This is a genomic window from Spirosoma gilvum (assembly GCF_054776815.1).
Map to the genome: position 1 here is coordinate 288,358 of NZ_BAAHBH010000009.1, position 57,671 is coordinate 346,028.

At 49.5% G+C, this 57,671-nt stretch carries 45 protein-coding genes and 1 tRNA gene (2 of these 46 only partly in view); 25 read left to right on the forward strand and 21 right to left on the reverse strand.

Annotated features, from left to right (window positions below; translation table 11 throughout):
- On the reverse strand, nucleotides 1-1,468 hold the 5' portion of the coding sequence (locus ACYVFD_RS23620) for a family 16 glycoside hydrolase (RefSeq protein WP_461092967.1). 419 nt of this gene lie to the left of the window's left edge; only the first 1,468 of its 1,887 coding nucleotides appear in the window; its start codon is at nucleotides 1,466-1,468; its stop codon lies off the left edge, out of view.
- Nucleotides 1,469-1,589: 121 nt separating this feature from the next.
- On the opposite strand from ACYVFD_RS23620, the gene ACYVFD_RS23625 reads away from it, so the two are divergent.
- From ACYVFD_RS23625 to ACYVFD_RS23645, 5 genes are all read left to right on the forward strand, one after another.
- Nucleotides 1,590-2,396 carry a 3-keto-disaccharide hydrolase gene (locus tag ACYVFD_RS23625; protein WP_461092968.1) on the forward strand — a complete coding sequence of 269 codons (807 nt, stop codon included), beginning with the start codon at nucleotides 1,590-1,592 and terminating at the stop codon, nucleotides 2,394-2,396.
- A gap of 93 nt (nucleotides 2,397-2,489) precedes the next feature.
- Complete coding sequence (locus ACYVFD_RS23630) at nucleotides 2,490-2,999, forward strand: SixA phosphatase family protein (protein ID WP_461092969.1); 510 nt, start codon at nucleotides 2,490-2,492, stop codon at nucleotides 2,997-2,999.
- 116 nt (nucleotides 3,000-3,115) lie between these two features.
- Nucleotides 3,116-3,616, forward strand: a complete 501-nt coding sequence (locus ACYVFD_RS23635) for an FAD-binding oxidoreductase (RefSeq protein ID WP_461092970.1) — start codon at nucleotides 3,116-3,118, stop codon at nucleotides 3,614-3,616.
- Nucleotides 3,617-3,700: 84 nt separating this feature from the next.
- Nucleotides 3,701-6,988 (forward strand): M4 family metallopeptidase, encoded by a 3,288-nt coding sequence (locus ACYVFD_RS23640; protein ID WP_461092971.1) that lies wholly within the window; start codon nucleotides 3,701-3,703, stop codon nucleotides 6,986-6,988.
- 64 nt (nucleotides 6,989-7,052) lie between these two features.
- On the forward strand, nucleotides 7,053-7,376 hold the full coding sequence (locus tag ACYVFD_RS23645) for a hypothetical protein (protein ID WP_461092972.1): 324 nt from the start codon (nucleotides 7,053-7,055) through the stop codon (nucleotides 7,374-7,376).
- An 85-nt stretch (nucleotides 7,377-7,461) separates the two neighbouring features.
- Here the strand turns inward: ACYVFD_RS23645 and ACYVFD_RS23650 are convergent, their stop codons facing one another.
- The 7 genes from ACYVFD_RS23650 to ACYVFD_RS23680 form a co-directional block, all read right to left on the reverse strand.
- Nucleotides 7,462-8,898 carry a M56 family metallopeptidase gene (locus ACYVFD_RS23650; RefSeq protein WP_461092973.1) on the reverse strand — a complete coding sequence of 479 codons (1,437 nt, stop codon included), beginning with the start codon at nucleotides 8,896-8,898 and terminating at the stop codon, nucleotides 7,462-7,464.
- Nucleotides 8,895-10,811 carry a TonB family protein gene (locus tag ACYVFD_RS23655; RefSeq protein WP_461092974.1) on the reverse strand — a complete coding sequence of 639 codons (1,917 nt, stop codon included), beginning with the start codon at nucleotides 10,809-10,811 and terminating at the stop codon, nucleotides 8,895-8,897. Before ACYVFD_RS23655 ends, ACYVFD_RS23650 begins: the two co-directional genes overlap by 4 nt.
- On the reverse strand, nucleotides 10,808-11,179 hold the full coding sequence (locus ACYVFD_RS23660) for a BlaI/MecI/CopY family transcriptional regulator (RefSeq protein ID WP_461092975.1): 372 nt from the start codon (nucleotides 11,177-11,179) through the stop codon (nucleotides 10,808-10,810). The genes ACYVFD_RS23655 and ACYVFD_RS23660 overlap by 4 nt, the downstream gene beginning before the upstream one ends.
- A 319-nt stretch (nucleotides 11,180-11,498) precedes the next feature.
- Entirely contained in the window at nucleotides 11,499-12,503 is a 1,005-nt protein-coding gene (locus tag ACYVFD_RS23665; RefSeq protein ID WP_461092976.1) for a family 43 glycosylhydrolase, read from the reverse strand.
- 94 nt (nucleotides 12,504-12,597) lie between these two features.
- Nucleotides 12,598-13,815, reverse strand: coding sequence for an enolase C-terminal domain-like protein (locus ACYVFD_RS23670; RefSeq protein ID WP_461092977.1), 1,218 nt, complete (start codon nucleotides 13,813-13,815; stop codon nucleotides 12,598-12,600).
- Between the two features lie 128 nt (nucleotides 13,816-13,943).
- Nucleotides 13,944-15,860, reverse strand: coding sequence for a glycoside hydrolase family 2 protein (locus ACYVFD_RS23675; protein WP_461092978.1), 1,917 nt, complete (start codon nucleotides 15,858-15,860; stop codon nucleotides 13,944-13,946).
- A 5-nt stretch (nucleotides 15,861-15,865) separates the two neighbouring features.
- Nucleotides 15,866-18,376: a glutaminase family protein gene (locus ACYVFD_RS23680; RefSeq protein WP_461092979.1), complete on the reverse strand. Its 2,511-nt coding sequence runs from the start codon at nucleotides 18,374-18,376 to the stop codon at nucleotides 15,866-15,868.
- 169 nt (nucleotides 18,377-18,545) lie between these two features.
- Here ACYVFD_RS23680 and ACYVFD_RS23685 point away from each other — a divergent pair, with 169 nt between their 5' ends.
- The 6 genes from ACYVFD_RS23685 to ACYVFD_RS23710 all read left to right on the forward strand — a co-directional run bounded on the left by ACYVFD_RS23685 (nucleotide 18,546) and on the right by ACYVFD_RS23710 (nucleotide 26,112).
- A complete protein-coding gene (locus ACYVFD_RS23685) occupies nucleotides 18,546-19,490 on the forward strand; it encodes an RraA family protein (protein WP_461092980.1) in 945 nt (314 codons plus the stop codon).
- 125 nt (nucleotides 19,491-19,615) lie between these two features.
- Nucleotides 19,616-20,893, forward strand: a complete 1,278-nt coding sequence (locus tag ACYVFD_RS23690; protein WP_461092981.1) for a mandelate racemase/muconate lactonizing enzyme family protein — start codon at nucleotides 19,616-19,618, stop codon at nucleotides 20,891-20,893.
- 154 nt (nucleotides 20,894-21,047) lie between these two features.
- On the forward strand, nucleotides 21,048-22,487 hold the full coding sequence (locus tag ACYVFD_RS23695) for an alpha/beta hydrolase family protein (protein WP_461092982.1): 1,440 nt from the start codon (nucleotides 21,048-21,050) through the stop codon (nucleotides 22,485-22,487).
- A gap of 7 nt (nucleotides 22,488-22,494) precedes the next feature.
- On the forward strand, nucleotides 22,495-23,706 hold the full coding sequence (gene uxuA / locus ACYVFD_RS23700; RefSeq protein ID WP_461092983.1) for a mannonate dehydratase: 1,212 nt from the start codon (nucleotides 22,495-22,497) through the stop codon (nucleotides 23,704-23,706).
- 229 nt (nucleotides 23,707-23,935) lie between these two features.
- Nucleotides 23,936-24,718, forward strand: coding sequence for an SDR family NAD(P)-dependent oxidoreductase (locus ACYVFD_RS23705; protein WP_461092984.1), 783 nt, complete (start codon nucleotides 23,936-23,938; stop codon nucleotides 24,716-24,718).
- Nucleotides 24,719-24,870: 152 nt separating this feature from the next.
- Entirely contained in the window at nucleotides 24,871-26,112 is a 1,242-nt protein-coding gene (locus ACYVFD_RS23710; protein WP_461092985.1) for an alkaline phosphatase family protein, read from the forward strand.
- Between the two features lie 3 nt (nucleotides 26,113-26,115).
- Here the strand turns inward: ACYVFD_RS23710 and ACYVFD_RS23715 are convergent, their stop codons facing one another.
- The 3 genes from ACYVFD_RS23715 to ACYVFD_RS23725 form a co-directional block, all read right to left on the reverse strand.
- Nucleotides 26,116-26,571 carry a DUF2147 domain-containing protein gene (locus ACYVFD_RS23715; RefSeq protein WP_461092986.1) on the reverse strand — a complete coding sequence of 152 codons (456 nt, stop codon included), beginning with the start codon at nucleotides 26,569-26,571 and terminating at the stop codon, nucleotides 26,116-26,118.
- A 179-nt stretch (nucleotides 26,572-26,750) separates the two neighbouring features.
- The gene (locus ACYVFD_RS23720) at nucleotides 26,751-27,644 is read right to left on the reverse strand and encodes a serine kinase (RefSeq protein WP_461092987.1); all 894 of its coding nucleotides are present in this window, start codon (nucleotides 27,642-27,644) and stop codon (nucleotides 26,751-26,753) included.
- A 25-nt stretch (nucleotides 27,645-27,669) separates the two neighbouring features.
- Nucleotides 27,670-28,116: a hypothetical protein gene (locus tag ACYVFD_RS23725; protein ID WP_461092988.1), complete on the reverse strand. Its 447-nt coding sequence runs from the start codon at nucleotides 28,114-28,116 to the stop codon at nucleotides 27,670-27,672.
- A gap of 148 nt (nucleotides 28,117-28,264) precedes the next feature.
- Between ACYVFD_RS23725 and ACYVFD_RS23730 the strand changes: the two genes are divergently transcribed.
- From ACYVFD_RS23730 to ACYVFD_RS23740, 3 genes are all read left to right on the forward strand, one after another.
- Nucleotides 28,265-28,561 carry an SCP2 sterol-binding domain-containing protein gene (locus ACYVFD_RS23730; protein ID WP_461092989.1) on the forward strand — a complete coding sequence of 99 codons (297 nt, stop codon included), beginning with the start codon at nucleotides 28,265-28,267 and terminating at the stop codon, nucleotides 28,559-28,561.
- 100 nt (nucleotides 28,562-28,661) lie between these two features.
- A complete protein-coding gene (locus tag ACYVFD_RS23735; RefSeq protein ID WP_461092990.1) occupies nucleotides 28,662-30,098 on the forward strand; it encodes a Gfo/Idh/MocA family protein in 1,437 nt (478 codons plus the stop codon).
- A 100-nt stretch (nucleotides 30,099-30,198) separates the two neighbouring features.
- Nucleotides 30,199-32,172: a sensor histidine kinase gene (locus ACYVFD_RS23740; protein WP_461092991.1), complete on the forward strand. Its 1,974-nt coding sequence runs from the start codon at nucleotides 30,199-30,201 to the stop codon at nucleotides 32,170-32,172.
- A gap of 4 nt (nucleotides 32,173-32,176) precedes the next feature.
- Here ACYVFD_RS23740 and ACYVFD_RS23745 read toward each other — a convergent pair whose 3' ends face one another.
- From ACYVFD_RS23745 to ACYVFD_RS23755, 3 genes are all read right to left on the reverse strand, one after another.
- Nucleotides 32,177-32,917: a hypothetical protein gene (locus ACYVFD_RS23745; RefSeq protein ID WP_461092992.1), complete on the reverse strand. Its 741-nt coding sequence runs from the start codon at nucleotides 32,915-32,917 to the stop codon at nucleotides 32,177-32,179.
- A 122-nt stretch (nucleotides 32,918-33,039) separates the two neighbouring features.
- Nucleotides 33,040-33,918 carry a LytR/AlgR family response regulator transcription factor gene (locus ACYVFD_RS23750; protein ID WP_461092993.1) on the reverse strand — a complete coding sequence of 293 codons (879 nt, stop codon included), beginning with the start codon at nucleotides 33,916-33,918 and terminating at the stop codon, nucleotides 33,040-33,042.
- Nucleotides 33,919-33,976: 58 nt separating this feature from the next.
- Nucleotides 33,977-34,420, reverse strand: a complete 444-nt coding sequence (locus ACYVFD_RS23755; RefSeq protein ID WP_461092994.1) for an RrF2 family transcriptional regulator — start codon at nucleotides 34,418-34,420, stop codon at nucleotides 33,977-33,979.
- A 389-nt stretch (nucleotides 34,421-34,809) separates the two neighbouring features.
- On the opposite strand from ACYVFD_RS23755, the gene ACYVFD_RS23760 reads away from it, so the two are divergent.
- From ACYVFD_RS23760 to ACYVFD_RS23800, 9 genes are all read left to right on the forward strand, one after another.
- Entirely contained in the window at nucleotides 34,810-35,070 is a 261-nt protein-coding gene (locus ACYVFD_RS23760; RefSeq protein ID WP_461092995.1) for an ACT domain-containing protein, read from the forward strand.
- A 51-nt stretch (nucleotides 35,071-35,121) separates the two neighbouring features.
- A complete protein-coding gene (locus ACYVFD_RS23765) occupies nucleotides 35,122-35,562 on the forward strand; it encodes a DUF4395 domain-containing protein (protein WP_461092996.1) in 441 nt (146 codons plus the stop codon).
- Between the two features lie 168 nt (nucleotides 35,563-35,730).
- On the forward strand, nucleotides 35,731-38,772 hold the full coding sequence (locus ACYVFD_RS23770; RefSeq protein WP_461092997.1) for a SusC/RagA family TonB-linked outer membrane protein: 3,042 nt from the start codon (nucleotides 35,731-35,733) through the stop codon (nucleotides 38,770-38,772).
- A gap of 180 nt (nucleotides 38,773-38,952) precedes the next feature.
- Complete coding sequence (locus ACYVFD_RS23775) at nucleotides 38,953-40,305, forward strand: RagB/SusD family nutrient uptake outer membrane protein (protein WP_461092998.1); 1,353 nt, start codon at nucleotides 38,953-38,955, stop codon at nucleotides 40,303-40,305.
- 21 nt (nucleotides 40,306-40,326) lie between these two features.
- A complete protein-coding gene (locus ACYVFD_RS23780) occupies nucleotides 40,327-41,706 on the forward strand; it encodes a DoxX family protein (RefSeq protein WP_461092999.1) in 1,380 nt (459 codons plus the stop codon).
- A gap of 14 nt (nucleotides 41,707-41,720) precedes the next feature.
- Nucleotides 41,721-43,433 (forward strand): hypothetical protein, encoded by a 1,713-nt coding sequence (locus ACYVFD_RS23785; protein WP_461093000.1) that lies wholly within the window; start codon nucleotides 41,721-41,723, stop codon nucleotides 43,431-43,433.
- A gap of 3 nt (nucleotides 43,434-43,436) precedes the next feature.
- On the forward strand, nucleotides 43,437-44,039 hold the full coding sequence (locus tag ACYVFD_RS23790; RefSeq protein ID WP_461093001.1) for a c-type cytochrome: 603 nt from the start codon (nucleotides 43,437-43,439) through the stop codon (nucleotides 44,037-44,039).
- A 1-nt stretch (nucleotide 44,040) separates the two neighbouring features.
- On the forward strand, nucleotides 44,041-45,282 hold the full coding sequence (soxC, locus tag ACYVFD_RS23795; protein ID WP_461093002.1) for a sulfite dehydrogenase: 1,242 nt from the start codon (nucleotides 44,041-44,043) through the stop codon (nucleotides 45,280-45,282).
- Between the two features lie 73 nt (nucleotides 45,283-45,355).
- The gene (locus tag ACYVFD_RS23800; protein WP_461093003.1) at nucleotides 45,356-46,804 is read left to right on the forward strand and encodes a phytoene desaturase family protein; all 1,449 of its coding nucleotides are present in this window, start codon (nucleotides 45,356-45,358) and stop codon (nucleotides 46,802-46,804) included.
- A 72-nt stretch (nucleotides 46,805-46,876) separates the two neighbouring features.
- Here ACYVFD_RS23800 and ACYVFD_RS23805 read toward each other — a convergent pair whose 3' ends face one another.
- Nucleotides 46,877-48,451 (reverse strand): hypothetical protein, encoded by a 1,575-nt coding sequence (locus tag ACYVFD_RS23805; protein WP_461093004.1) that lies wholly within the window; start codon nucleotides 48,449-48,451, stop codon nucleotides 46,877-46,879.
- Nucleotides 48,452-48,720: 269 nt separating this feature from the next.
- Here ACYVFD_RS23805 and ACYVFD_RS23810 point away from each other — a divergent pair, with 269 nt between their 5' ends.
- Entirely contained in the window at nucleotides 48,721-49,692 is a 972-nt protein-coding gene (locus tag ACYVFD_RS23810) for a glycosyltransferase (RefSeq protein ID WP_461093005.1), read from the forward strand.
- A gap of 127 nt (nucleotides 49,693-49,819) precedes the next feature.
- Here ACYVFD_RS23810 and ACYVFD_RS23815 read toward each other — a convergent pair whose 3' ends face one another.
- The 5 genes from ACYVFD_RS23815 to ACYVFD_RS23835 form a co-directional block, all read right to left on the reverse strand.
- Nucleotides 49,820-50,431: a carbohydrate-binding protein gene (locus tag ACYVFD_RS23815; protein ID WP_461093006.1), complete on the reverse strand. Its 612-nt coding sequence runs from the start codon at nucleotides 50,429-50,431 to the stop codon at nucleotides 49,820-49,822.
- Between the two features lie 28 nt (nucleotides 50,432-50,459).
- Nucleotides 50,460-52,382 carry a hypothetical protein gene (locus ACYVFD_RS23820; protein ID WP_461093007.1) on the reverse strand — a complete coding sequence of 641 codons (1,923 nt, stop codon included), beginning with the start codon at nucleotides 52,380-52,382 and terminating at the stop codon, nucleotides 50,460-50,462.
- A 347-nt stretch (nucleotides 52,383-52,729) separates the two neighbouring features.
- Nucleotides 52,730-52,801: transfer RNA gene (locus tag ACYVFD_RS23825), tRNA-Arg, on the reverse strand.
- 87 nt (nucleotides 52,802-52,888) lie between these two features.
- On the reverse strand, nucleotides 52,889-54,154 hold the full coding sequence (gene hflX / locus ACYVFD_RS23830; protein ID WP_461093008.1) for a GTPase HflX: 1,266 nt from the start codon (nucleotides 54,152-54,154) through the stop codon (nucleotides 52,889-52,891).
- A 178-nt stretch (nucleotides 54,155-54,332) separates the two neighbouring features.
- Complete coding sequence (locus tag ACYVFD_RS23835; RefSeq protein WP_461093009.1) at nucleotides 54,333-55,718, reverse strand: MATE family efflux transporter; 1,386 nt, start codon at nucleotides 55,716-55,718, stop codon at nucleotides 54,333-54,335.
- Between the two features lie 357 nt (nucleotides 55,719-56,075).
- Here ACYVFD_RS23835 and ACYVFD_RS23840 point away from each other — a divergent pair, with 357 nt between their 5' ends.
- A complete protein-coding gene (locus ACYVFD_RS23840; protein WP_461093010.1) occupies nucleotides 56,076-56,849 on the forward strand; it encodes a Nif3-like dinuclear metal center hexameric protein in 774 nt (257 codons plus the stop codon).
- Nucleotides 56,850-56,858: 9 nt separating this feature from the next.
- On the opposite strand, the gene ACYVFD_RS23845 is transcribed toward ACYVFD_RS23840, so the two are convergent.
- Nucleotides 56,859-57,671: the 3' portion of an aldo/keto reductase gene (locus tag ACYVFD_RS23845; RefSeq protein ID WP_461093011.1), read on the reverse strand. 3 nt of this gene lie beyond the right edge of the window; only the last 813 of its 816 coding nucleotides appear in the window; the start codon falls outside the window, past its right edge — the gene reads right to left on this strand; the stop codon is at nucleotides 56,859-56,861.

A 57,671-nucleotide genomic window follows, 5' to 3' on the forward strand; every position in this document is an offset into this window, starting at 1 on the left:
GCTGTACCATACCCATTGGGCGTGATGAACCATCGCCACGGTCGTGCCACATAGGCGTAGTATCCAGGAAGCCACCCCGCCATACCTGTACCAGCGCCCCCTTATCCAGGTCGTAGGTGTAATGTACCTGTTCGGGGCTGCCTACTGAAATAGCATGCGTAACCCGTAGTGTGCGCCCCTGGGTGTTTTTCTCGCCGGGCATATCCATAAAGCTACGCAGGAGTGTGTTGGTTGGGGCATCAACGATGATGGGGTCAACTTCTTCGCCATTGCTGCCAGCACCTTCACTAATCACAAATTCCCGTACTCCCGGACCGGCCACAGTCAAGCCCAGGGCAGGTTGTGCCCAGTCAACAAATTTCGAGTAAGTCAATTCGAACGGTAGATCACCTTTGGGCAATGTCGCTTTGCCGCTGGCGTTCCATTCTCGGGGTGCAATGACAACCTGATTGTTGATTTTCATCTGACCACCGCCACCGGGTACACCCAGATTGAAACGGTATTCGCCCGGTTCCGAAACGCGGAGGGTTCCCCGGTAGCGAATCAGAAATTCGTTGGGGATGCGGCTAACCGAAGCCGACAATACCTTGGTAGCGCCTTCCGATTCAGGAGCCGTCTTGTCATACTCAGGTTCTTTCTGAAACTTCCCTTTGTAAACCGAATAGTTCAGATTGACCAGTTCCGGACGGGGTTTGTCGAACATGACATACCGAATATTACGGATGGCTACAGCGCCGTGGTCGCCCTGGATGCGGATAGGGCCTGTTGCACTTTCGTTATCGAAAGCAGAGCCGCGAGTAGGGCCGGTCAGTTCGACGTCGTCCTGAATCACCACGCCGTTGAGCTCAATTCGAATGACGCGGGCATTTTCGGTCTTCTGCCCATTGGCGTTAAAGCGGGGAGCCTGGAACGAAATTTTCAGGTGCTGCCACAGACCGGGAGCGCGGCTGACATTCTGACGAGCCGCATGACCTTCGTAGCCTTTCTGACCTTCCGGGCGTTTCTCGTCCCAGCGTTCATAGACCCCGCCGTTGTCGTGTACGTTTGGCGTCCGAACATCCCAGCTATCGCGTAGCTGAATTTCATAACGACCTTGCAGATACACGCCCGAATTGGATTTGGAGGCCATCATATAATCCAGTTCCAGATCGATATCGCCGTGCTGTAGGGTCGTAAACAGATCGTACTTGTACGGATTTTTCGGGTCGGCAGGCGGATTAGTGAGCGGAATATTCGCTAAAATACCGGTGCCCTTCGTCGTTACGAGCGTGTTTTCTTTGGCTAAATCAGCCCGAACACCGCCAACAATACGCCAATTGGAGGCTGGTGACACGAATGCGCTTAAGTCGTTGAGGGGGAGTGAAATACCCGGCGCTGGAGCAGGTTGGGCAAATGAAAGTCCAGCTCCAATCATCCACACAACGCCTACTAGCCCACCTTTACGGGCTGAGAGGGAGAGGTTTATCATACGTTTATCATGTGATTTGGAGGCCGAAAGTTACATTTTTTCCAGCTAAAAGACTCCGAATGAGTAGTTCGACTTATATTTGATCGTTTTACTACGAATCCATTAACTCGAATTACTTTCCATGAAAAACGTACCATTATCGTTTGCGGCTTGCTTCGGAATTGTTAGCCTTATCGTTGCGAGTCCGGCAATGGCTCAAACGGAGCCTGCCAAGCAAAATCCTCAATCGACCGAGATATGGGAGCCTGTTCCACCCGTCGTAACTCCAGGAACAAACTCGCAAAATTCGACAGGCACAACTGCACCATCCGACGCGATTGTGTTATTCGACGGGAAAAACACCGATGAATGGGTGGCCATTAAAGGGTATGCACCTGCCAACTGGGAGAAAACCAACGAAGGGCCTCTCAAATGGCCAGTGACGGATGGAGCCATGTATTCGACCAAAGGATTTTCGGCTCGCTCGAAAAAAGAATTTACTGACTTTCAGCTGCATATTGAGTTTAAGTCGCCCGAAAAAGTAGAAGGTACCAGTCAGGGACGTGGCAATAGCGGTATCTTTCTGCAAGGACGTTATGAGCTACAAGTGCTGGATAACTACAACAACCCAACTTACGTGAACGGTATGGTCGGTTCGATTTATAAGCAGGCTATCCCGTTGGTGAACCCCAGCCGCAAACCTGGTGAATGGCAGACCTATGATATTATCTATCAGGCACCTAAATTCAACAAAGCGGGTATGATGACTGAGTTTGCCTACGTAACGGTACTACTCAACGGTGTGCTGGTACAAAACCACACCGCCATCCGTGGAACCACCGAATACATTGGTTACCCGAAAGTTCAGGCGCATGGAGCCGGTCCAATCCTGCTCCAGGACCATAACAACCCCGTCGGTTTCCGTAACATCTGGATTCGGGAATTGTAAGGGTTGACCGCTTACGAAGTCCAACGAGGCCCCCGGCAATGAGCCGGGGGCTTTTTCGTATCATTGTTTGCTAAAAAACATTCATCCAGCTCTATGCGATTCATCTATACTGTTTCTGTTCTGGCCTGTTTATGGCTAACCGGCTGTTCAACGACCACGGTGTATATCGTACGCCATGCCGAGAAGGTGTCCGAAGCCGATACCACTGACCTTACACCCGCTGGTCACGCCCGTGCGACTGCCCTGGCTGATCGGTTGGGTAACGCGTCTATTGATTCGATTTTTACAACACCCTATCGACGGACGCGCCAAACGGCACAGCCACTGGCAACGCGACTGGGCCTTCCTCTGATCGATTATCCGGCAAAGCCGACCGAAGCCATTGTGAATCGGGTAGCTCAGAGTAGGGGTAAAACCATATTGGTTGTCGGGCACAGCAACACCATTCTGGAGATTGCAAAAGGGTTAGGAGCACAACCAACGATGACCCGGATTGAGTCGGGAGATTTCGATAACCTGTTGCGGGTCGATCTCAAACGGGGACTATTTGGGAAATCGGTCTCTATTTCGCAGTCAACCTATGGCCAACTAACATCCCCATAGGTGACTCATCCCGGTATTCTGCCGTCTTATACGCTGTTTTACACAAATCATACAAATGCAGTATTGTCGAGCCTTACACCGGACAATACTTTTGTTACGCATTCACTGTCTACCACATGAAACTACTGTTCCTAACCATTCTTGCCAGTTTATTCCTGGTCAACCAGTTTAATACTCAGGCGCAGGCCATACGCGCTGCTGGTGATCAGATGCCACAGGTACGTAAAACGGCATCAGCTGTTACACCAGCCAATTATAAGGGACGCCAGATTATTGTCGGGAGCGGGGGAGGGTTTACGGGCGCATCGTCGGCCTATTACCTGCTGGAGAATGGTAAGCTCTATGGTCGCCGGACGCGCGATACCACATACACCTTCATTGGGCAGCAGACTACTGCTAATACCAAACGCGTATTCACGATTGCCGAAGGTAATTGCAAAATTAAAACCACGAAGTTTGACCAGCCTGGCAATACGTACAAATTTGTTCAGTGGCGTAAAGGTAAGGTCAGTCATAAAGTTACCTGGGGGGCAATCGATAAAAAGGTGCCCACCAGCTATCCGAAATTCTACGACTCGTTCATGGCCATGATTCCGGCTTCGCTACGTCTGAAGTAAAACGGGTTTTGAGTTGTCAGCCTACGGCGTCCGTCATTATACGCTGTAAACTCAGGATCTAGCAAACTGTAAACCCAAATCCTAATGAAACCACATCTACTTTTCCTGGCTCTCCTGACAACAGGCGCTTCCGTTGCGCAGCAGCCCAGTCCAGGTTTTGGTCGTAAAATGAAAACTTCGGCTCCTGCGCCGGGGTTGGCTCAGCGGTTGAATGCAACGGTTATGCCGCTACCCAACGATCGTTCTGCCGGTCAGATGCTGCTGGCAAGGGGGGCTTCCCCACTGACGCTGGAGCCCATTCGGTTGCGGGTCGTTCGGGATACAGCTACCAATCTGCCTATATTTATTGAACGAAAAAAGTCGACGGCGCCAGGGGTTACTACTGCGAAGAAAAGCGGAGCCCGACTGTCGGCAGCAGCGGCTGTGTCGGTCACGTTTCAGTTTATGGGACAGGTTCGCGATCTGCTCAAGCTCGATAAGCCTGAAGATAATTTTACCGTTTCCCGAACCGAAACGGATGAACTGGGTCAAACCCACGTTCGATTGGCGCAAACGTATCGGGGTATCCCCGTTCTAGGCGCAGAACTGGTGGCTCACCTGGCCGATGGCGAAGTAACCTCCATCAATGGACGTTACCAACCTGCACCGGAAGGACTGGTCACTACGCCCCGGTTGGCACTAACGGATGCATCAAGTCTGGCGCTTAAGGATGTTCGCAAAACGTCGACGGTTCGGTCATTTGGCGATAACCTGCTGAATTTAAAATCATCGGAGGGCGATCTGTGTATTTTTACGATGCCCGATGGCGCGGCCAAACTGGCTTATGCCCTAACTGTTCGGCCCAACATGCTCGAACGCTGGGAATACGTGATTGATGCACAAACGGGTGATGTGCTGGATAAATACAACCATACCTGCTCGTTTGTAGGGCCGATCAAGGCAACCGGCAAAGACTTAAATGGTGTTACCCGTTCCTTTCAGACCTATCAGCAGTCGACAAATGGGTACTACCTGATCGACGCATCACGGGCGATGTTTAAGTCGACTTCGTCGAAAATGCCGGACAGTCCGATTGGCGCACTCTGGACCATTGATGCTCGAAATACTTTTGGTGATAACCAGAAATTTTACCAGATCACGTCGACCAACAATACGGATTGGAGTGCCAACGCAATTTCCGCTCATTACAACGGTGGAATTGCGTATGAATATTATCTGAATACGTTCAAACGGAATGCACTCAGTGGTACCGGCGAAACGATGGTGTCTATTGTCAATATGCCCGACGATGATGGGAAAGCGATGGATAATGCCTACTGGAATGGTAAAGTGATGGCGTATGGTAATGGGAAATATTTAAAGTCACTGGCGGGAGGGCTGGATGTGGCCGGGCACGAAATGACCCACGGTGTTATCCAAAACTCCGCCAACTTACAGTATAAGGGTCAGTCGGGTGCTATCAATGAGTCGATGGCCGATGTGTTCGGCGCCATGATCGACCGAAGTAACTGGACAATAGGCGAACAAATTGCCACCCCGGCTTTACTGCCTTCAGGTGCGTTGCGCGACCTGTCGAATCCCAATCAGGGTGGTAAAGCAAAAGATCCGAATGGCTATCAGCCCGCTACCATGTCGCAGTATGAAAATACCAGCGACGACAACGGCGGTGTGCATACCAACAGCGGCATCCCAAATTTCGCGTTCTATAAGTTCGCAACCGCTATCGGCAAAGACAAAGCTGAGCAGGTCTATTACCGCGCACTGACAGCCTATCTGGTGCGTACGTCTCAGTTTCTGGATTTACGCCTGGCCGTTATCAAAGCCGCTGGCGAATTGTACGGGCCCAATGGCGCTGAAGTTACGGCGGCCAAAAATGCGTTCGATGCAGTAGGTATAACGGATGGTACACAAACGAACCCCGGCAAACAACCTGACATTCCAGTCGCATCAGGTCAGGATTTACTCTTGCTGGCCGATGCGAGCACCTCAAAAGTATATTCGACCACGATTGGGGTGTCGCCTGCGAAATTTGATCAAAAAACCAATTTAGGTTTGCTCCACCGCCCCAGCGTTACTGACGATGGAAAATATGCCTACTATGTCACGACTGACAAACGAATCCGGGCAGTGAACCTAACGGGTACACCTAATGAAACCATCATTTCCAACGAAACGATCTGGGATAATGTGGCCATTTCGCGCGATGGTAAAAAACTGGCAGCCTTAACTGCCGATCATGATGGATCTATTTATGTGTACAGCTACGACAAGCAGAAATGGTCGCAGTTTCAGCTCTATAATCCAACTACTGCACAGGGCGTCCAAACCGGCGATGTGCAATATGCTGACTCGTTTGAGTGGGACTTTACGGGTGAAAACATTGTGTACGATGCCTACAATGCACTGAAAAGCAGCAGCGGTGATGATATTGATTACTGGGATGTAGGTTTGATCAATGTCTGGAGCAACAGTACAGGTAACTTTGCCAAGGGTCAGATCGAAAAACTGTTTACCAATCTGGACGAAGGCGAAAGCATTGGTAACCCCTCGTTCTCAAAAAACTCCCCGGATGTCATTGCTTTCGACTACTACAATGCCAATGACGATAGCTATTATGTGTTGGCGACGGACATAAGCACCGGATCACTCAAAGGCGTTTACGAAAATAATGTATTAGGGTTTCCAAGCTATTCACGGCTGGATAATCAGCTGGTATTCAATACGGAATCAGGATCGAATGAAAACATATCGACTATCAAATTAAATGCGGATAAAGTGTCGCCAACGGGTTCGGTATCGCAATTATACACCGGTGCAAAATGGCCTGTCTGGTACACAACGGCTGCCCGTGTCCAGAAAACGGCTCAGACAATTACCTTCGATGCGATTACTGATCGGTATGTCAACCAGGGCGATCTGGTTCTGAAAGCTACCTGTTCCTCGAATCTGGCCGTTGGATTCCTGGTGAAAAGTGGCCCGGCCACCCTCAGTGGCTCAACACTGAAATTCAATGGAGTAGGCAGCGTGACGGTACAGGCTTTCCAGAATGGAAATGATCAGTATGCGGCTGCTACTATGGTCGAGCGAACGTTTAATGTGTTAGCTGTGACTGGAACTGAACCGGCCTGGGCCGATGCCTTATCAGTTTATCCGAACCCGGTTACTACAACACTCACCATAGAACTGCCCGGAACTGAAACAATTGAAAATTTATCGGTTCGTACGCTGACAGGTACAACGGTACTGCAACCGGCTGTACGGGCTCATCAGCGAAGTGCAACGCTGGATGTTGGCCAATTGCCCAAAGGATTGTACTTTCTGGAAGTGCAAACCGCTAATGGCAAGGCAAACCGGAAACTCATGAAAGAATAACGAATGACGTTTGATTCTTTTTCGCGTCTTAGTACGTGTATCCAATAAAATTGTATATTTGATCATGTACCTTGAAGAACGCGTCGAGCAATTAGAAACCCTGGCTGTTGATCACGGACGGCAGATCGAGACCATTGCCAAAGGAGTAGCCGATTTAACCGTCACTGTCAACCACCGATTTGATCGAGTTGATAAACGGTTTGATCAAGTTGATAACCGATTTAATCGAGTTGATGACCGGTTTGATCGAGTAGAGAATGATATATCAGAGCTAAAATCTGATGTATCTAGTCTAAAGACTGATGTAGCTGATCTAAAAGCTGGGCAGGCAAGATTAGAAACGACTGTAGAATTGATTTTGACGATTTTGCAGGAACGACTGAAATAAGTTGGCGTTAGCTACTGGCAATTAACCTAAAGGCCTGATGGAAATTGTGTATCCATCAGGCCTTTAGGTTAATGCTCATATAAGCTTAATTGGTTTGAAGCCGAATTGTTTGTTCACTCGAACTGGCTTCTACGATATCAGCTTTATCATATTTTATAAATTCATTAAAACCAACTTCGTTGCCATTTACGATGAAGTGTTTATACGCTGCCAGGATTTCGGCGTCCTCAATTGGCACCGTAAAAAATGCCGATTGTTTTTCGGCCGGAACTGGAGGAGAAGGAAGTTTAAAGTTTCCAGTATTCGATAATACTTTATCACCTAACTGAAATCGAATCGGTAAGTTATACATTACGTTAACCGCTTTGCCGTTTTGCCGGGCAGGTATCCAGTTGGGCATTTGTTCAACCACCCGAATCGCTTCTTCGTCAGCTCCATGACCAATACCTTTCAAGACCTCCACATTCGTAATCTCGCCTTTGTCTGTAACAATAAAACGAACAAAGACTTTACCCTCTACCTTGGCTTTTACAGCCGCATCGGGATAGTTTAAGTTTTCGCTCAGGTATTCACCTAATTTTTTCATACCACCTGGAAATTGGGGATGATCTTCAACAACAGTGAAGACGTCACCTTCCACTTTCACAGGCTTCCTTGCTGCTGAGACTGGCAGATCTTTTTCCGATTGCGTACACATAAGCAGGCAGCCTGCCAAGGGTAGTACCAGTACATATCCAAGCAATGCCAGACGTTTCGATGCCGGTTTTTGTAGCATAATGATTCGTTGTTTGAGAGTTGATTGAGAGACAAAAGGTGTCGTAAGGGCTGAGGGCGACACATTGAGAGCGTAGGCGACTAATTGACGTGGGTAGTCGGGTTGGGGCGTTTTTAAAACAGCCCGGTCGGCCAGAAATTCGTGGACTTCCTGCAACGCACGTTTGTAGTAAATCAATATAGGGTTGAACCAGAAGGCTAATTGTGCCATTTCCAGAAAGAGGATATCGACTGTATGACGCTGGTGAATGTGAGCTTCTTCATGGCGGAGTAGTGCATCCGGCTCGGCAAGTGCATCCGTTCGGTTTAGAACCAGATAAGGCCCAAATGAGAACGATGGCGACGAATTATCGGGAAGCCGAATGAGTGTGTAAGCCTCTCGTTGTTCTGCTTTTCCTGAGCGTATGAGCCGAAAAACAGCCCAAACATTGAGCACTAACCGAATGAGCATGACGAGTATGCCCAGGCCATAAACGATACCGATCCGATCCACCAGCGTTAAGGAGTAGTCGCTTACTGACTGCTGACCAACCACAAACGTCGGTAAGGTTATACTACCCGCAGAAAGCGAGGTTAGGTTTTCGCTCGGAAGCTCGACAAAGGGTAAAGTCAGCGATAACCCAATGGATAGCAGTAAATACGATCGGTTTAGCCCGAAGAACGTATTTCGGCGCAGCAGTAGCGTATAGCAGCCGTAGAATAAGAGCAGAAACAGGCTGGCTGTGAGAAGATAAGCGAACATGTTCATTTCTTTTTCGTAGTTATGAGAACGACACCATTTTTCCCTTTATCACCGTAAGTTGCAATGGCTGACCCATCTTTCAGTACAGTGATGCTTTCTATACTATTTGGATCCAATGACTGAATACCCAGCGGGAATTTGTCGTTGATAGTCACCAAATCCCTTTTCACCTCTACACCATCTATGATGTATAGAGGCTCGCCAGTTTGAAACCCATTACCCCGAATACGAACGGTTGGATAGGCGTTTATGCTTGAGTCCGCTGGACGGATTCCGGACGAATTCATATCATTGTAAAGAGCATATCGACCATTCTTGCTATTATCTAGGATATAATTCAGTTTTTTCGATGAATCGGACTTAGGTTCCAGTACTTGCCCTGACCGTTTATCTTCAGACTTTTCCAACTGGAACTGAATGGGTAGATTGTACTGTACGGCTACAGCCTCTCCATTTTGCTTGCCAGGATTCCATTTGGGCATTTGACTTACTACCCGGACAGCTTCCTCATCGCAGCCGCCACCAATACCTTTCAGTACACGTAGGTTCTGAATATCACCCTGTTGCGAGACAACAAACTGGACAAATACCCGACCCTGTATCCGGTTTTGCTGAGCTTCTTTGGGGTAGCGTAGGTTACGGGCGAGGTACTGACCCAGTGCCTGCATGCCACCCGGAAACTCCGGCACCTGTTCCACAACTGTAAACACCTCGCCTTTGCCCGACGACGAGCTTTTAACTTTGCCCTGCGTATCTGTTGAGGTAGTAGGCTTGGAAGTCGGCTCGTAGGCCACGACTACTACCTCATTCAACTTATTACTTTGTATCCGAAGGCTGGCATTGATTGATGAACGGCCTTTTACCTCTAGTTCGGTTGTCTCAAAACCAATAAAGCTGAATACCAATGATGCCGTTTTCTGAACGTTGACAAGCTGGTAATTTCCTTCTACATCTGTTGTTGTGCCTACATTGCTATTTTTAAGAATGACACTAACCCCCGGCAATGGCTTCCCATCTGCTGCATTGGTCACTCGGCCCGAAACGGTGATTGTGTCGTTCGTTACCTGATTAACTATGTCAGAAAGTTGCTCACGGGCGGTAGTCATAGCCAGTAGACCCAGCGCGAGTGGGAGAATCAGAAGATATTTGCCCAGGGCCCAGCGCGTAGTGGCTTTCTGATGAAGCATCAGGATGCGTTGTTTCAGCAGCGATGGGTTGAAAAAGCCGTTGACAAGCGCATCGGGCTGTTGACCAAAGGTGTACTGAAGCAGAAAGTGAGCGTAATCAGTTGGTTGAGAAATGGCTTTATCGGCCAGAAATTCATGTACCTGCCGAAGCATACGATCAAGTAGCCATAGGGCCGGACAGGCCCAGAATATCGCTTTTAACAATGCCATGCCAAGCACATCAAGACTATGATATTGCCGGATATGCACTAGTTCATGGTTAATAATCAGACTATTGTTCCTGTCTTCCGGATTCAGAACCAGATACCGGAAAAAAGAAAAGGTTGGCGCTATTTTCGTTGGCTCTACCAACACATACTCGTCGAAAATATGCTGGTCCGATTGGTGGATGAATGCCATCAACTGAGCCATGTGGACAATTAGTCGTACTACTAAAAACAAAGCAAGTAGACCATACGCAATCAGACCGATTTCGTTCCAGTCAGGCCCTGTTTCCTCGGGCATCGCTATGGCCGATACAGGCAGCACAATCACACCCACAGGAACAGGCAGCGTTTCTACTGTCTGGGTCGGTAGACTGACCAGTGGTAGTGCCAGCGAGGCTATAGCCGAAAGCAGTAGATAGGCACGGTTCAGGCTGAAAAACGTATGCCGACGGAGCAATAACCAGTAACAGCTTACGAACAGCAAACCATAGAGATTCGCTTTGAGAAAATAGTCGAGCGTGTTCATTTGTCTTTCTGCTGGTTTAGGAGTTTGATGATTTCGTCCGCTTCGTTCAGGCTGATATTCTTATCCTTGACGAAAAACGATACGAGCTTTTTGAGCGAATTATCGAAGTAGTTCGCCATAAGCTGCTCGGTCTGAAAACGGCGGTATTCTTCTTCGGTGATCAGTGGATAGTACTCATGCGTCTTTCCATAGGCCGTATAACCGACCAGTTCCTTTTTCTCCAGAATGCGAATAATGGTTGAGACTGTATTGTAGGCAGGCTTGGGCTCGGGTAGCTCGGCCAGTACGTCTTTGACAAACCCTTTTTTGAGTTGCCAGAGCACACGCATTATTTCTTCTTCAGCTTTGGTGAGTTCGCGGATCGACATGGTTTTCTCCTGAGATTTTATTGGTAAACGAAAGTTATGACTAATGGATTAGTTTTACAACTAAATGATTAGTTATTTGTTATAAAAAAATAGAAAAGCCTGTTTTTGGCCAAAAAACAGGCTTTTCTATTTTGAGAGTTAATTCGCTTTTTTTTTAGCCAAAATAAGGTAGCGCTTTGTCATTCCGACCGGAGGGAGGAATCTCAAGTTTGCCACACTCTCAGGTGAATATAATTTGAGATTCCTCCCTCCGGTCGGAATGACAAAAACACTGAATCAATAAGAGCAAATTTTGGAGGCTTTTGATTAGGCCTTTAGTTTACTTCGATAATAGAGGCCCTGAAGCAGTCCAGTTAACCGGTATGTTGGATAAATACCAGCTTTTGCCTTTGTCGTTGTTACCCTGGAAAAATAAATAGGTTTTGCCGACCGGATCGGTGAAAATATGCGGATGACCCGACTCGCTGGCATTCCAGGAACCCGGTTGGCCGTTTTTCAGGAAGGGCTCATTCTGAATCCGTTCCCAATGCAATCCATCCTGACTTTTGGCAATGCCGACCTGCTGCGGCCAATTGTTATAAGCACCTGCATAAAACATATAGAGCACACCATTGCGCTCAATCACCGATGGAGCTTCGATACATTCACCTTCCCAGGGTAGTTCAGGCTTTAGAATCGGTCCGGTAATAGCTTGCTGGCGCCAATCGCTTCGGTTGAAATTCGTGTTGGCGGGGGCAACCGCTACGCCCAATTGCTGAATTTTAAAGGCTGGATCGCGGGTCGCAAAATAGAGAAAATACTGATCGTTAAATCGAATGACGTCCGCGTCGATGGCTCGCCCGCACGACCAGTCACTGATGGCCGGGCGGAAGATAGGATTAGTCGGATTGCGATCGAAATGAATACCGTCTTTCGAAACGGCATGGCAAATGGCATCGTTGCGACCGTTGCCATAGGTCTGGTAAAACAAATGCACAACTCCATCACGAATGAGCGCACCCGGAGCACACAGGCCTTTTTGCTCATAGTCCGTGGTGGGTGTGATTTCGGCGACTTTCTGCCAGTTCATTAGATCACTGCTTTCGGCAATGCCAATACCCCAATGCTCGGCCCCATCTGAGTCTTTGTAGAGCGGCAACGAATAATACAGCATATAGCGATTCTTGAACCAGACTACATGCGGATCTTTCGAAAAACCTGGCTTACGATGCGTTGTATCGCCGAATAGCATTTTCGGGCGTGGCGTTTGCGCTTGCGTGGAGTTCGAAAAGCTAATCCACAGAAAGGCCAGTAGTATAAAGAATAGTGTAAGAGGTTGATTCACAGTAATCTAATAGAAAAATTGATCAAATGCGCCCGTGTCTGTATCCTCACAGACACGGGGTAAAAGCAATTGTTAAGAATCATATCAAAAGAAACTACGCCGTCTTCAATAATTTCATGCCGAAGCCCGGCGCAGGGGATGGAACCAGTTGGCCACCAACTAGTTTATAGTCGCCAAAGTCGATATCATCGCTGGTGCAGGGGACACCTTCGATGGTGACGGTATTGCCTAATGCGCCTGTCAGGTGAGCGGTGTAGTGGGTTTTGAGCAATTCGCCGAACGCATGGGGTGATGCCTGAATGCCCATCTTTTGCAGTTCGGGCATGATTTTTCGCCAGGGTGTAAAGCCATACCCCATGATGTCAGTGATGTGTACGTCGATCAGTTTCTGGGTTTCCAACTCGCGGAGGAGTTTTTGGTCGGGATCGTACTCACCATCGGCCAGCAATGTTTTTACCTTATTGGCCGTTAACCAGTCCCGCAGTTTCCGGTAGTCGGCTACAGTTTCGGCAAAAGGCTCTTCAATCCAGAACAGCGGAATGTTGCCAATACCTTTTACATAGGCGATCATGCTTTCGGGGGTGAAGCCATCGTTTCCATCGACCAGAATTTCGCAGTCTGGGAAGGTTTTGGCGACGAGTTTGGTCACGTCGATGTCGCGTTGCAGCCCCGCCGATTTATCCATCCACATATTCCCCCGCCCAATTTTGAGTTTAAACTGACGATAGCCCATGTCGTAATCGTGCTTACACTCCTCCAGGATTTTATCGAACCCATTGGCTAACGTTCCCACTTTTCCTTCTTTCGGCTCTAGCTCATCGAAATAAATCATGCCGCTGTAGCACTTGGTCAGGATGGGTTTCTTCTGACCCATTAGCTGATAAACCGGCTTGTTGAGAATAACCCCCGCCAGATCGTGCAGCGGAACATCGAACGCCAGCGCCTTGGTATCGGTAACGCCCTGAGCCGGTTGAAACAAATCGGCAACCCGCTTGCCTTTTACATAGCCGATCACCTCGTCATTCCGTCGACCATTGGGCTGGCCCCAGCCTTTGGCACCCTGATCGGTGGTGAGCGTGCAGACAGTTACTTTGGGTCCATAGCCGTGAATGTCGCGACGGGCGTTCTTTCCCACGAAACGCGGCCACTTCAACTGAACTTCGGTATAACTGATATCCGCGATTCTGTGCTTCATCAGATCGTCGGCTCCAGCATAATCGAAAAGCGACGTAGCGGCCTGACTAGTAAGGGAGGGGCCAAACGCAAGCGCTGATGCGCTGGTCAACTGGTTGAGGAAGGTTCTGCGTTTCATAAAGTCAAGGGGGAAAGGGTGTTTTTGTCATGCTGACGAAGGATGCATCTTAAAGCATCCTTATTTATTCCTTTGGAGATCTTTAGATGCTTCCTTCGTCAGCATGACAAAAACCAGGTGGAGTCTACTCATTTGAACAATGGCGCATGAATTTGACGAAGCGTTTCAACCGGTATTTTAATCACTTCCCGGTCGTAGGTGAGCAGGCCGTTTACTTCACCTTCCACATCGGTTGTCTGTGTGTAAACAGCCGCCGATAAGGCCTGTTTCTGGTAATACTCGATGATTTTGGCGTATTTCTTCCGATAGGCTTGCTCTACAACTTCGGCCGATTGATACGTCTGATAACCCCAATTGCGCATATTCGGATTCCAAAGATGCCCCTGAACAGGCCAGCCGATGCCTCCAAACTCGCCAATCACAACAACCCGATTGGTTTTAGGAGTAGGTGCGTTAGGCTCTTCCTGATAGGTATGAATGTCGAAAAATTCACCGGCACCCCGGTCGTTCCAGCCGCTGACGGCATTGACGGTCCGGCTCGGGTCAATGGCTTTTACCCAATCAGACAGCCGGTTGTTGTCGTACTGGCCCCAGCCTTCGTTATGTACTACCCAGGTTACGATACTTGGGTGATTATGCAGGCGGTTCATCATCCGGCGGAGTTCCAGCTCGAACTGCTCTTTCCCTTTCGATCGACGTATGGGTTCCGACTGATCGCCGGGAGCTTCGTTTTGTCCTTCCAGAAAACCCGATGGCATGTCCTGCCAGATCAGGATGCCCAGCTTGTCGCAGAGGTAGTAGTAGCGTTCGGGTTCGACCTTGATGTGCTTGCGAAGCATATTGAAGCCTGATTTTTTGAGGAAATCAATCTCAAAGGTCATGCCCTCGTCGGAAGGGGGAGTTAGTAAACCACCCGGCCACCAGCCCTGATCGAGCGGACCGTTCTGGAAAACAAACTTGTTGTTCAGCAGCAAAACCGGCTGGTTGGCGACGGGGCCCGGCCCAACCGAAATCTTGCGCATGGCGAAATAACCTGTAACGGCATCGAGTGGATTGCCTGTAACAGTCGCATTGGCATAGGCCGTACGTAAAGCTTCGTCCTGGCGCGGGCGACGGTTGCGGGGTGTATCGCCAAAGGGATCGGTAACGGTCACTAGTTCAACCCGATAGTCATACAGGAAGGGCTTATCCGGCGACCACAGCTTAGGATTTTTCAGCGACAAATAGGCGACTCGTCCCGCACGTACCAGTGTAGAGGCTACTGTTTGATTTCCCTCCAAAGCCGTCACCCGAACCGCCGTTGTGAAGTTATTGGCTGGTTTATCGAGCAACACTTCTACACGCACACGGCTGGAATCCAGTTCAGGGGTTAGCCGTACTTCTTCGATGTAGGTTTGTTTGGGAACCGGTTCCATCCAGACCGTTTGCCAGATACCCGATACGGGCGTGTACCAGATGCCGTTAGGATTGAGCAGTTGCTTACCACGAGGCTGCTCACCAGTTGAGGTTGGGTCGGTTACGCCCAAAACGAGTTCGTTGGAACCGTCTTTCAGATAATCCGTAATGTCGAAGCTAAACGAATCGGAGCCGCCGGTATGCGAGCCAACCAGCCCATCATTGACCCACAGGTTGCATTCGTAATCGACCGCGCCAAAGTGGAGAATCACCCGCTGACCGTTCCAATCCTGTGGCAGGCTGATGGTTCGGCGGTACCACAATCGCTGGTCAGGTAAGAGCGATTTTGTGACTTTCGACAGCGTCGACTCAACGGCAAACGGAACCAGAATCTGACCACTAAACTGCGTCGGTTTGGGAGCCGTTTTGGCAGTAATGGCATAATCCCACAGGCCGTTCAGATTCTGCCACTGCTTTCGGACCAACTGCGGGCGTGGGTACTCTCGCCAGGCATTTTCAGGCGTGATTTGCTTCTCCCAGCGACTCATAATCGGTGCTGGCTGAAGCTGACTGACGGCTGGCGTTTGAGCAACCGTAAAGTGGGTAATGAAGAGAGCGCAGAGTAGAGTGATTACGGATTGTCGTTTCATATCGCTTACTTGACCAGTTTGCTTTCGAGCATCTTAATAAAATAACCGCCGACTACGGACCGGGCCTGAAAACCAACCTGTTTGGCATTGGTTGTTTCGTGCCAGTCGGATAGCGGTACCCGTGATGGGGTTTCGTTGGCGTACTTCCAGACCGGCTTTATCAGCGCCTGAAAATCTTTAGATGAGCTTGCCATGGTAGCCGTCCACATGATCCAGTCCGATTTGGTGTAGGTCTTGCGGCTGTCCAAAGGCAGACCATACGGCTCCTGCTTGGTCAGGTAGTAATCAATTTCCTTTTTAGCAATTTCTTTTGGAAAAATATTAATCCCTAAAAGTCTATCCCACACCAGGTTATACTTCTGGCTCCAGGTGTCGGCCGGATTCTCAAACGTAAGGTCGTAATGGGTTTTATCAGATGCGGTTTTGTCGAGGGCGAGAGGTTGCCATTTGGCTGCCATTTCTTTGGCCGTTTTCAGGTAGCTTTCGGCAGTTGCTTTATCGCCCAGTTGGGCGGCCAGTTGCCCATAAGCCGCGATACCCAGAATGGCTTTTATAGACAGGTTGGCGTTACGGGCTATATGACCTGCAAAGTCGTCGGTACACAACTGGTTGGCGGGGTCGAAACCATCTTTTTTCAGGTACTCCACCCAGGTCGTCAGCGTTTTCCAGTGTTGCTTGGCATAGTTGGCGTTTCCTTCGGCTTTAGCGATAGCATCCGTCAGAATCAGCATATTACCACATTCTTCCACGGGCATATCCTCGCCATACGTTTGCCCATTGGCAAGTGGATACGTGCCTACATCATGCGCGGCAAACGGTTTGCTCCAGTGACCAAGCTCAGAATACTGAAAAATAGGCTCCATCATACCTTTCAGCAGAAGGGGATTGTACAGCAGGAAAAGCGGAGCCGATGGATAGGTGATGTCGACGGTACCGATGGAGCCGTTCGAGAAATTCTCTTTTGAGAAGAATAGCGTTTCACCTTTGGGACCGGCTACGATTTTATGGGCGGCAATGGCCTGGCGGTAGGCTAATACACACAGATCAGCGTATTCTTTGCCCCCCGCTTTCTGAGCATCAGCACGAAGTTTCGCGTCGAAGGCCGTGCATTTCTGGCGAAGCTGGTTGTACTCTTTTTCGGCAGTTTGCAGGAGATCGGCCATTGACGTTTTTCCGTCCCGATGCCACCATGCCCGCAAATTCTGCTTGAAATACTGCACCGAATACAGATCGTCGTAGCCCAGCAGGAGGTGTTTGGTTACTGGGCCGGTTACACTGCTAAAATCCAGCACTGCAGCCATCGCTATATCAACAGCCGCTTTCGCACCCGGTCGGTTACCCGGAGCTGGAAGCTGTCCCTTGGTCAAAAATGCCTGTTTCAACCCGTTGGCTAGTCCCGATGCAGTATGATTGCCTGTTTGTTGGGGAGCGGCCAGATAGGCGTACCCCCAATCGATGCGGACATTGTCGCCTTTGCGGCCTAATACGGGCTGGGCTTCGGTGCCCACCACCTGATAGGTCAAGCCGCTTGTTTGAGCTGTTTTAGTGATGACCTCCTGCCCGATGGTGTTGGTCGCAATGGTGCCCAGTTCACTAAAGAATACCTGTACCGAGTGTGGCTTCTTATCCGACGACTGGACATCAAACGTAACATAGGTAACAGGCCGGGCCACTACCTCCAAGTCGTCGATCAGTAGGGGAGAAAGAAAGTTTAAACTCAGGTTAACAGGACCCGCCGAAAAGGTGTATTGCGTTTGCGTAGCGGATACCGTAACGCCCGTTTGCGTGGCTGCTGTAACAGCCGAATTGGTGATGGGGTTAACAATACCGACATCGATAAACGACCCACCACGCGGACTTACACAATGCACCGCCAGCACATTTTTGCCGGTCTTCAGCGCTTTCTGACCGGCTTCGGGGAACGGTACGTTAATGTATTCGTTGACGTAATCAGGTTTGTCCAGAATTTTGGTGCCGTTGAGGTAAATGACCACGTCATCATCGTGATTCAGCGTCAGCAGCAATTTCGAGGGGTCGGCTTTGCCATCGTACGTAAACTCCCGGCGAACGTAAATTCCATCTTTCATGGTCTGGCTGTTGACCCATTTAGTATGGGCATCGGGGGTATCGCCAAAAGGCCCGGTTCCTGACGACCATTTACTATCATCGAAATCTGCTTTTTCCCAACCTCTATCGGGTTTTTCGAGCGTATAGCGAGCGGGGTAAGGTTTCGATTCGCCAGTGGCCAGAATCGGTTCGTAGGTGGTTGGTACCGCACCCAGAAACTGATACGGTTTGCCATCGACCCGGATAATGCCTTCCAGCGACTGCGGTTTGCCCGTCCAATGGCGAGTAGGGGAGTCGGTCAGCTTATCGGTCATGCTCCACACACTGAAAAAAGGATCGTGCGTGATGAGCGGGTAAGCGGGTGGCCGGAGGGTCTGCGCCTGGGTCCAACTGGCTATGAGGAGGAAGAAAAGAATCGTTGAAGCGTACTGAATCGTGTTTTTGCGCATTGGCAGTGGAGTTTTTTCGGGTAAAGTAAACTATATCTTAAACCCGACCTACGGTTCCCTTTACTTATCGAGGGTAGGATAATGCCTAAATCTGCTTTGGATGGTAGCGAATAATTCTACAATCCGTTAGTCAAAAGACCTTCTTAAACCTCCTTATAATCGTACACTCATGAAGCATGTATTCGTCTGGCTAGCCATACTGATTGGAACGGGCCATTCTATGCAATCGGTTGCACAACAAATCTCGAAAGAAGAACTCATCTTTCTGACTCCTGACTGGAAAGGTGAGCGTTTCCCGGATGGTCGGCCTAAAGTATCGGATGCCATCCTGAAACGGATGAAACTCGTCACGCAGGAAGAAGCCTGGGCTGTGCTGAAAGGTGAAAAGTACCGCTATCAGTTTGCGGGTGGCTGGCAAACCATCAATCCAGACAGTGTGCTGGTAGGGCGGGCGGTAACCGCTACGTTTATGCCTGGCCGACCCGATGTTCACCGGGTAACTGATGAAAAAGGCCATACAAAAGATGGGCGGGTGAAATCGCAGAACGCCTGGCCAATTGACCTGCTCGTAAAAGGTGATGTGTATGTGGTCGACCAGTTTGGCATGCATGAAGACGGGCCTACTATCGGTGACAATCTGGGCAATTCCATCTATGCCAAAACGGGCAATGGTATCGTGTACGAAGGTGCCGTTCGTGATATTGCCGGATTGAAGGAAATTGGTGGATTTACCTCGTATTTCCGGAGTTATCACCCGTCGCACCATAACCCGGAAGGCGATTTGAATACAACACTGGTGGGTATCAATCGCCCAACCCGGATCGGAAAGGTGATGGTGATGCCCGGCGACATCGTGTTAGGGCGTGATGGAGGAGTTTGCTTTATTCCGCCCCATCTGGCCGAAAAAGTGGTCAAAACATCCGAGATCATTCGCCTGCGGGATATGTTTGGCCACCAGCGGTTGCGCGAACAGAAATATACACCGGGACAGATCGACACACGCTGGTCGGATGAGATCGAAAAAGATTTCTCCCAGTGGCTGAATTCGCACATCGATAAACTTCCTGTTCCGAAAGAACAGATTCAGGACTATCTCAAAAATCGAACCTGGTAAAAATTTTAGTCAGGTGTGGTCAAAAGTTGTCAAGGGTGGTCAGGAATAGTCAAGTATTGACTGGCTACGCCTGACCACCTTTGACAATCCTTGACAATCCCTGACCACCTTTGACCTTATTTTTTATGAAAACTTCAAGACGTTCTTTTTTAACCAAAAGCGCTTTAGCCAGTGTGTTTAGTGCCGGTGCCCTGTCCAGCTTTGGCGAAGGGCTCGAAACGGCCATCGAGCGTACTCCACTGTCGTCGGCTCCGTCGGATCTGAAGATTACCGACATCAAATGTGGTTACACGCGGGGTGGCCATAGCCTGTTCGTGAAAGTGCATACCAATCAGGGCATCTGGGGCTGTGGCGAAGCGGTCGATGCATCGGTAGGAACCTACCACCTGGTCAAACTGATTGGCCAACGCATTAAAGGCCGAAGTCCGCTGAATGTCAACCGGATTTTCGAGGACGTCCGGAAGTCAGGGTTCTTTGAAGGGGCGCAGGCGGGTATCTATGTGTCGGTATTATCGGCAGTTGAAACGGCCCTTTGGGATTTGGTTGGAAAAGCGCTTGGCTTGCCAGTGTACCAACTGCTCGGCGGAAAATTTCGGGATAAAATCCGGGTTTACTGCGATACGGGTGCCTATCGGGAGACAGATACCAGCCCGGAATCCTTTGGTAAAAGCGCCAAGCGGGCCGTCGATATGGGCTTTACGGCCGTAAAATACGACATCGACGAGCGCAACGACCCTAATAAATACGATGCCTACAACTGGACGGCCAGCCCCGGCGAACTGGAGCGGATGTACAATCAGATTGCGGGCGTTCGGGAAGCCGTTGGTCCTAAAATCGACATCTGCGTCGACATGCACGGAAGGTACGACATGACCACCGGCCGACGCGTTGCCAAGATGATGGAGCCGCTCAAGTTGCTCTTTCTGGAAGAACCCATCCCGGCTGAAAATCCCGAAGCATACCGCCAAATTCGGGAGATTACCACAACCCCCATCTGTGCGGGCGAGAACCATTACCTAGCCCACGGCTTCCGGCGCTTACTCGAAATCGGAGCCGTCGACATCATTATGCCCGACTTGCAGAAGGCCGGTGGCTTAGGCGAAGCGCAACGAATTGCTAATCTGGCTAACCTCTATTACGTGCCGTTTGCGCCACACATGGTAGCGTCGTACCTGGGCGCCATGGCGTCAAGTCACGTATGTGCGTCGGTGCCCAACTTCCTGATTCTGGAATGGCAGATTTACTTCCACGAGGAGCCGATGTTCAAGGAGATCGTTACCTTCGACGGGCCGATGGTGGAGAAAGGATTTATTCCGCTATCCGAAAAACCCGGTATTGGGGTCGAAATCAACGAAGAAGGTATGCGGAAATATGCGCCGAAAGATGTTCCGTTCTTTGTGTAAGTTTGAAATCTGTAGCGTGAAGTTTGATAGTAGTCTTTCCTCGGCCTGTGTCCTCACAGGCCGAATTTCTGAATAGCTGGCGTATGAGAGAGCTGTGAAGACACAGCTCTCGGAAGATAAACTACGATCTAGTTACTCAATACAGCTAACAAGTATGACGAATAAACTACCTTCTATACGATTCAAATCCATTTGGCTGGGGTGTTGTTTTTCGGTGGCACTTTCAGGCAGTTTAGTGAAGGCCCAGGCTCCTACTATGCAGAAAATGACACCGGAGGAGCGGACGGCCTATATGAACAAATTGCGGGCTGCCAGCCAGGAAGACTGGCAAAAGACGATGGACAAACTGTCGTTGAAGCTGCCAACGTTACCCCCACCAGCCGACGACCCGAAGCGTCCGCAGCATGTCAAACCTAAAGAAGGCACGTCTAACTGGTACGATGAAGCGGGTAACACCCATGTTCGATCAGGCTGGGGCAATTGGTCGAACTACGACGAAGCAAAAGCCAATGATTATACCCTCCCTGATCCGCTCAAATTGAAAAATGGGAAGCCGGTAAAAGATGCCAATGCCTGGTGGAAGCAACGTCGTCCTGAAATTCTGAACGATTACCTGACCGAGATTTACGGCAAAACACCTGCGAACACCCCCCGTGTTACGTTTGCCAGTACCGGAACGGACAGTACGGTTCTTGGCGGAAAAGCCACCAAACGAACATTAATAGGTCAGATTGATAACAGCCGATTCCCTTCCGCAACACCAAGTATTCCCGTTCTTCGCTATTACCCCGTAAAAGCGTCTGGGCCGGTACCAATGATGGTGATCGTGTGGGGTTCGTTTCCAACGCCGATGGCTACGGTTGAAAAGCTGATCGATGCCGGCTGGGCTGTGGCCATTGTGAACACAGGCGCTATTCAGCTGGATAGCGGAGCGGGTCTGCACGAAGGGATCATTGGCCTGATGAACCAAGGTAACGAACGAAAGCCTGATGAATGGGGTGTACTGGCCGCCTGGAGTTGGGGACTAAGCCGGGTACTTGATTATTTCGAAACCGATAAAACGATCAATCCCAAGCAGATAGGTATTCAGGGGCATTCGCGCTGGGGAAAGACAGCCCTTCTAGCTGGGGCTTTAGACCAACGCTGGGCCATTGTGTTCGCCAGTTGTTCGGGCTCACTGGGTGCTTCACTGGAAAAACGGAACTGGGGCGAAACTATCGATAATGTAGCTGGTTCGGGCGAATACCACTGGATGGCCGGTAACTTCGTGAAATATGGAGGCAACTGGGCGGCTATGCCGGTCGATGCCCATGAACTAATTGCATTGGTAGCACCTCGTCCCATCTTCATTACCGGAGGTACCAAAGACACCTGGGCTGATCCGAAAGGTGAGTTTCTGGCTTGCGTAGGTGCAAGTCCGGTCTATGAATTACTCGGCAAAAAAGGCGTTGGGACGACCGAGATGCCTGCACCGGATGTGGCCTTAATCAACGGAGAGATCGGTTTCCGAAATCATGAGGGCGGTCATGTCGATTCGCTCGATTGGCCTGTATTTCTTGAATTTGCCAAAAGACAGTTTACATTAACCAAGTAGTGATTACATGAGTATGTTACAAACCATGCGTTGGTTCGGTCCGAACGATCCGGTCTCGCTGATGGCTATTCGGCAGGCGGGTTGTACCGGCGTCGTGACAGCCCTCCACCAGATTCCCGTAGGTGACCTCTGGACGGTTGAGGAAATTAACCAGCGCAAACAACTGATTGAAGCCGATAATCAGCGGTATTCGCCCTTGCACTGGGCCGTAGTCGAAAGCCTGCCTGTGCACGAAGATATTAAGAAAGGGCGGCCCACGCGTGCTGGGTATATCGAAAAGTACCAACAGTCTATCCGGAACCTGGCTGCCTGCGGTATTCGTACGGTTTGCTACAACTTTATGCCGGTACTGGACTGGTCGCGTACCAATCTTAACTATGAAATGCCCGATGGCTCGCGAGCACTCCGCTTCGTTTGGGAAGACTTCGCCCTATTTGACCTCTATATCCTAAAACGTCCAGGTGCAGAAGCCGATTATGAACCGGAAATCATTGAATCGTCCCGGCAGAAATTGGACCGGATGACGACCGAACAGGTAGCTGAATTGACGAACACGGTACTGCTTGGACTGCCGGGTTCTGAAGAAGCGTTTTCGCTGGCTACGTTTCAGGGATTACTGAATGAATACAGCCAGATTGGGGATAAAGTGCTACGGGAAAATCTCTATTATTTCATTCAGCAAGTAGCTCCGGTCGCACAAGAAGTGGGTGTCAATCTGTGCATTCACCCCGACGATCCACCAAGGCCGTTATTAGGGCTCCCCCGTGTAGTGAGTACTGAGGCAGATCTGGCGCAACTGATGAATGCCTGTGATATAAGCGCCAATGGCATTACGTTCTGTACGGGCTCATTGGGTATTCGGCCTGACAACGATTTGCCGGGTATGGTTCGACGGTTCGGCAATCGCATTCACTTTATTCATTTGCGCACGACCAAGCGCGAAGCTGATCCACGTAATTTTCATGAGGCCGACCATTTAACGGGTGATGTCGATATGTATGCCGTTATCAAAGAGATTGTGCTGGAACAGAAACGACGTGTCAACGAAGGTGTTGGCGAAACGGCCATTCCAATGCGACCCGATCACGGCCATCAGATGCTCGATGATCTGCATAAAAAAACATACCCTGGTTATTCGGCCATTGGCCGGTTGCGTGGCCTGGCCGAACTACGAGGACTTGAATTGGGTATCGAACGCAGTTTAGAAACTATTAATTAAACACGGAGGCACGGAGAGCACAGAGGTTTTCTAAAATTGAATCTGTTGGACTCTTGCGAAAGCCTTTTTGTCATTCCGACCGAAGGGAGGAATCTCAAGATTCTTATTAGTCAATCTTGAGATTCCTCCCTTCGGTCGGAATGACAAAGCACTCATTGTAAGCTTATCCCTAAAGTTTAAACCGACTCTGTGTGCTCTGCGTCTCTGTGTTTAAACCATTTTTTATACAATGACACAAACAGAAAATTTGACATATCCGGCTGTTTTTTCGCTTGAAGGCAAGTTGGCGCTTATTACGGGCGGAGGTAGTGGTATTGGTTTTGATATTGCCCGCTGTATGGTCGAATCGGGTGGCCGGGTTGTAATAACGGGTCGTCGGGAAGAACCCCTTAAAGAGGCTGTACAATCGTTGGGCAAACGCGCCTATTATCAGGTCAATGACGTTACCGATCGTGAATCGCTGGAGGGACTGGTCGAAAAAATTGAGCTCGAACTAGGGCCCATTGATATTCTGGTCAACAATGCCGGTATCAATATGAAAAAACCCGCCCTGGAGGTGTCCGATGCTGATTTCGACCGGATTGTGCATACGAATTTGAACTCGGTTTTTAGCCTGACACGCACCTGTGCCCAACGGATGATGGCTCGTCAAAGCGGTTCGATTATCATGATTTCGTCGATGGCGGCTTATTATGGTATCGACCGAGTGGCTGCGTACGCGGCCTCCAAGTCGGGTCTGGAAGGCATGGTTAAGGTGCTGGCGTCGGAGTTTTCGGGCAATGGTGTTCGGGTCAATTCCATTGCACCGGGTTTCATCGAAACGGCTATGAGCAAAACAGCCATGAGTGGCGATCCCGACCGTTTCGCCCGCGCTATGCGTCGGACCCCGATGGGAGCGTTTGGAAAGCCGTCAGATATTGGCTGGGCGGCCGTCTTTTTAGCTTCTGAAGCGGCTCGGTACGTTACCGGCGTATCGCTGCCAGTCGATGGTGGTAATTCGATTGGGTTTTAACACTTTTTTTGTCATTTCGACTGTCGCTCGTCCGCGATCCAATCGCGGACGAGCGATCAGTCTTATATTAACCAACTGTAAAGTTTTTAGCTAAATCCTCTAGTATTAACCAGACTACAGTTACTTTGGGCCATAATGGCGTACTGGTTCGTATGAAACGGATTGCAAAATTCCCCCTGATTATTGTCGTTTGCCTGCTTGTTACCCAATCCAGTTGGGCACAAATCAAGCCTAAAAAAGCGTTGTTCGTAATTGTCGACGGCATTCCGTCTGATGTCATCGAAAAGCAGCCAACGCCCAACCTGAAAGCCATTGCCAAAGTCGGTGGTTATGCTCGTGCGTATGTAGGCGGGCAAAAGAGCACCTATTCACAAACGCCAACGATCTCGGCCGTAGGGTACAATAGCCTGCTGACAGGAACCTGGGTCAACAAGCATAATGTGTGGGACAACAGTATCAAAGCGCCCAATTATGCGTACTGGACTATCTTTCGGTTTTTCGAACAACAATATCCCTTCAAGAAAACGGCTGTTTTTTCGACCTGGCTCGATAACCGGACCAAACTGGTTGGCGAAGAGCTGCCCCAAACCGGCCAGTTACGGATCGATTATTCGTTCGATGGCCTGGAACACGATACGCTGCTTTTTCCACACGATAAGGAGTCTGAATACATTCACCGGATCGATGAAAAAGTAGTGACGGAAGCCTGCCAGTATATTCAGAATGAAAGCCCGGATTTATCGTGGGTGTACCTGGAATACACTGACGACATGGGCCATAAATACGGTGACAGCGAGCAGTTTTACAAAGCCGTAGGCATCATGGACGATCAGATGGGTCGTATTTGGAAAGCCATTCAATACCGCCAGAAAAATTTCGGTGAAGAATGGCAACTGTTTATCACCACCGATCATGGCCGAAGTGCCGATACCGGCAAAAATCATGGTGGTCAATCCGATCGGGAGCGAGCTACCTGGATGGTGACGAATGCCAACGATCTGAACAGCCAGTTCAGAACGGCCACGCCCGCTATTGTCGATATTATGCCGACTATGGCCCGCCATCTGGGAATTACGATTCCGAAAGAGCAGGCATTTGAACTGGATGGCGTGCCATTGACCGGTAAAGTTTCCATTGCTGAACCCCAAGCCCGCAAAGAGGCTGGTAGGCTCCTGCTGAACTGGAAAGCCATCGACAAGGAAGGCACGGTAAAAGTCTGGGTATCGACAACGAACCACTTCGAGGAAGGCAAGCGTGACCAGTACAGTTTACTGGCCGAAGTTGCTGCCAATGCCGAAGCGGCTACCCTCGATGTGCCCAACCTACCAAAGGGCTTTGTTAAGGTTGTGCTGGAAGGAAAGCATAATTCGCTTAACCGCTGGATTGTCGAATAAGCACTATTTCACCCGTGTCCAGGTACGGGTTTTGCCCAGGAGGCTGATGCCCATCACATAGCCATGAAAATCGAGCGTATTGGCGTCTTTCAGAGTCAGGTCGCAGTTATAGGTTTTACCATCTTCGGGATTATAAATTTCCCCACCGCTCCAGACATTATTGCCTTTATAGACTAAATCTTTGAGCAGCACCATATTCATTAAGGGCCGATTGCGCAACTGTCCGTCTGGGTTTTCCGTGTCTACTTTGGGTTTCTTTGTAACAGGGTCATTGGGTTCCAGCATCCAGACAAGTCTGCCGTAATATTTATTCCCCTGTTTATAAATCTGGACCTGATTCCTTTTTTTAGAGCTAAGCCATTTACCCAGCACTGCATCTGGATCATCGGTCTTGGGCGCAAAGGAAGAGCTGGTAATACCAATTACTAAAAGAAAAATGGTGAAACGAAACAGATTCATAAGGCAGTTGAGGCAATGATTTTCATGTATAACTAAATCGCAGACTACTTGTCAGCGGAGTAAACAAAAAATCATGCTTACCTGTGTATAGACCGTAGCTGGATGCCTAAGGTTTAACGCCCAGATCCTGAAAGTTGATGTTTCTGACACAACTGCCTCTAATTCCAGTCATATCGATTTCAGACGCCAGGCTCAGCCACATAGGCTTCCAGCGCCTGGAAATCTTTGGTCCGTTTCATAAAATGAATCGACGCTGATTGGGCAATTCGTAACGATTGCTGAAAATGCTGGGGTAGGTAGTCTCTGGTTAAAAGCTGAACCGGTATCGGGAAATGCTTAAGTAACTCAACTGGGGCTCGTATGGGACTGATCTTGCCTTCCTGAATGCGGGAATTTGGTGGAAAGAGGATGTTGATCTGGCGTAATGGAATGGGGTTTTTAGGGAAAGTGTCCAGCGGCTGGGTTATCAGGAATTTATCGATGCCTTCGAAAGAAGGAGACAGGGCAGAAATAGGAATGTTAAGCCCATTGAGTGCCTGTTTCCAGACTTTATACTGACTGAAAGCGGGAAGAACATAGGCGGTGTGATCGATCAGTTGGATCGCCACCAGATCGTCTGACAATACCGTATGCCCAGCTTTCCCAAAAGCCGTTGCCGTGGTCGATTTTCCGGCACCAGGTATCCCCATAAAAACAATGGCCTGATGATTTACCTCCACGGCACTGGCATGTAACAGGAATAGGCCACGCTGGTATAAAATAACGCCGAACACTTCGCTGAGCAGGAATAATCGCAATGTGCCTTCATCGGCACCCAGGTTCTGATAGACGACCTGATTGCCGCCAGTAATCCGAAATTTGCCGATACCTGCCCAGTTGATAACAATGCCCCCATCCGCTGTTCTGCCGAATGTGGCTCGCACCCCCCGTCGCTGGACACGAGTTAGCTGCCCTGCTTTTTCAGGAACAGATCCTTCTATAATAAGTACATCGGCCGGAGCATCCGACGGCTGTAAGACACCATCAAAACGGATGGTTGTTTGAATGGTTAATCCGAAAGCGAAGTAATTCATGAACAGCGAAACGTTGCCAGTATGATCAATGCATCTCCTTGAGCGACAGCCAGTACAACCCCACAAATAGTAGGCTGAAAAAGACACCAAACGAAACGGCCAGCGCTTCGAATCCGGCCAGTGCAACGGGTAAGACCAACCCGCAAACAACGCCCGCTACATAAATCCAGAAACCAATCCGGCGCAGTCGGAACATAAAAATGGCGCCAACCAGCGTAATCAATGAGTAAATAAAGGACGCAATCGCCAGCGAACGAACCTGTTCCTGATCATTGGGCAGCGGCACATTGCCCGATGAACGATCTTCGTAGTATTGCTTAGACTCTTTCTCGTCTGGCTTATTTTTTCGCTCAACATAGATTGTTTCGGATACCGCTTCGGTTTGCCAAAGCGATACGACAGCATCCGCTATTCCCCAGGCACAGCTCAGAAAGGTAAGAATGCAAAGAAGTGTTAAAAATTGAGAACGCATAGTAACGCGGACATCCTGTCCGCCTGTTTAATATAAAACGGATTTATCTCCGTGTTTGATGATCTATTAAAAGGAAGTTGTCTATGTAACTTCCCAAAACCTTATTTTCGTGGCAGCGTTTTCTACGTACCAACGAAATCCAAATCAAATGACTCTGCAAGAACTGACCGAACAAATCCGGACCAAAGTTACACATGCCGATAATATCGACGCTACTGTCAAGCTCGTAACTGACCAGGGTGTTGTCTATATCGATGCGACACAATCGCCCGCCGTGGTATCGAACGAAGACAAACCCGCCGACTGCGACCTGCAAGTGAGCATCGATAACCTCGTGAAAATGAGCAGTGGTGATCTGAATCCGATGATGGCCGTGATGATGGGCAAACTCAAAATCAAAGGCGATATGGGCATCGCCATGAAAATGGGACAGATCATGGGATGATTGAATTGTTGAATGATTGAATTGTTGAATAGATAAGTAAGCGCATTCCGTTTAGTTCTTATTCAATCATTCAACAATTCAGTCATTCAATCATTACGTTATGCCTAAGCCCTCTCGTCGTCAATTTCTGGAAAATAGTACGCTGGCTGCGGCCAGTTTTCTGCTGGTTCCGCGTCATGTACTGGGTGGAAAATCGGCTACTGGTTCACGTATTATTGCCCCCTCCGATAAACTAGCCATTGCGGCTGTTGGCTGTGGGGGTAAAGCGGATGTCAATATTCGGCTGGCCTATAACAGTGGCTCCGATAATATGGTTGCCCTATGTGATGTCGATGATCGGCAGGCGAAAAAATACCGGGCTCAGTTTCCGAATGCTCCCTATTTTCAGGACTACCGCCAGATGTTCGACAAGGCGGGTAAAAGCTTCGATGCGGTCATCGTCAGCACGCCCGACCACATGCATGCGCCTATCGCTATGGCTGCTATGCAGCTAGGCAAGCATGTGTATGTCGAAAAGCCACTGACGCACGATATTTACGAAGCCCGTATGTTGACCCAGGCTGCCGAGCGCTATAAAGTGGTGACCCAGATGGGCAATCAGGGCAGCTCGGGCGACGCTACCCGAGTTATTGAAACGGCCATTCAGAAAAAAATGATTGGTCATGTACACACGGTTTACTGCTGGACGAACCGGCCGGTATGGCCGCAAGGGGTTAAGTCGCCAAAGGAAAAAGGCGAATCGCAACCCGTTCCGCCTGAGGTAAACTGGCCGCTCTGGCTCGGTACCGCCCCTCCCCGTGAGTATCATGAAGCGTACATGCCTACTCGCTGGCGTGGTTATTGGGATTTCGGTACGGGTGCTCTCGGCGATATGGGCTGTCATTTCATGGACGTACCCTTCCGTGCATTAAAGCTTAAGTATCCAACCTCCGTTGAGTGTAGCGTAGGTTCGGTATATGCCGACTTTTTCAAAGAAGCTTTTTACGACGATAGCTGTCCTCCTTCGTCAGCTATTCACCTGACGTTCCCATCGGACGATAAAAAAGTGAAAGAAATCAAATTTTCGTGGTTCGATGGAGGTATTCGCCCTCAACTGCCCGAAGGTATCGAATACAACGATGTGTTTCGCGAAATTGATGGCGGCATACTGTTTATCGGTACTAAAGGGATGCTGACGGGTGGACTGTTCGGTAATAATCCAAAACTGCTACCGGCCGATAAGTTTGCCAACACAGCCTTGCCTACTCCCGAAAAGCCACTGGTCGAAGGGAAAACGGAAGGCCATCAGCAGCAATGGGTAAAAGCCTGTAAGCAAGGGTATGGAGCCTATACATCGTCTTCGTTCGATCAGTCGGGACCCCTTACCGAAACCGTTCTGATGGGTAATCTGGCGACACGTTCTTACCTGGCTCGCGAAGGAGGTAAGTTTACCGGACGTAAAAAACTATTCTGGGATGGCGACAACATGAAGATTACCAACTTCGACTACGCCAACCAGTTTGTCCGGCGGCAATACAATGGAGGCTATACCTTGTAAAGAGCGAAAGGGTGACGTACTGGACCATTGCCACTCTTTCACTCTTTCATTCTTTCGCTCTTTAAATAAATTCCTACATTAGTGGTATCTGAGGTCACTAATGAGACGTTTTCGCCAACAGATATTTTTCTTTTTAAGCTGCTGCTTACTGACCTTCCGCCTGACTGCCCAACCGCTCAGCAAACAGCCCGTCATTCGGTTGCCTGTTCAGGGCGATGGGGTGTCGTTACGCGGAAACCTGACTTATTTTCGTGATTCGCTGACTAATCGGACTATTTCAGATATAATCGGCTTGTCCTCCAGTGCCGCCTTCCAGCCTATCATAACTCCGGTTCCTAATTTTGGCTACGTATCGGGTATTAAGGCTGCCCGGCCTGTTTGGTTACGATTTCGGATGGAAAATTCTTCAGAAGCGGCACAAGCCTGGTTCGCCGAAGTTGATTTCTGGTCGTTCGATTCCCTTCAGCTGTTTATTGTCGATAGTCAGAACCGGGTGTTGTCGGCCTCTCCAATACTAGGCTGGAAAACACCCGCCACCCAACGGATTCGCTACCATCGGCATTACTGGTTTCCGTTTACCGTACCGGCGAATCAGCAGGTAACGGCTTATTTCCGAATGTACAAACAGCGGGGAACGCAGTTGGTGCCTATCAGCCTGATTCGACAGTCGGCCTATGAGCCGCTGGTGCAGAAAGGGTATTTGTTCTGGGGCGGAGTTCTGTTTGCGCTGACGTTCGTGGCCATGATGAGCCTCATCTTTTTCCTGACCACCTTCGACCGTATTTATTCAAAATACATTTTTTGCCTGCTCGGGCTGGTTGGTTTTTTTGTCATCAACGATGGCTTCCTGAATCAGTTTGGGTTCGAACTTCAGTTCTGGTTACCTCGCCAGAATATCTATTTCCTGTTTCCACTCATTCTGTTCTATTCGCAGCTAACGTTTGTTCGTACATTTTTGTCGGTCAAAAACACACCTTCCCGGCGTTGGCATACCATTGGAACCGTGGTGCTCTGGTGTGGGCTTTTCTGCTTACTGGGGTTAACGATTGAATTGATTACGCCCTTTTCTCCGACCGTAGAACTGGTTATGGTGCGCATCTTTTCGGTTTTTTACTGGTTTCCGATGCCTGTAATTGGGGCTTACATTGTCGTGGGAATCATTCGGCGGTATCATGTTCGCGAAGCCTGGCTATACCTGATTGCTGTAATTCCGTTTTACGCCCTTAACCTGGGACAGGTTTTTGCCAATTTTGGTCTGATCCCTACGTTTGAGCCAGTCGCCAATTTTACCTATTACGCCATAGCTGCTTTGTTTGAAGTGCTGGTGCTGACCATTGGCCTGGCGTATCGGTATAAAATGGAACGCGACCAGACTGAGCGTCTGATCAAAGACAGCACCGCTCAACAACAACGGGCCTACGAAGCCGAAGTCCAGACGTTGGCGCTCAAGAATAGTTTATTGGTTGAAAAAGAACGGATTGCCCGCGATTTGCACGATAATGTAGGAGCGCACCTGGCGTTTATTGTGACCAATCTAACCCATATCAGCGATCAGGCCGAAAAGCAGTCGACGAAAGAGGGAAAACAGTGGGCTTCGCGACTACGGACAATCGTTATGCACACACGCGAAGCGGTCAAGCTGTTGCGCGAAACCATTTGGGCCATTCATCAGGAAAGTTTTACGGTCGAGGAATTTGACGAACGATTGAACCAATACATAAACCGGTATTTCCACGAAACAGATGGCCTGCATGTAGATGTACAGGTGACCGGCTCCCAATCCCAGCGCCTTTCGTCGACCCAGGTTTTAAACCTATTCCGAATTGTGCAGGAAGCGCTGAATAATGTAATCAAACATGCGCAGGCTACCGTCGCCAACGTCCAGTTGCAGGTGAGTTCGGGCGGGCGGATCAACCTTCGTATTCACGATAATGGCTGCGGCTTTACCTGGAACAATACGGTTGTGTCGAGCCAGCACTATGGCCTTCAGAACATGCAAACTCGTGCGCAGGAACTGGGCGGCACATTCCGGGTCTTCGCCGAGGAAGGTACTACTGTGGAGGTAGAGGTGTGATCGCCTAACTCATTTTCAGATGTGTATCAGCAACGACTTTCTTCACAAGTCGATAAATAGCAACGACATGTGAAAATAAAACGGCGGGCACGATGAAGCCTGGTAACCACACATAAGGTGCTTTCAGTATGCCAATATTAGGTTGGTCGAAAGCGAACTGCTGGAAAGGAAAAGGAGTCGATAAAATGGCGTTAATCACAATATTCAGCACGAGTCCCAGCGCAAGTAGGTTCCAGACTACTAACCATCGGTTGGATAATGGGTTGCGTCGGAAGGCAAGGTAAGCGACAATGGGGGCCGTCAAACCCGCCAGAATATCGAAGTTTCGCCCTTCAAAGGTCATTAGCTGCGGTACCTGATGATAGATATAGAGCCAATACAACGTTAACTCAACAGGCACTCGTACGATATGGAGCAGTGTGAGTGCTGATAGGGGTAATTTTTCGATCCAGATACGCCCTTTCGGCGAGAGCAATAGGCTGGCAATGAGCACTAAGGGTGGGCCAATCACGAGTATAAGTCCGGGAGGTCTTGCATCGAGGTGGAGAAATAGTTGATTATACGCTACTACTGCGAGACCTGTTAGCCAGATTAACAAGCCCACAAGCAGCCGATTAGCTATGGTTCTGGAGGCCTGTCGAACGGCATTGTAGAGAAAATAGAGGGTTAACAACGTGGTTGCCCCGAAAAAAGCATCCAGCCCGAAGGGGGTATCGTCGTATAAATGAGAAAGATTGGGTTGCATGATTACAGTCGGTTATGGCAAGCAATGACACTTGCGACTGCAAAGGAAAGTTGGCTATTGGACAGAAATCCAGTCGAAAAGTTGTTCTGTCGATGAATGGTACCCAAACGGAGGATGAATGGTCAGGAAACCAGGGAGCCTTCAAGCCACTTTTTAAAATCAGGGCTCCGGTAACGACTTACAATCACATCTTCATGCGGTTGATGTTTATGCAGGGCAGGCGTAAGAAGCACCGCCAGCTTGCGATTGGTATCGTCCTGAACAGCCCGAACGGCACGTTGTGCTACCAAAAACTGTCGGTTAAGCTGAAAAAAATAGCGGTTATCGAGCAGAGGGGTTAATTGAGCAAACGAAGAATAGGAAGTGGATACCTGCTGTCCATCGGTTTTGACCAGCAAAATCAAGCCACCAGTTGAATAAAAATAAGCAATTTGATCGACTGGAAGCCGCAACTTGCCATTGTGAATGACTAGAGTGACCAGTTGGGTCTCTGGCGAAACCGTAGGCATATGGCTTTCTTTCGGACGAGTTTCAGATGCCAACTGAGCTTTCTTCCCGCGCTCAGTCAAAAAAGCCTGTAAGATATAAAGTCCCACGTAACCACCATTCACGAGTGTAGCCAGGGTGACGCAAACCGTCACCCCTTTCAAGATGGTTGGCAGTGCAGGCCAGTGGTTTGTATAGAGCCGTTGAGCGAGCGGAAATACAACTGCAAATGTCAGAAGGGTAGCCACACCGCCCAGAACGAACTGGCTAGCCAGTCGCCGGGTTGGCTGGACGCCAAATGGTAATCGGGCATCGAGCCAGTCGTAAATAGCCAGATTGACTTCCCAGCAGGAAACCATTACCGTGGCCACCGTCAGGAAATACGCCCAGGGAAACTGATATCCCGGCTGCCCTGGAAACAGTTGAGCAAACACCACATGCGACGCTATCAACGCGGCTACAGGCACAATCGCCAGGCGAAGGTAGAAGTGTTGTCGGCGTGTAAGCGGGGCCATATGAGAGCAGCTTTTGCAGTAGCTGTTTAGGACAAATGTAGCAAAAGCCAGCACCGAATTAAACAGGTATCAGCGGGGCCGGTTCGTTAACACCATTCGCCAGCATCTGTAAGGTCGTTTTTTCATAAACAGCCAGATTGGCATCCCGAACCCGCAGCATGATGGGCCTGATTTTACAGGTTTCTTCACTGTCGCAGTCGTCGCAACGGGTATAAAAGTGCAGGGAAACACAAGGCGTTGGGGCTATGGGACCGTCGATAATACGGACGAGTTGGGCAAGCGTGATGCGATCAGGTTCCACCCGCAACATATAACCGCCCCCTTTCCCTTTTTGGCTTTGCAGCAGTCCATGGTTGCGTAGTTCCAGCAAAATACCTTCCAGAAATTTCTGGGGTAGGCGTTCCTGCTCAGCAATGCGGGCAATCAGTACCGGTCCGTTGCCATAAGCTTGTGTCAGTGCTTTCATGGCTTTGATGGCATATTTTGCTCTTTTAGAGATCATATTGCATTTTAGTTAGTGTGTAATTTCGATAGGGTTTTAGGGTAATATATTTATCCGATAAATTTTATATAGTAATTTGGAAAATAAAAAAGCACACGCTTACCTTTACACCGCCATTAACCACAAATTCCGTACGCCATGGACTTCTATCAGTTCCGATGTTGTTACAAAGTCGACCACACTACTCGCTGATTAGCTGGGTAATGGCTGGTAATTCGCTGGCGGTTCCGCGAGTACCGAATAACTGATCTCCACATACGCTAGCCTCCTTCATCAGCAGACAAAATTAAGTGTTTACCTTTAAACTATATAAAATATATAGATTAAATATTTTTAAGGCCTCACTTCATCAACAAACGACCACATTTGATTCCTAATTCGCTTTCGTTATGATTTCAGCTTCAACAACAGGAAACCGCCAACTGGTCTACCAGATCATCGGGTTCGACCGACTGAATTTCGTAGACGACGTAGCCAATGCCATTCCACAGGACGACCAGTGCCGCATTACGGGCCTATCGTTTGTGGGCAATGGCGTTCGGGTAGATGGCCGATTGACGGTCTGGGTGCAGGACGATAACCGGTTAGCTAGTATTTACCGGCAATTATCCGCTGTACAGGGCTTGGTAAGTGTACAGCAGAGTGATTAATGAATGGGTTTACGATCGGTCGTAAATCAATATTGTAAAACTGATAAGAACATGAGTAATAGTATCGTATGTCCCACAAGTGGGATGCAGATCAATGAGACGAAAGTTCGTCTGGTGGCGGGCCTTGTGTTGCTTATTGCCATCGTGTATTGGCTAACTAATTGGCTGGTTCTTCTTCTGTTGCTAGTCGTGGATTTCGGCCTTCGAAGTACTGATCTCAGTAACTACAGCCCACTGGGAAAGGTAGCTGATAGCATGGTGAACGCATTCCATTTGCCGTACAAAAGCACCGATCAGATCCCCAAGCAATTCGCTGCCCGCATTGGATTTGGCTTTGCCATTCTGATTTCTGTTTTAAGGGTAGCAGGTATCTCAGCGCTGATTCCGGTTAGTGTGCTGGTCGTTTTTGCCGCACTGGAATCGATAGTTGGCTTTTGCGCTGGCTGCTACGTGTACACGTATTATCTACGGTTGTTTGCCAAGGTAAGTTAAACGGAGTAAGCCTACCTCTACTGGCGGCAACCGGTATTGGAGGGGCAATAAAAAAGCCGAAACGGCGGCAACCGTTTCGGCAGGTCACAACAAGATAGTTTTTGATCCATCAGGCGCTTGCGACGCCGGGTGGTTCTACCCTGTTTCTCACGTAACCATTACAAAGTAATGCAAAAACTCTATGCAGTATGGGTAATTCTTTTACTCATTTCTGGGGGCCTATCTGCTCAGTCAACGGATAGATCCGCTAATACCTCCACAAATACGATTTCCGGTACGGTCCGGGCCGATAACGGCGAAGTGCTCCCAGGTGTCAATATTGTTCTGAAAGGTCAGTCGAAAGGGACCGTTACGGATGCAAACGGTCAGTTCAATTTGTCGGCTAAACCGGGCGATCAGCTCATTCTGTCGGCCATTGGGTATAAAACCCTTGAAGTTCGGGTCAGCGGAACGGGCTCTCTGAAAGTTGAATTATCGGCCGATTCGCGCCAGCTTAGTGAAGTCATCGTAGTTGGGTATGGGACATCGGAACGGAAGAATCTGATTGGTTCCATTGCCAAAATCGACCCGAGCGATACCAAAGCTATCCCCGTAGGCAGTGTGGATGCCCAGTTGCAGGGCAAAGTGCCGGGTGTACAGATTTCGAGCGCTACGGGTGTGCCGGGCGAACGGGTCAATATCCGGGTACGTGGAGCCACCTCGATCAATGCCAGTAACGACCCGCTCTATGTGGTCGATGGCGTATTTATCAACAGCAACAGTCTGCAAACGATTGGTACAGGAGGTAAGGCTACCTCGCCTATTGCTGACATTAATCCCTCTGATATTGAGAGTATTGAAGTTCTGAAAGATGCCGAAGCTACAGCCTTGTACGGCTCTCGTGGAGCCAACGGTGTGGTACTGATCACGACCAAACGGGGCGCCTTCGGTCAGCGGTCGACGCTGAAAATTGATGCGTCGGCAGGTGCCGCCAAAGCTGCCAAACTGTGGGAATTGACGACTGGCCCTGAGCATGCTACCCTGGTCAACGAATGGTGGGTAAATACGGGTAAAGATACGCCCTCACTGAACCGGACGTTTGCCAACCGCCCGTTTCGGCCGGTTTCGGAAGGAGGGCGCGGACTACCCGAAGATCAGAAAACCTACGACCGTCTGGGCGAACTGTTCCGAACGGCTCAACTCCGCAATTACGACATCTCGTTATCTGGCGGTACCCAATCGACCAAATACTATATCGCAGGTGGCTACAATACACAGGAAGCCATCATTCGGCCTATCAATTTTAACCGGGCCAGTTTTAAGGTCAATCTGGATCAGCAGGTAAACGACAAGATTCAAGTAGGTGTGAGCAATACGTTCACCCGCACATACCGGAATCAGGGGAGGGCGGGCGATGGACCTGCAGGTGGGTTGTTACAGGCGGCCTTGCATACGCCTACGTACCTATCGCCGACCAACGATCAGGGGGTTCTGGTAGGCCGGGCCGGGTTCGATAACCTGACCTTGCTGATCAATAATTACAATGTTCATACGACCAGCCTGCGCTACATCGGTAACCTGTATGCGGATGCCCAACTGCTGCCCGGCCTGAAATTTCGGACCAGCTTCGGCATCGATTACAATAACTACAACGAGTCGGAATACTGGAACTCCAAGCTGATTTCAGGTAGTCCCAATGGCTATGCCACCTCAAGCATTAGCCAATATACTACCTGGCTCAACGAGCAGACGCTAACCTACCGCAAAAAGCTTGGTTCGAGTCACTCATTCGGTGTGCTGATCGGGAATACGCTGCAGAGCGATAACCTGACCCGTACCTATGCCGAAGGGCGTGGTTTCCCGAACGACAACTTCACCCAGATTTCATCGGCTGCAACCACGGCCAGTTCACAAAACTGGAGCAAAAGTACGCTGGCATCGTTCTTTGCCAAAGCCGATTATAACTTCGCCGGGCGCTATCTGGTCGATGCCAGCCTGAGGGCCGATGGATCGTCGCGTTTCGGCTCATCCCGCAAATGGGGCTATTTCCCGTCGGTAGGGGTGGCCTGGCGCGTGAAACAGGAAGCATTCTTACAGGACGTTACGGCCATCAGCGATTTAAAACTGCGGGCGAGCTGGGGTGTAACGGGTAATCAGAACGGTATTGGGAATTTTGCGGCACAAGGACTCTGGACGGGCGGTACGGGCTATCAGGGAAGTCCCGGTATTGCGCCCCAGCAACTGGGTAACCCCGACCTGCAATGGGAGCGTACCCGCCAAATCAGTGCTGGACTGGATGTGTCGCTGTTTACCGACCGGGTTGGTCTGGAACTGAACGTGTACGACAAATACACCACGAATGGCCTGTTTCAGATAGCGCTGGCGGGTACAACCGGCTTCAGTAACTATTGGAGTAATGCCGCCGAAATCAGCAATAAAGGTTTTGAGCTGGGTATCAACACGGTCAACCTCCGCCAGAGTGGACTGACCTGGACGACCAGTTTCAACGTAGCGCAGAACGTGAACCGCATCGAAAAGCTGGCGACTCCGCTCAAATACGGTAGTCGCGACCTGATTCTCCAGCAGCAGGGCTTTCCGCTGTATTCGTTCTGGGTGTACAAGCAACTGTATGTTGATCCTCAAACGGGTAATGTGGTTTACGACGACGTCAATAAAGATGGTAAGATCACTGTCGATGACCGGCAACTGGTGGGCAGTATCTGGCCAAAATTCTTTGGTGGCCTTACCAATAGCTTTTCGTACAAAGGCTTCGATGTGAACCTGTTCTTCTCGTATCAATACGGCAATAAGATTTACAACCACAACCGTTTCTTTGGGGAAGGTGGTGGAGCGCGTGACGATGCGCGGATCATTTTTAAATCGAATCTGGCCCGCTGGCAGAAACCGGGCGATGTGACCGACGTACCTCGCCCCGATGGTATCAATGTCAATAACTACCGGGATGGTGGAAGCCGCTGGCTGGAAGACGGCTCATTCCTGCGGCTGAAGTCCCTGACCATCGGGTACACTGTTCCGAAGGAGTTAACGCGCCGATTAGGTATCCAGAACGTTCGCTTTTACGCCGTTGGGACTAACCTGTGGCTGCTTACGAAATACACGGGCCTTGATCCCGAATCCAGCTCCAGTAGCGACCCGAATGCGCAAGGTATCGACCTGGGTACCCCTCCGCAACCCGTTGGGATTCAGGGCGGAATTAGTCTAACGTTATAGCTATGACCTCAAGGCAGCGACCGACCGTCCCAAACTCTCTCCTGTTGTAGTAGCGGGCGATAGTCTCTAAGACTAACATCTTTCCGGAAATAATAGAGCCTCTTCCAAAAGACACCCCGCTCCTGAAATCAGGAGCGGGGCCGGGGGTGAAGTAGAATGCCCAAAATCATAAATAAACCAATGAAACATATCAAATCTGTTTTTTTGCTGCTTCTGCTGATTACGGTCAGTAGTTGTAAGGATTTTTTAGATGTAAAACCGCTGGAGTCGATCTCCGATAAGGAAACGATTACCGATCAGAACTCGGCCCTGACCGCGCTGCGGGGTGTGTATAGTTCCCTGGCTAGTAGCGACTATTACGGCACGAGTTTTCAATCTATCGGCTATCTGTCGGGCGATAACATCCAGTGGACGGGCTCGCAGTCGCAAGTGCAGGAGTTCATCAACAAGAAGGTGAACGCCGATAATTCAACCATTTCAGGTGTCTGGATCGCCATTTACCGGACCATCAACCGGGCCAATAATATCATTGCCAAAGTACCAACCGTGACTGACCCAGCCCTAACTACGGCCCTGAAAAATCAGTATCTGGGCGAAGCGTATAGCATCCGGGCCTTGGCCTACTTCGACCTGGCCCGTACGTTTGGTGGGGTCCCCATCATCACCAACCCAACGATTAAGCCAACTGACAACTCCGGTATTCAGCGGAGTACACATGCTGAAACCTACGCGCAGGTGCTGAAGGATCTGGAAGCAGCCGAGCCGTTACTGCCAACCACCGTTGACCGTTATCGGGTAACCCAGAAAACTGTTTTTGCGCTGAAATCCCGCTTTTATTTATACCAGAAAGATTACGTCAAAGCCGAAGACTACGCCAGCCGACTGATCAGCGATGCTACTAACTATAAGCTGCTGAAACCGTATGGAGCTTTCTTCCAGAATGATGCACGAGGAACGACGGAATCGGTATTTGAGATTTTTTACAACGGCACCACCGAAGTGAACAGCCACCGGGGGCAATGGCAACCGCAAACCAACGGCGGTACCCGGCAGTGGGCGCCTAACGATGCACTAGTTGCCTTACTGAACGATCCGGCTGTTGGCGGCAACCGCTCGGTACTGGTCGCCAAAGACAATCAGAATCGCTGGTATGGCAACCTCTATTACCGTAACCCCGGCTCCGACCCATCGTACATCTTCCGTATTGCCGAGGCCTACCTGATTCGGGCGGAGGCAAGGGCGCAACAGGACAAACTGACCGATGCGCTGACTGACTTGAACGCCGTTCGTGACCGGGCGGGACTGACGGCTCTGTCGGCTACAACCACCTCGACAAAAGATGCGGTATTGCTGGCGATAGAAAACGAACGGCGCGTCGAGTTTGCGCTGGAGCCCCACCGCTGGTTCGATGTGGTGCGCACGGGCCGGGCTGGCGCCGTTTTTAACCTGACGGATGCCAATCGGTACGTATTGCCGATTCCGGTTCAGCAGCTACAGACCGACAAAGCACTTACTCAAAATCCAGGCTACTGATTATCCCTAAACCCTATAGCGATGAGTTATTCTAAAACCGTGTTTGCTCAATCACAACTGCATCAACGCACCGAGCTACAGACCGACAGTAGCTGGACAGCGGCCGAAAAAGGGGTCTTCCGGTTCATATTCCTCTATTTTCTGATCCAGGCTCTGCCACTCGATCCGCAGTTTTTCCGAAATTTGGTTTCGTTCGATGGCGGGTACACGCGCTACCTGTTCAATCTGTCGCATTATGCCCCCCGTTTTGTGGGAACGGAAGATAGTTTCGTCAACTGGGGGATCGTGGCTCTTGTAGCCCTGATCGGGTCTATTATCTGGTCGCAACGAGACGACCGACAGACCAATTACGATGCCCTGTTTTATTGGCTACGGGTGGCGTTACGCTACCGCCTGGCGTTGGGCGTGATCGCATATGGGTTTATCAAACTCTTCCCGTTGCAGGCACCTCTTCCGTCGATCAGTAATCTGAACACCGCTTATGGCGATCATACGGCCTGGAAACTGTTCTCGTTATCGCTGGGGATTGTACCCTCGTATGAGTCGTTTCTGGGGCAGGTGGAATTGCTAGGAGGATTACTGCTCCTTCATCGGAAAACGACGACTATTGGTACGCTGATTCTGCTGCCGTTTCTGGGTAATGTATTGGTTTCCAACCTGGCTTACGAAGGGGGAGAGTATGTGTATAGTGGTTTATTAGTCTCTTTTGGGCTGGTTCTGTTTGCGTTCGATGCGGTTCGGCTGTTTCGGCTGGTTTCACTCGAAGTGGCGGCTGTGCCTAATCGGTTTCGTCCGGTCTGGCGTGAGCAATGGCAGCAATACGGTCGGGTGACGTTGAAAGGTGCGTTTGTTCTGCTAGCCGTGTTGCTCTACGGCTTTACAACCTATAGTACCTATCGAAATGGCTCCCCTCGGTTTCCCAAAATAGCCGGATTAACCGGTACCGCTGGTATTTACAACGTCAGTGAATTTAAACTGGCCGGTAAAACGCTGCCGTATTCGAAAACGGACCCTGTTCGCTGGCAGGATGTGGTTTTCGAAAAATGGAACACCATAAGTATTAAATCAAACCGACCGGTTAAGCTGATCAATGACAATACCGAGCAATTGGCGGCTACGGATGCCGAGCGCGATTATGAGTATGCAGGCTCACAGGGACGGCAGTATTATCGCTACACCGTTGATCCAACCGGCCGGCAGTTGACCCTTAAAAATGCGAATCCGCATTACCCCAACGAAACCCTGCAGCTGACCTATACCAAGGCGGGTGATGGTCGGATTGTGTTGGCAGGTGTCGATGAAAAGCGTGACTCCGTGTATGCGGTATTGGACAAACTGGATAAAAAATACCTGATCGACGAGGCTGCTAAAGCTGGTCGGCGGGGATCGCTCAAACTCTAACCTCTTTCTGAATCATGGCAACTCCCAATATAACCCCCGAACGCACCGATTTAGGCTTGATTGCTCCGGAAGAACTGGCCAGTAATTCGTGGTCTTCTACGACTTCAGCGAAAAGCAAACCATCGGCCGAACAGCCTGAGCAGATCGAAAACCGTACTGCCTGGACCGAAAGGCAGAAGGTACTGTTCCGCATTGCGTTTGTGTTTTTCATCAGTATGTCGCTACCAAATAGCCTCGACTGGTATAAGGAACTCGTCTCGCTCGACTGGCTGCACCTGCATTACCGCGATCTGTACGATATTGCCCGTTTCGGATCGGGGCTGACCTTGTTTGGTAACAAATTAGTTGGCAGCACGCTGAACGGTTACGCGCCCTGGATTATCACACTCATCTTCGCGACCGTAATGGGGCTGATCTGGACGGGTCTTGTTCGGAACCGCCAGATTATCAACTACAATCTGCTGTATTACTGGCTGCGTGTGGTGGTTCGGTATCGGGCGGGTATTGGGATCATTGGGTTTGGCTTTACCAAGCTCATGCCGACCCAGTTGCCCTATCCGTCGCTGGGAGTGTTGAACACCAATTTTGGTGATCTGACGGCGCAGAAGATCTACTGGCTATCCATTGGCATTGTGCCCTGGTACGAAGTGTTTACAGGCGTGGTCGAGGTGTTGGCGGGTGCATTACTGTTTTTTCGGGCCACCACGTTCTGGGGTAGTGTACTGCTGTTTGGGGCGCTGGCCGATATTGTTTACGTCAATTTTGCCTACGATGGTGGGGTGCATGGCTACAGTTCGTACTTCGTGCTGCTGTCGGGCTTTTTGCTAATCTACTACATCAAAGACCTGTATAATCTGCTGATTCGGGAACGGTTGACCATTCCGCATTACTTTACGCCCGAATTTACCGGCTGGCAGCAATATGCCCGTGTTGGTCTGAAAACGCTCACGATTGGGCTGTTTTTAGTCCTGTTGTTCAGGCTTCAGTATGTCAATTTTCGGTACGATCCCTACAAACAACCGGCCCAGAAAGGGCTAAAAGAACTACGCGGTAATTACAACGTAACTCAGTTCAAACTCAATGGCACAGAGCTACCTTATTCACCTCTCGACTCATTGCGCTGGCAACAGGCAACCTTTGAAAACTGGACAACACTCACCTTCAAAGTAGCCAAACCCGTTGAACTGGACCTGTCGAATGGTGGGGGAGCGCCCATGCGTGACATCAACCGGACGTTTGAACTGACGGGCGTGGCAGGTGGCCAGCGGGTTTTCTATTATGAAGCCGATACGGTGCATCATGTGCTGTATTTGCAGGACAAAAACCGAGGAGCGCGAAATCAGGAAAATCGGGAGTTTCTGGGCAACAACCGTGATCTGGGTGGTACGGCCGAAGGAGCCAAAGCCCGGTCGAGAGGGGAACGTCGAAAAGGAAGCAAGAAAGAGGCTGACAAGTGGATTCCGAAAGAAGCGCTGGCTATCATTGGACCGGAAGATCCAAAGATCAACCCAATTGCTCGTTCAAACCGACGCACCAAGGGCATCGAAGCCGAAAACCGCCCTGCGAAACGCAACCGGATGATTCTTAGCTACACGGCGCAAAACGGTGGGGATCGGGTTATTTTACAGGGAATTAATGAGAAAAAAGATTCCATTTATGTAGTGCTTGACCGGGTTCAGCGGCCATACGCTTTATCGGAAAGTACCCTCAAAGCCGGAAGTTATTAGCCAATGGTTCGTTTTCTGTGGGTATCGGCCGTAGTTACGTGTTGGGTGAATTTTTTGGCTGATTCAAAGGGCGCACGAAATAACGACTGGCTATATACCCCCAAGCCAGTCATTAGTAGCGATACGCTCCCAGCTTCATTTGGCTTTGGGCGAACTGCAACGCCGACCGACATAGCCCGGCTGGATATAGATGTGCGTCCCGATGGGAAAGGTTTACCCGTAGGCGAAGGCAAACCGGCTGTAGGCAAGTTGATCTTCGCTCAGAAATGCGCGGCCTGCCATGGTATAGGGGGCGTTGGTGGACCGAATGGATCTCTGGTAACAACGGCCTCCAATGACCCTAAAAAACGGCCGGAGAGAACCATTGGCAACTATTGGCCGTATGCCACCACCGTCTTTGATTACATCCGACGGGCCATGCCGTTCAGCGAACCCGGCTCGTTAACCAATGAGGAAGTGTATAATCTGACCGCCTATTTGTTGCACACCAACGGTATTATCGACGAAAAAGCTGTGATCAACGCCCAAACGCTTCCAAAAGTGAAGATGCCTGCTCAACCGCTTTTCATTCCCGACGACCGGAAAGGTGGCCCGGAAATAAAGTGATATGAAGAAAATCATTCAACTCGATCAACTGACCACGAAACTTTCCCGACGGGCCATGCTGGGCGGAGCCGCTACAGCTGCGGTGGCTATTGTCCAGACCGCGCAGGGAAAAACCGTTCAGGAAAGTATTTCCGTTGCCGAACTGCTGCCCGATGACCCGACGAAGCGTGTCGGCACACTGGCGGGGGAGGTTGGTACGCGGTCGTCGTTTGAAAAGCTCGTCAAGAAGCCATCAGATATTTCGTCGCGGTCGCCCCTTCAGGATTTTTATGGCATTATCACTCCATCCGATCTCCACTTCGAACGCCATCATGCGGGTGTGCCCGTCATTGATCCGGCAAAACATGAACTACTAATTCATGGGCTGGTCGATAAGCCATTGGTGTTTACTGTGGCGGATTTGAAGCGGTTTCCTTCGGTTTCACGGATTGCGTTTCTGGAATGTTCGGGCAATTTTCGGACGGGTAAGGAAACGATGAGTCCACAGGATATTTGTGGACTGACCAGCCAAAGCGAGTGGACGGGTGTAAAACTTGCTACGCTGTTTCGGGAAGTGGGCGTGAAACCGAGTGCAAGCTGGTTTCTGGCCGAGGGGGGCGATGCCGCCGTGATGACCCGAAGTATACCCGTCAAAAAAGGCTGGGACGATGCGATTATTGCCTACGCCCAAAACGGCGAAGCGTTACGACCCGAACAAGGGTATCCAGTTCGGTTGTTTTTACCGGGCTGGGAGGGAAATACCAGTGTGAAATGGCTCCGGCGAATCGAGCTGGGTGATGCGCCCTGGCATACACGAGAGGAAACCTCGAAATATACCGAAAGCGTCAAAGGTGGCAAAATCCGGCAGTTCAGTTTCGACATCGATGCTCGTTCGATCATCACTTATCCGGCGTATCCGGAAACGGTTGAAAAAGGCTGGATCGAAATTCGGGGCATTGCCTGGAGTGGTCGAGGCAAAGTAAATCGAGTAGAAGTGAGTACCGATGCCGGAAAAAGCTGGCAGCTTGCCACGCTTCAAGACCCGATTCTGGATAAAGCGCATACCGGATTTCGTTATCTGTGGCACTGGAATGGCGCTGAAACCGAGATCATGAGCCGGGTTACCGACGAAACGGGTTATATTCAGCCGACGTTTGCTCAACTGATCGAAGCTCGGGGACCCGATGGTGGTTACCATTTCAACCCCATCGCGACCTGGCAAATTAAGTCCGATGGTCGTGTGCTGAACCGACCGGAAAGGTAACAGTTAAAAAAATGCAGAACTATTTATCATTCCGGCCAGAGTGAGGAATGATAATCTAAGAAACAACAGGTAAATGGCGAAAACCGAGGTAGATGCCGTAGTAGTAGGATCAGGGCCGAATGGGCTTAGTGCGGCTATTATGCTACAACGAGCCGGTCTGTCGGTGCTGGTACTGGAAGCGAAGGAAACCATTGGCGGAGGAACCCGCTCGGCCGAATTGACTCTGCCCGGTTTTGTCCACGACGTTTGCTCAGCCATTCACCCGCTGGCCGTGGGGTCGCCATTCTTTCGACAATTGCCCCTGGCCGAACATGGGCTGGAGTTTATCAATCCACCCATAGCGGCCGCTCATCCGTTTGACGATGGCGCGGCAGCCGCTCTTCGGCATTCATTGACGGAAACGGCCCAATCGCTCGGAGCAGATCAGGAAACATACCAGAACTTGTTTGAACCGCTCGTTCGGCATTGGCCGGGACTGGCTCCTGATATACTAGGCCCGCTGCGTTTTCCAAAACATCCTATCGATCTGGCGAGCTTTGGATTCGATGCCTTATTGCCTGCCACCAAACTGGTAAGTCGTTTCAAAACCAAAGAAGCCCGTGGACTGCTGGCGGGTATGGCCGCACATTCCATTCAGCCTCTGAGTAATCTGACAACGGCAGCCATAGCCCTGGTGCTGACTACCGCCGGACATCTGTACAACTGGCCTGTCCCCAAAGGTGGTTCGCAGGCAATTGCCAATGCACTGGCTTCTTATTTTCAATCGCTGGGAGGGCGAATTGAAACGGAGCGATTGGTACGTTCAATGAACGATATTCCCTCTACGCGGGTCGTGCTGTTTGATGTGACACCGAAGCAGTTGCTGGCCATTGCTGGAGATCGATTTTCGCCCATCTATCGACGCCAGCTGGAGCATTATCGCTACGGTATGGGTGTTTTTAAAATCGACTGGGCGTTGGATGGGCCAATTCCGTTTACGGCTCCTGAGTGTCGTCAGGCTGGAACAATCCATCTTGGCGGTACAGTCGAAGAAATCACTCAGGCTGAACTGGAAACGTCGGAAGGCGGCCATCCTGATCGACCGTTTATTCTGCTGGCTCAGCAAAGCTTGTTCGATTCCAGCCGTGCCCCAGCCGGGAAGCATACGGCCTGGGCCTATTGCCACGTACCCAACGGTTCAACGGTTGACCGAACAGAGGCTATTGAGAAGCAGGTTGAGCGGTTTGCGCCGGGTTTTCGGGATCTAATTCTCGCCCGACATACGATGAATACCGTACAAATGGAAGGGTATAACCCGAACTACATTGGGGGCGACATTAACGGGGGCATTCTTGATATTGGCCAACTGTATACCCGTCCTGTGATGAGCTTATCCCCTTACAAAACATCGGCTCCGGGCATTTTTATCTGTTCGTCCTCAACACCACCGGGTGGGGGCGTGCATGGCATGTGCGGGTATCATGCGGCCCGTGTGGCCCTGCGTGAAGGCTTCGGAAAGCCAGTGCCAATTGATCTGGCATAGTGCTAAATTCCGGTTCAAACTTATTACTAAGCTTTGCGTTTATGGCCTTATCATCTCCTGCGACAAGTGGAGTTAGTTCAACGGGTCGGCCAGGGTTATTAAATTAGTGGATTTTGATGGCTTAGGCTGTAGACTCGGTATGGGCAAGCGCTCATAGACATCAAAGTCAGGAAACTTACGTCGTAGTATATATTGGTCCGTTCGTAAGCCAGGGAAAGGAATTTGCGTCTCGTTTGGACGAGTGATCAAAAAGCGAATTTTCCCTTGCTGTATCTGACTATTAAAGGCTGCATAACTTAATTCCTGCCGAGGATACATGACCAATACTATTTCCTGCTGAGGTAGAATACAGTTTCGGAATAGAAGCCCATTTAAGTAGCAGTAATTATAATTGGTAATATAAACAGCATCAGTCGGTTGAAGCCGAAGCGAATCGGTCAGGTAGCTGGCTACCTTCTTTTGTTCGTAATAGGGAGCAGCCGAAAGCGCGTCTTTCTTTAAGGCTAACGGCCAATCGAAATTGCTCAGATTCGGAACGACCGACCAAAATACTACTGAGACTATAAGTACGCTCCAATGGGATAGCCATGGACTGCTACTCTGATAGGTGCTATTGAGCCACAAGGCAACGATGAGCCCTGTCAGGGAAATAAAGTCGGTAAAGTAATTTAGCGCAGACCCTTGTTTCAAACTGGTTATAAAGGCAAAGCCAACTACTAATAACGTAAACCAGCCAAGCCAGCGATAATCGGCTCTGGTCTGTTGAAGCAGCCAAAAGCATAGGGCTATTCCAAACGCATTATGCAGACAATAGGGTCTGAGATAATGGTCATAAATATTAATTTTAAATGATGTCCAGTCCAGGCCCTGACTTACACCTTTAACAAGATTGACGTATAATAAGTAAGGATTATGTTCTGGCATAAGTACCAGTAACAGAACCAGGCTGCTCAGACCAATGCCCACACCGATTAGTAACGTGGTAAGCCATTGTCTGCGCCAGAAAGCGTAGTACGTGGTCAGAATAATCGGTAAAATAATGCCCGATTGTTTGGTCGAAATGGCGAAGGCCGATGCCATAACAGCTCCCGCAAGCCATATAAATTTTGCCCTAGTCAGATCAGTTTGTATAGACCGAATCCCAGCGTACAACGTTGCCAAAACAAATACACTATACAGACTGTCGGGCCGGGAGTACGTCTGGGGAGGTAATAAGACAAAAGCAATCACCGCAACTGAAACGGCAATGCGCAGCTTCAATTGAAAGCATAGGCTTAATCCAATCAGTAAGAGCGAGTAAAGAATATTCGCACAAAGGGATATAGTTCGGCTTAGTCGGTAAACCTGTAATGGATCATCGGGATTAATATGTATCAACCTGCCGATGGCCGCAACGAGCCGGTAGTAAAGAGGGCTATACTGCGTAATGGAGTAGGGAGCCACTTCGGGGTCGCCATACAGCGAATAGCCCGCCAGAAAGCGCTGGATCGAATAGATGACGTTGCTTTCAATACCGCCTATGTCGGAACTGGCTAAAAAAATCAGCCGGTATCGTACCAGTAAAGTAAGGAGCAGACAGATCGCTAATAGAACAGATAAGCTATATGTCAATAAATAGCCGGGTGTGGCAATTGCCTTGCGAAACATATTCCTGGGTGGATAAGCAACAGTAGAACGTAATTGATGTCTTCTATAATTTTAATACGTCGAGTAACAGGCAGACCTACTTTTAGAAGAAATGTTTATATAGTTATGGGTAGTAAAATTAATTCATTTTTTGATTTTACATGATGCTTTGATTATGTTTTTGTTTGAGATTCGAGGTGACTTTTTAGTGAGCGGTTTTTTGCGTGTAGTTACTGTATTCTGTATATTTAAGCAGCTATTTTATATCCACCATCCTTACTTTTTGATTTGTGATAACTGGAAATGTATCCCTATCCGCCGAGCGCATCTATATTGTTATTCCCTTATTTAACGATTGGGCGGCACTGAAGCTACTTTTAGGACGTATTCAACAGTTTTGTCCAGAAGAGCTTGTCAGTAAATTAGATTTTTTAATTATTGATGATTGCTCAACCCTTCCTTCCGACGCGTTACCAGTGGGTATTGGTCAGTCGCTATCCATTATGCGACTCTTCAGGAATGTCGGCCATCAGAAAGCAATTGCCTTGGGGATTGCCTATCTGGCTTCGCTGCCTCAACAGCATCCCGTCATTGTTATGGATGGTGATGGGGAAGATCGGCCAGAAGATCTGATAAAACTGGTGGAAAGGGGAGAGTCGACGTCAAATTCAATTGTGTTTGCGCATCGCTCCAAACGGCATGAGAGTCTGCTGTTTCGACTTTTTTATCTGGTGTATAAGGCGATCTTTCGGCTGCTAACCGGTAAGGTGATTACGTTTGGTAATTTCAGTTACATACCAGCTTCTCACTTGCGTAAACTGGCTCATGTATCCGAAATCTGGAATAACTACCCAGGCGGTGTTATTCGATCCCGGCTACCTTATACGTCTATCCCGTTGGAGCGAGGTTATCGACTGGCCGGGAAATCAAAAATGAATTTTGTGTCGCTGGTATTGCATGGGTTGAGTACTATTTCTGTACTGATCGATACGACCGCCGTTCGCCTGACCATATTCTGTGTAGCAATGATCGTTGTGTCTCTATTTGGTATAAGTATTATCGTTGGCCTGCATTTTGTGTCGGAATCGCTGGTACCTGGTTGGGCAGGCTACCCAGTATTCTTTTTCTTTATCGTCATTTTACAAGCCTTTCTTATCTCGCTCCTTCTCGTATTTATTGTCTTATCATACCGTACACAGCATCAGTTTATTCCGGCAGTAAACTTTCAGTCTTATACGGATCGTGTAGAGAGAATTTATTGAAAGACCATTTTAAACTGTGAACGGTGGCACGGCTGATTCCATAGTTGATAATCAGACGCCTGTATCAGCCGTGCCACCGCTCAGTGAGTAGTTTGATAGAGCAGTCTTCAGGAAAAAAGTCTCCCTGTCAACTGGCTGGTCGAGTGACGAGGATATAATCCTGATAAAAGGCCGTGCCCGACTTCCCCTGAATACGGATGCGGTTGTTGCCTGCATTCAGTAAAATACTCATCGTATAAGTCCGTTGGCCACCATCTGTTCCTTCCAGAGGGAAGTCGATCGCTACCCCATTATTGACAATCACACTGGCCACACCGGGCATTTGAGAATTGGTTTTATAGCGAATTGCCAGCGTGTAATTGGAAGCCGTCATGGGGGCATCCGTTATAGCATACAGTAAATAATCACTAGCCGCTGCGTAAGGACCGCGAAATACATTATCACCCGCCTGCCCCGTATAGGTACCCGTACCCGTTGCGCTTTCGGCCTGCAACTTTTGAGAGAATGATACTGGAACGCCTGTACCTGGTTTGATTAAAGGAGGACGGGTTCCGGCAGGAATTACCGATCCATTATCAACAATGAGTGTTAAACTTCCTGCACTGACGGCAGCCTCAAAAGCCGCCTGCCCTGCGCTGTTAAGCGGATATACGTCTGTATCACGATTGGTTGTCACCTGGTATATTTCTTGTCCATCGCTGGTGCGACGAATTCGGATAACCTGCGTTCCGATGGCCATTTTTAATCAATGAATGGTGAGTAGTTTATTAGAATAAGAATTGTACGGTATTGAATAGGGCCACTTTACTGCCTTGTAAATTGACCTCAATCATGACATTAGGAACCGGATTGAGAATGATCGTCTCATAGCTGTTCTTTCCACGACTGGGATCGAATGCCCACACATCTACCGCATTATTTTTAATACGATACATGGCATCGGGACGCCCTCGCCGAGCATTTGGAGACTTGTTATAGGGGCCATCGAAGGCCGCAGCGTGCTCCAGAATGGTAGTACCATCCGTTTGTGGTTCGACCCAAACGCCAGTGCTTTTAAATTGATAGCGACAGTATTTCCAGGGTGTGCCTTCGGTTCGGTTGCATTGGGAATAGTAGTAAGCAGCTTCAAAACCGGCGTCGTGCCAGCGGCAGGGCTCGGTTGGGTAACCATCGGTGGTAATCGGTGCCGGAGTCCCATCTACTTTAGGCATCCATATCCAGTTACTACCATCGGGCGCCTTAACCACGTTGGGGTTTGTACCATAGGTATCAGTTTGACCCCGGGTGTCAAAAATGATGTAGCCAATCGTTCGGCAGAAGCCAATGCAGAAAATGTTTCCTACCTGCCAGTCATAATCTACCTGGGGGTGTTTATCCGTCCTAAGATCGCCTAAATTGCCGACCGTTCGGGTGTACATATAACCCGTATGCAAACCACCATTGTTGGAGCCTAGCGCTTCGATCTTTCCCCAATCAATATAGGCTAGTTGAGAAGGGGCTACCCCGGCAGGCGTCTCATCAATGCCTTTAGCCATTACCTCGGCCGCAAAGGCCTTATTGTAATAACGGCCGGCATAATCGGGCTCATCGGCATAATGTTTGACCAATGCACCAATTCCTTTGGGTTTAAAAACGTTAAAATAATTGCAGGTTTGGCGCGCTCCGTCAACCGATTGAATTTTATTCTTAAAAAACTGCCTGTTAGGTAGATCACTTGCCCCGCCAGGTACCTGATAGTTCCAGGGATCGCCGTTGTAATTGGCTATCCCGCCATACGTACCAAAATCCCGATAAGGTAAGCCTAATGAATTTAAATTCGGGTTTTCATACTTACGCTTTCGGGCAGCGTACCAATCAGACGCCTGCTGGGAAATATCCGGAACATAATAAAGTCCTTCTTCTATTTCATTGGCTTCGAATACAGCGCAAGGTATCTGATCACTGGCGCGGTTAATATCCGCTGTACTTAAGCTTTTGCCCGCGTAAGCACCTGGTTCAGTACCCGTATAAGGTGCGGGGCCACCAGTGGGGCATAAGTCCTTACTATGTACCCAGTTAATGCGTTGATTGTTCGCAACGCCTGTATCCATAACGGCCAGCACTCCTCCTCGTTTCGACGACACAATGCTTTCCGAAGTAACATCGGTACGTTTCCGTACAATGGCAAAAATTCGGTTGTCCGGAATGGTTAACGTCGGCGCATCCTTCATGCCACGGGCCAACCAAATATCGGTAGGTGCTAACCAGGGTGGACGGGTGACCCGATGGGGAAGTATATCGTTATCGGTTGGTAGAGGATCTGTTCCTAAAAAGATTTGCACGAAGGCTTTTCTTGACCAGGTATACGGATAGTCCAGGTTCGGGGCAATGACCAGCATAATGGATATACTATCCCCTGGGCTAAAATCATAGGTTGTGGGTAGGCTGGTTACGGCGGGCATTCCACCGATAAAATAGTAGGTCGTCTCGCCACCCCCCAAATTAAGTTGTGCTGTGTTGACAATGCGCGCTTTGCTGTTGCTCCACTGAACAACGGGTTTAAACTGCTCAGGATTAGCGGTTATAATTTGAACGGGTATCTGGTCGAGCTGCCTGAAGTCGGCGTTAGCGGCAGTTGCATACGTATCATAAACGATAGTACTGGGTGTGAAATCACTGTTTGAGGCAGTAGTATACGTATCGTTAGCCATGTGATATACTGGGTAAAAAACGATTTATAAAATAGCTGTAGAGTACAGATACTGAATTCTGGTTCATAAAAATCAAAAACCGCGCCAGTTTTTTATTAAATGAATTATTCGGTAACTAATGCCAGCTGAAGGAAGTTGGCCTATTCTACTCGTAGGACCAGGTGGCCTAACCGACAGGATTTCGGGCTATTTATCTTCTCAGCACGCCTTTTGCGGGATTAATTAGCGAATGGGAAAGTGTTACCCAATGAACTTAAACCTATAGCCTGGGAGCAGGAGTTGACAGGTAAGTAGTCTTACCTTTTAACGTGAAAAAGCCCATTCCTGGAGCAGGAACGGGCTTTAAGTAGCCTCGACGGGAATCGAACCCGTATCAAACGTTTAGGAAACGCTTATTCTATCCGTTGAACTACAAGGCCAAAATTAGCCCCTCTCCTGGCAGGAGAGGGGTATAGACGGTCGGCCGCTGCCGTAAAGTGCAATCACGCAAAGTTGTCAAAAAACCATCAACCTGCCAAACCGTCGCCGTATTCGGCTGATTCTGTGAGGGGTACATGCAGCCAGTTTGGGTATATCTGGTAATGCTTTTCTTTCACAAGGTCGTACAGCAACTCGCGTAACTCACCTACATTTTCGCCAGTTTGCGCCGAAATAAACGCGACATAATCAGCTTTCTGCGTCAGGTACGTTTTCTTCAAATACTCCAGCGCCGTTTTTCTTCGTACCGCTACCGGAATGGCTACTTCTTCGTGGGTATCGTCATCGTCCTGATACAGAGCCCCGGTCCATTCCTCTTTCGGAACAAACTGGTCCATTTTATTGAAGACCAGCACCATCGGTTTATCCGCAGCTTTGATGTCGGCTAGTGTCGAGTTTACCACTTCGATCTGTTCTTCAAAATTGGGATGCGATACATCGACTACATGGAGCAGAATATCGGCTTCACGGACTTCGTCGAGGGTCGATTTAAACGACTCGATCAGCGTTGTCGGCAGTTTGCGAATAAATCCAACCGTGTCGGTCAGCAAAAACGGAATGTTGCCGAGCGTTACTTTGCGTACCGTCGAGTCGACCGTTGCAAACAGTTTATTTTCGGCAAATACATCGGTCTTGGCCATCGTTCGCATCAGGGTCGATTTGCCTACGTTGGTGTAGCCGACTAAGGCAACACGTACCAGTCGATCCCGTTCTTTCCGGCGAGTAACGCTTTGCTTATCGATTTTTTCCAGTTTCTCTTTCAGAAAAGAGATTCGGTCTTTTACAATCCGACGGTCGGTTTCCAGCTCTTTTTCTCCGGGGCCACGCATCCCTGTACCACCTTTCTGACGGCTCAAGTGAGTCCACATGCGGGTCAGGCGTGGGTATATGTACTGGTATTGCGCCAGCTCGACCTGTACACGGGCCTGAGCCGTTTGCGCACGCATCGAGAAAATGTTCAGAATCAGCAGACTCCGATCAAGTACCTTAATTTCATTAAACTCCGCTTCCAGGTTACGCACCTGAGCCGGAGTCAGGTCATCATCGAAAATGATGGAATCGACGGGGTTATCGATAATAAACGTCTTGATCTCTTCCAGTTTGCCTTTTCCTACAAAGGTGCGGGTATCGGGCCGGTCGAGCTTCTGAGTAAATGCGTTAATTGTTTGGACGCCCGATGTTTCGGCCAGAAAGGCTAATTCGTCCAAATATTCTTTAGTTTGATCGGCTGTTTGCTTTTGGGTAATCAGCGCGACCAATACAGCGGTTTCGGGTTGTTTATGTGTTTCAATCATAAAAGAATGGTCAAAAATTGTCAGGAAGTGGTCAAGTAGGGTCAGGGGTTGTGAAAGTAAGTACTAGCAATACCTGACAATTCTTGACTATACTTGTCTACTTCCTGACCTCTTCATTAAAAACGGCCCCTTTGGGGTAAAAGTTTCGGTAAAAACAGGCATAATGGCTTGATTTTCATTAGACCTGAACGGTTTTCCAGCGTCCCCGGCGGAACACCAGAATCGCAATAATAGCCAGCAGGGTTTCGCTGATCGCCACCGACCAGAATACACCGGAAGGGCCCCAGTCGAAGAAATTGGCGAGCGTATAGGCCAGCGGAATTTCAATCACCCAGAAGCACACAATGTTTATGATTGTTGGCGTACGGGTATCGCCAGCGCCGTTGAGCGACTGACTCAACACCATACCATATGCCATAAACAGATAGCCCAGGCAAAATACGCGCAAACACTGTACGGCAATATCAACCACCTGAACATTTCGATCAAACAGACTCACGACTTCGGCAGCGCCCAGGAAAAAACCGATACCAACAGTTGACAGAAAGATCATGTTACAGAAAGCAGCTCGCCAGGCTGACGTCTCGGCCCGTTCGGGTTGTCCAGCTCCCAAATTCTGACCGACCAGCGTAGCGGCTGCATTGGCCATTCCCCACGAAGGCAGAATGGTGAAAATGATGATCCGAATGGCAATGGTATACCCCGCTACCACATCGCTGCCGTAGGTTGACAAGATGCGGGTCAGGAATATCCAGCTAGCCGATCCCACCAGAAACTGACTGGTACCACCCACGGCCAGATTGATGATGTTATGAATAACCTCCGCGTCGGGAGTTAGGTCGGAGCGGAGCACCTGGATGCCCCCTTTCTGGCGAGTCAGCGCATATAGCTGATACAATACACCCAATGTGCGGCCGGTTGTAGTAGCTACTGCCGACCCCATGACACCCAGCTCCGGGAAGGGACCCCATCCAAAAATAAGTACTGGGCACAGGATGATGTTGAAGCCGTTGGCAATCCATAACGACCGCATCGCCATTGATGCATCGCCCGCTCCCCGCAAACAGCCGCTTAGCGTGTACAACAGCATGATGGCGGGTGAACTAGCGAAAATCATTCGGGTAAAGCCCGCGCCATTGGCAATGAGTTGTTCGTTACCGCCCATCAGTCGCAGAATGTCTTCAGCAAAGATGAAACCCGGCACGCCCATCAGGACAGCCATAGCCAGCGATACCAGAATAACCTGGCCAACCGTTTGAGCGGCTCCTCGTCGGTTATCTTCACCAACACGTCGGGATACCATAGCCGTAGCGGCTGTACTTAAACCGATCGCAATCGAATACACAATCGTTAGTACCGACTCGGTCAATCCCACTGTGGCAACAGCTTCGGTACCAATCTTCGCCACAAAAAACACATCGACGACTGCAAACAGTGACTCCATCACCATTTCCAGAATCATCGGAACCGATAAAAGAAAGATAGCCCGATTGATACTACCGGATGTAAAATTGGTTTCTGAGCCGCGCAATGCGTCCAGTAATAACCGAATATATTTGGTCATTGAATAAAAGACTATACCGTAGCTCTTCAGCTACAAGCAGTGTATGAGTGATGTAAAAATGAAATTGACTACTCGTATGAGCAGCGGCACTTGAGAGAAGAGAGAAAAACCACGTAGGTTTTTAAGCGAGGAGCTTCATCGGATTTTAGGAACCAGCCTTGAGATCGCCGGTTTAGGCTGCAAAGCTACTACTTTCTTTTCGGTAAATCCAAATTCGTCTGAGTAAACGGAGAGATTTCAATGATTGAATGATAGAATTGTTGAATGATTGAATATGCCCTACACCAACAATTCAGTCATTCAACAATTCTATCATTCAATCACTCAACAATTTACCAAATTAGCAGTTAACCAAGAATGCATAATGCGCCCGTTTATCTGGCCGATATAGACCATTTCCTACAGGCCGAGTTGACTGTTGATCGATACCCCGATACCGAACGGGGAGGTATTTACTATCCATCCAAACGACCGGTTTGCCGAATCGGGTTGGCATTAGAGCCATTTCCAAAGTTAATTGATTGGATTCAGGAAAATCAGTTGGATGCGCTTTGGCTACACCGTCCCTGGCAACTTGATTTAACTGCTCTTCAAGCCGATTTAGGGATTCTGACGCATCATTTGCCATTCGATGAATCACTGTCCATTGGCTACAATCAGCGGTTGGCCAGGCAATTGGGTGCTACCAGTACATTGGAGCCACTTGGGTATAAGCAGGATTCTGCCAAAGACGGTGTTTCGTTGCCCCAGCGGCCACTAGGCATGCTTGTGGATGTGGCCCAGCGGGAGTTTGACGAGTGGCTACACACGATTCAAGGACTGTTTGGCGGGTACGATCGGGCCGAAGCTGGGCATAGTACGGCCAAATGGCAGCCTGTGAGTTCACGAGTTGCCGTAGTGGGTGCGATGACGGGCACACTTGTTCGGGAAGCCGCCGAACGAGGAGCGCATCTATACGTAACAGGAGCCTATCGCAAGCCAGGTCAGCAGGCCGTAGACGAAACGGGTATAGCCGTGATCGCTGTAGGGCACCGTCGCAGTGAAGAATGGGGATTGCAGGTGCTGGCCGATTTGTTGCGCGAGCACTTCCCAATTGAGTGTATCGTTCGGGAGCCATTACCCATTCGCTAATATGGGCCGCTAGGGAATTTCTCTGGGGTCATCGGCAATACGGGTGTTATCGTAAAAAGTATCCATCAGGGCCATATCCTCATTGGAAATAGTAAAATCCCAGACATCAAAATTCTCCTGAATACGTTCGCGCTTCACTGATTTGGGGATGGTAATCGCACCATGTTGTAACGACCAGCGAATCAATAGTTGAAACGTATTTTTGCCATACTTCTCGGCTAGAGCGATCAAACGAGAATCGTCTTTTTTCTGCCCCCGCACCAGTGGTGCATAGCCTTCTACCTGGATCTGCTTCTGCTGACAATAGTCCAGTACTTCGGGAACATAACAATAGGGACTGAATTCAACCTGATTGACAGCAGGCGTTATGATGGATTCTGTTAGCAGTTCGTCGATGTGGGCAGGATAATGGTTCGAAAGGCCAATAGCGCGGGCGCGGCCTTCGCTATAGATTTTTTCGAGGGCTCTCCAGGTGTCATGCCGATAGGCTTTAACGGGCCAGTGGATCAGGTATAAATCAACAGAATCGATTCGAAGGCGTTCCAGACTCCGGTTGAAAGCTCGTAGGGTTCGGTTGTAGCCCTGGTCGTCGTTCCATACTTTGGTCGTGATAAATATATCGCTTCGGGGAATACCACTTGCCCGGATCGCATCTGCTACTTCGCGTTCGTTTCCGTAGGCGGCTGCCGTATCGATCAGGCGACAACCGGCTTCGAGGGCCCACTCGACAGCTTGCTGTACTTCATTGGTCTGACTGGGGGCATACACACCCAGTCCGAGCAAAGGCATTTCAACACCATTGTTTAACGTAACGGTTTCATT

Excerpts from the sequence above, each read along its gene's own strand:
- ACYVFD_RS23765 (WP_461092996.1), top strand. The coding sequence starts at position 35,122 with ATGAGTAATAGTATCGTATGTCCCACAAGTGGGATGCAGATCAATGAG.
- ACYVFD_RS23835 (WP_461093009.1), bottom strand. The coding sequence starts at position 55,718 with ATGACCAAATATATTCGGTTATTACTGGACGCATTGCGCGGCTCAGAA.
- ACYVFD_RS23775 (WP_461092998.1), top strand. The coding sequence starts at position 38,953 with ATGAAACATATCAAATCTGTTTTTTTGCTGCTTCTGCTGATTACGGTC.
- ACYVFD_RS23660 (WP_461092975.1), bottom strand. The coding sequence starts at position 11,179 with ATGTCGATCCGCGAACTCACCAAAGCTGAAGAAGAAATAATGCGTGTG.
- ACYVFD_RS23650 (WP_461092973.1), bottom strand. The coding sequence starts at position 8,898 with ATGAACATGTTCGCTTATCTTCTCACAGCCAGCCTGTTTCTGCTCTTA.
- ACYVFD_RS23625 (WP_461092968.1), top strand. The coding sequence starts at position 1,590 with ATGAAAAACGTACCATTATCGTTTGCGGCTTGCTTCGGAATTGTTAGC.
- ACYVFD_RS23785 (WP_461093000.1), top strand. The coding sequence starts at position 41,721 with ATGGCAACTCCCAATATAACCCCCGAACGCACCGATTTAGGCTTGATT.
- ACYVFD_RS23710 (WP_461092985.1), top strand. The coding sequence starts at position 24,871 with ATGAAACGGATTGCAAAATTCCCCCTGATTATTGTCGTTTGCCTGCTT.
- ACYVFD_RS23840 (WP_461093010.1), top strand. The coding sequence starts at position 56,076 with ATGCATAATGCGCCCGTTTATCTGGCCGATATAGACCATTTCCTACAG.
- ACYVFD_RS23670 (WP_461092977.1), bottom strand. The coding sequence starts at position 13,815 with ATGAAACGCAGAACCTTCCTCAACCAGTTGACCAGCGCATCAGCGCTT.
- ACYVFD_RS23730 (WP_461092989.1), top strand. The coding sequence starts at position 28,265 with ATGACTCTGCAAGAACTGACCGAACAAATCCGGACCAAAGTTACACAT.
- ACYVFD_RS23755 (WP_461092994.1), bottom strand. The coding sequence starts at position 34,420 with ATGATCTCTAAAAGAGCAAAATATGCCATCAAAGCCATGAAAGCACTG.
- uxuA (WP_461092983.1), top strand. The coding sequence starts at position 22,495 with ATGAGTATGTTACAAACCATGCGTTGGTTCGGTCCGAACGATCCGGTC.
- ACYVFD_RS23760 (WP_461092995.1), top strand. The coding sequence starts at position 34,810 with ATGATTTCAGCTTCAACAACAGGAAACCGCCAACTGGTCTACCAGATC.
- ACYVFD_RS23820 (WP_461093007.1), bottom strand. The coding sequence starts at position 52,382 with ATGGCTAACGATACGTATACTACTGCCTCAAACAGTGATTTCACACCC.
- ACYVFD_RS23750 (WP_461092993.1), bottom strand. The coding sequence starts at position 33,918 with ATGGCCCCGCTTACACGCCGACAACACTTCTACCTTCGCCTGGCGATT.
- ACYVFD_RS23815 (WP_461093006.1), bottom strand. The coding sequence starts at position 50,431 with ATGGCCATCGGAACGCAGGTTATCCGAATTCGTCGCACCAGCGATGGA.
- ACYVFD_RS23780 (WP_461092999.1), top strand. The coding sequence starts at position 40,327 with ATGAGTTATTCTAAAACCGTGTTTGCTCAATCACAACTGCATCAACGC.
- ACYVFD_RS23685 (WP_461092980.1), top strand. The coding sequence starts at position 18,546 with ATGAAGCATGTATTCGTCTGGCTAGCCATACTGATTGGAACGGGCCAT.
- ACYVFD_RS23675 (WP_461092978.1), bottom strand. The coding sequence starts at position 15,860 with ATGAAACGACAATCCGTAATCACTCTACTCTGCGCTCTCTTCATTACC.
- ACYVFD_RS23640 (WP_461092971.1), top strand. The coding sequence starts at position 3,701 with ATGAAACCACATCTACTTTTCCTGGCTCTCCTGACAACAGGCGCTTCC.
- ACYVFD_RS23635 (WP_461092970.1), top strand. The coding sequence starts at position 3,116 with ATGAAACTACTGTTCCTAACCATTCTTGCCAGTTTATTCCTGGTCAAC.
- soxC (WP_461093002.1), top strand. The coding sequence starts at position 44,041 with ATGAAGAAAATCATTCAACTCGATCAACTGACCACGAAACTTTCCCGA.
- ACYVFD_RS23720 (WP_461092987.1), bottom strand. The coding sequence starts at position 27,644 with ATGAATTACTTCGCTTTCGGATTAACCATTCAAACAACCATCCGTTTT.
- ACYVFD_RS23790 (WP_461093001.1), top strand. The coding sequence starts at position 43,437 with ATGGTTCGTTTTCTGTGGGTATCGGCCGTAGTTACGTGTTGGGTGAAT.
- ACYVFD_RS23800 (WP_461093003.1), top strand. The coding sequence starts at position 45,356 with ATGGCGAAAACCGAGGTAGATGCCGTAGTAGTAGGATCAGGGCCGAAT.
- hflX (WP_461093008.1), bottom strand. The coding sequence starts at position 54,154 with ATGATTGAAACACATAAACAACCCGAAACCGCTGTATTGGTCGCGCTG.
- ACYVFD_RS23690 (WP_461092981.1), top strand. The coding sequence starts at position 19,616 with ATGAAAACTTCAAGACGTTCTTTTTTAACCAAAAGCGCTTTAGCCAGT.
- ACYVFD_RS23740 (WP_461092991.1), top strand. The coding sequence starts at position 30,199 with ATGAGACGTTTTCGCCAACAGATATTTTTCTTTTTAAGCTGCTGCTTA.
- ACYVFD_RS23745 (WP_461092992.1), bottom strand. The coding sequence starts at position 32,917 with ATGCAACCCAATCTTTCTCATTTATACGACGATACCCCCTTCGGGCTG.
- ACYVFD_RS23705 (WP_461092984.1), top strand. The coding sequence starts at position 23,936 with ATGACACAAACAGAAAATTTGACATATCCGGCTGTTTTTTCGCTTGAA.
- ACYVFD_RS23655 (WP_461092974.1), bottom strand. The coding sequence starts at position 10,811 with ATGAACACGCTCGACTATTTTCTCAAAGCGAATCTCTATGGTTTGCTG.
- ACYVFD_RS23805 (WP_461093004.1), bottom strand. The coding sequence starts at position 48,451 with ATGTTTCGCAAGGCAATTGCCACACCCGGCTATTTATTGACATATAGC.
- ACYVFD_RS23630 (WP_461092969.1), top strand. The coding sequence starts at position 2,490 with ATGCGATTCATCTATACTGTTTCTGTTCTGGCCTGTTTATGGCTAACC.
- ACYVFD_RS23695 (WP_461092982.1), top strand. The coding sequence starts at position 21,048 with ATGACGAATAAACTACCTTCTATACGATTCAAATCCATTTGGCTGGGG.
- ACYVFD_RS23715 (WP_461092986.1), bottom strand. The coding sequence starts at position 26,571 with ATGAATCTGTTTCGTTTCACCATTTTTCTTTTAGTAATTGGTATTACC.
- ACYVFD_RS23725 (WP_461092988.1), bottom strand. The coding sequence starts at position 28,116 with ATGCGTTCTCAATTTTTAACACTTCTTTGCATTCTTACCTTTCTGAGC.
- ACYVFD_RS23680 (WP_461092979.1), bottom strand. The coding sequence starts at position 18,376 with ATGCGCAAAAACACGATTCAGTACGCTTCAACGATTCTTTTCTTCCTC.
- ACYVFD_RS23645 (WP_461092972.1), top strand. The coding sequence starts at position 7,053 with ATGTACCTTGAAGAACGCGTCGAGCAATTAGAAACCCTGGCTGTTGAT.
- ACYVFD_RS23770 (WP_461092997.1), top strand. The coding sequence starts at position 35,731 with ATGCAAAAACTCTATGCAGTATGGGTAATTCTTTTACTCATTTCTGGG.
- ACYVFD_RS23735 (WP_461092990.1), top strand. The coding sequence starts at position 28,662 with ATGCCTAAGCCCTCTCGTCGTCAATTTCTGGAAAATAGTACGCTGGCT.